General features: G+C 72.8%; 50 protein-coding genes, 1 other RNA gene and 1 pseudogene. 18 read left to right on the top strand and 34 right to left on the bottom strand.

Annotated features, from left to right (window positions below; all coding sequences use genetic code 11):
- Positions 1-240: 240 nt before the first annotated feature.
- The 6 genes from rdgB to clpS all read right to left on the bottom strand — a co-directional run bounded on the left by rdgB (position 241) and on the right by clpS (position 4431).
- The gene (gene rdgB, locus Y09_RS10320; RefSeq protein ID WP_053917676.1) at positions 241-837 is read right to left on the bottom strand and encodes an RdgB/HAM1 family non-canonical purine NTP pyrophosphatase; all 597 of its coding nucleotides are present in this window, start codon (positions 835-837) and stop codon (positions 241-243) included.
- 158 nt (positions 838-995) lie between these two features.
- The gene (gene rph, locus Y09_RS10325) at positions 996-1754 is read right to left on the bottom strand and encodes a ribonuclease PH (RefSeq protein ID WP_053917635.1); all 759 of its coding nucleotides are present in this window, start codon (positions 1752-1754) and stop codon (positions 996-998) included.
- A 24-nt stretch (positions 1755-1778) separates the two neighbouring features.
- Entirely contained in the window at positions 1779-2561 is a 783-nt protein-coding gene (locus Y09_RS10330; RefSeq protein ID WP_053917636.1) for an MBL fold metallo-hydrolase, read from the bottom strand.
- The gene (gene murI / locus Y09_RS10335; protein WP_053917637.1) at positions 2558-3370 is read right to left on the bottom strand and encodes a glutamate racemase; all 813 of its coding nucleotides are present in this window, start codon (positions 3368-3370) and stop codon (positions 2558-2560) included. The genes Y09_RS10330 and murI overlap by 4 nt, the downstream gene beginning before the upstream one ends.
- Positions 3371-3472: 102 nt before the next feature.
- A complete protein-coding gene (locus Y09_RS10340; RefSeq protein ID WP_053917638.1) occupies positions 3473-4108 on the bottom strand; it encodes a DUF2017 domain-containing protein in 636 nt (211 codons plus the stop codon).
- Positions 4108-4431 carry an ATP-dependent Clp protease adapter ClpS gene (clpS, locus tag Y09_RS10345; protein ID WP_010549741.1) on the bottom strand — a complete coding sequence of 108 codons (324 nt, stop codon included), beginning with the start codon at positions 4429-4431 and terminating at the stop codon, positions 4108-4110. The genes Y09_RS10340 and clpS overlap by 1 nt, the downstream gene beginning before the upstream one ends.
- Positions 4432-4542: 111 nt before the next feature.
- Between clpS and Y09_RS10350 the strand changes: the two genes are divergently transcribed.
- Positions 4543-5922, top strand: coding sequence for a nicotinate phosphoribosyltransferase (locus Y09_RS10350; RefSeq protein WP_053917639.1), 1380 nt, complete (start codon positions 4543-4545; stop codon positions 5920-5922).
- Positions 5923-5953: 31 nt separating this feature from the next.
- Here Y09_RS10350 and Y09_RS10355 read toward each other — a convergent pair whose 3' ends face one another.
- Together Y09_RS10355 and Y09_RS10360 are read right to left on the bottom strand one after the other, a co-directional pair.
- Positions 5954-7762: a DEAD/DEAH box helicase gene (locus tag Y09_RS10355; protein ID WP_234695698.1), complete on the bottom strand. Its 1809-nt coding sequence runs from the start codon at positions 7760-7762 to the stop codon at positions 5954-5956.
- A 136-nt stretch (positions 7763-7898) separates the two neighbouring features.
- Positions 7899-8273, bottom strand: a complete 375-nt coding sequence (locus Y09_RS10360; RefSeq protein WP_053917677.1) for a DUF3039 domain-containing protein — start codon at positions 8271-8273, stop codon at positions 7899-7901.
- 110 nt (positions 8274-8383) lie between these two features.
- On the opposite strand from Y09_RS10360, the gene Y09_RS10365 reads away from it, so the two are divergent.
- A complete protein-coding gene (locus Y09_RS10365; RefSeq protein WP_053917641.1) occupies positions 8384-8848 on the top strand; it encodes a VanZ family protein in 465 nt (154 codons plus the stop codon).
- Between the two features lie 134 nt (positions 8849-8982).
- Here the strand turns inward: Y09_RS10365 and Y09_RS10370 are convergent, their stop codons facing one another.
- A complete protein-coding gene (locus tag Y09_RS10370; protein ID WP_053917642.1) occupies positions 8983-10440 on the bottom strand; it encodes an NAD-dependent malic enzyme in 1458 nt (485 codons plus the stop codon).
- Positions 10441-10632: 192 nt separating this feature from the next.
- On the opposite strand from Y09_RS10370, the gene Y09_RS17540 reads away from it, so the two are divergent.
- Together Y09_RS17540 and Y09_RS10375 are read left to right on the top strand one after the other, a co-directional pair.
- Entirely contained in the window at positions 10633-10773 is a 141-nt protein-coding gene (locus Y09_RS17540) for a hypothetical protein (RefSeq protein WP_159419651.1), read from the top strand.
- Positions 10770-11078: a hypothetical protein gene (locus Y09_RS10375; RefSeq protein ID WP_053917643.1), complete on the top strand. Its 309-nt coding sequence runs from the start codon at positions 10770-10772 to the stop codon at positions 11076-11078. Before Y09_RS17540 ends, Y09_RS10375 begins: the two co-directional genes overlap by 4 nt.
- Positions 11079-11251: 173 nt before the next feature.
- Here the strand turns inward: Y09_RS10375 and Y09_RS10380 are convergent, their stop codons facing one another.
- From Y09_RS10380 to hrpA, 3 genes are all read right to left on the bottom strand, one after another.
- Positions 11252-11731: a hypothetical protein gene (locus tag Y09_RS10380; protein ID WP_053917644.1), complete on the bottom strand. Its 480-nt coding sequence runs from the start codon at positions 11729-11731 to the stop codon at positions 11252-11254.
- A 119-nt stretch (positions 11732-11850) separates the two neighbouring features.
- On the bottom strand, positions 11851-12525 hold the full coding sequence (locus tag Y09_RS10385) for a hypothetical protein (RefSeq protein WP_234695699.1): 675 nt from the start codon (positions 12523-12525) through the stop codon (positions 11851-11853).
- Positions 12526-12818: 293 nt separating this feature from the next.
- The gene (hrpA, locus tag Y09_RS10390; protein WP_053917646.1) at positions 12819-16733 is read right to left on the bottom strand and encodes an ATP-dependent RNA helicase HrpA; all 3915 of its coding nucleotides are present in this window, start codon (positions 16731-16733) and stop codon (positions 12819-12821) included.
- Between the two features lie 368 nt (positions 16734-17101).
- Between hrpA and Y09_RS10395 the strand changes: the two genes are divergently transcribed.
- Positions 17102-17629: a hypothetical protein gene (locus Y09_RS10395; protein ID WP_053917647.1), complete on the top strand. Its 528-nt coding sequence runs from the start codon at positions 17102-17104 to the stop codon at positions 17627-17629.
- Positions 17630-17687: 58 nt separating this feature from the next.
- Here the strand turns inward: Y09_RS10395 and Y09_RS10400 are convergent, their stop codons facing one another.
- The gene (locus Y09_RS10400; protein WP_053917648.1) at positions 17688-18641 is read right to left on the bottom strand and encodes a phosphotransferase; all 954 of its coding nucleotides are present in this window, start codon (positions 18639-18641) and stop codon (positions 17688-17690) included.
- A gap of 55 nt (positions 18642-18696) precedes the next feature.
- Between Y09_RS10400 and Y09_RS10405 the strand changes: the two genes are divergently transcribed.
- The gene (locus tag Y09_RS10405; RefSeq protein ID WP_053917649.1) at positions 18697-19008 is read left to right on the top strand and encodes a hypothetical protein; all 312 of its coding nucleotides are present in this window, start codon (positions 18697-18699) and stop codon (positions 19006-19008) included.
- A 192-nt stretch (positions 19009-19200) separates the two neighbouring features.
- Here the strand turns inward: Y09_RS10405 and ssrA are convergent.
- Positions 19201-19571: a transfer-messenger RNA gene (gene ssrA, locus Y09_RS16865) on the bottom strand.
- Positions 19572-19825: 254 nt separating this feature from the next.
- On the opposite strand from ssrA, the gene Y09_RS10410 reads away from it, so the two are divergent.
- A complete protein-coding gene (locus Y09_RS10410; protein WP_053917650.1) occupies positions 19826-20398 on the top strand; it encodes a hypothetical protein in 573 nt (190 codons plus the stop codon).
- An 80-nt stretch (positions 20399-20478) separates the two neighbouring features.
- Here the strand turns inward: Y09_RS10410 and smpB are convergent, their stop codons facing one another.
- From smpB to Y09_RS10475, 13 genes are all read right to left on the bottom strand, one after another.
- Positions 20479-20985 (bottom strand): SsrA-binding protein SmpB, encoded by a 507-nt coding sequence (gene smpB / locus Y09_RS10415; protein WP_053917651.1) that lies wholly within the window; start codon positions 20983-20985, stop codon positions 20479-20481.
- 131 nt (positions 20986-21116) lie between these two features.
- On the bottom strand, positions 21117-22439 hold the full coding sequence (locus tag Y09_RS10420; protein WP_053917652.1) for a M23 family metallopeptidase: 1323 nt from the start codon (positions 22437-22439) through the stop codon (positions 21117-21119).
- A 2-nt stretch (positions 22440-22441) separates the two neighbouring features.
- Positions 22442-23359 carry a permease-like cell division protein FtsX gene (gene ftsX, locus Y09_RS10425; protein WP_053917653.1) on the bottom strand — a complete coding sequence of 306 codons (918 nt, stop codon included), beginning with the start codon at positions 23357-23359 and terminating at the stop codon, positions 22442-22444.
- On the bottom strand, positions 23356-24387 hold the full coding sequence (ftsE, locus tag Y09_RS10430) for a cell division ATP-binding protein FtsE (RefSeq protein ID WP_053917654.1): 1032 nt from the start codon (positions 24385-24387) through the stop codon (positions 23356-23358). Before ftsE ends, ftsX begins: the two co-directional genes overlap by 4 nt.
- Positions 24388-24570: 183 nt before the next feature.
- A complete protein-coding gene (gene prfB / locus Y09_RS10435; RefSeq protein WP_053917655.1) occupies positions 24571-25686 on the bottom strand; it encodes a peptide chain release factor 2 in 1116 nt (371 codons plus the stop codon).
- A gap of 11 nt (positions 25687-25697) precedes the next feature.
- Entirely contained in the window at positions 25698-26849 is a 1152-nt protein-coding gene (locus Y09_RS10440; protein ID WP_053917656.1) for a glycerate kinase, read from the bottom strand.
- 219 nt (positions 26850-27068) lie between these two features.
- Entirely contained in the window at positions 27069-27608 is a 540-nt protein-coding gene (locus tag Y09_RS10445) for a pilus assembly protein TadG-related protein (protein ID WP_053917657.1), read from the bottom strand.
- The gene (locus Y09_RS10450; RefSeq protein WP_053917658.1) at positions 27605-28084 is read right to left on the bottom strand and encodes a TadE/TadG family type IV pilus assembly protein; all 480 of its coding nucleotides are present in this window, start codon (positions 28082-28084) and stop codon (positions 27605-27607) included. Before Y09_RS10450 ends, Y09_RS10445 begins: the two co-directional genes overlap by 4 nt.
- Entirely contained in the window at positions 28078-28422 is a 345-nt protein-coding gene (locus tag Y09_RS10455) for a TadE/TadG family type IV pilus assembly protein (protein WP_082358761.1), read from the bottom strand. Before Y09_RS10455 ends, Y09_RS10450 begins: the two co-directional genes overlap by 7 nt.
- A 178-nt stretch (positions 28423-28600) precedes the next feature.
- Positions 28601-28870 (bottom strand): hypothetical protein, encoded by a 270-nt coding sequence (locus Y09_RS10460; protein ID WP_010549768.1) that lies wholly within the window; start codon positions 28868-28870, stop codon positions 28601-28603.
- A 167-nt stretch (positions 28871-29037) separates the two neighbouring features.
- A complete protein-coding gene (locus Y09_RS10465) occupies positions 29038-29976 on the bottom strand; it encodes a type II secretion system F family protein (RefSeq protein WP_053917659.1) in 939 nt (312 codons plus the stop codon).
- A complete protein-coding gene (locus Y09_RS10470) occupies positions 29973-30845 on the bottom strand; it encodes a type II secretion system F family protein (RefSeq protein ID WP_053917660.1) in 873 nt (290 codons plus the stop codon). The genes Y09_RS10465 and Y09_RS10470 overlap by 4 nt, the downstream gene beginning before the upstream one ends.
- Entirely contained in the window at positions 30842-32068 is a 1227-nt protein-coding gene (locus tag Y09_RS10475) for a CpaF family protein (protein WP_053917661.1), read from the bottom strand. Before Y09_RS10475 ends, Y09_RS10470 begins: the two co-directional genes overlap by 4 nt.
- Positions 32069-32265: 197 nt before the next feature.
- On the opposite strand from Y09_RS10475, the gene Y09_RS10480 reads away from it, so the two are divergent.
- The 6 genes from Y09_RS10480 (at position 32266) to Y09_RS10505 (ending at position 39895) form a co-directional block, all read left to right on the top strand.
- Entirely contained in the window at positions 32266-33429 is a 1164-nt protein-coding gene (locus Y09_RS10480) for a YihY/virulence factor BrkB family protein (protein ID WP_053917662.1), read from the top strand.
- Between the two features lies 1 nt (position 33430).
- On the top strand, positions 33431-34174 hold the full coding sequence (locus Y09_RS10485) for an SOS response-associated peptidase (protein WP_053917663.1): 744 nt from the start codon (positions 33431-33433) through the stop codon (positions 34172-34174).
- A gap of 130 nt (positions 34175-34304) precedes the next feature.
- Positions 34305-35690, top strand: coding sequence for a sensor histidine kinase (locus Y09_RS10490; RefSeq protein WP_053917664.1), 1386 nt, complete (start codon positions 34305-34307; stop codon positions 35688-35690).
- Positions 35687-36376 (top strand): response regulator transcription factor, encoded by a 690-nt coding sequence (locus tag Y09_RS10495; protein WP_053917665.1) that lies wholly within the window; start codon positions 35687-35689, stop codon positions 36374-36376. The genes Y09_RS10490 and Y09_RS10495 overlap by 4 nt, the downstream gene beginning before the upstream one ends.
- 211 nt (positions 36377-36587) lie before the next feature.
- On the top strand, positions 36588-37367 hold the full coding sequence (locus Y09_RS10500; RefSeq protein WP_053917666.1) for an ABC transporter ATP-binding protein: 780 nt from the start codon (positions 36588-36590) through the stop codon (positions 37365-37367).
- Entirely contained in the window at positions 37367-39895 is a 2529-nt protein-coding gene (locus Y09_RS10505) for an ABC transporter permease (RefSeq protein ID WP_053917667.1), read from the top strand. Before Y09_RS10500 ends, Y09_RS10505 begins: the two co-directional genes overlap by 1 nt.
- Before the next feature lie 206 nt (positions 39896-40101).
- On the opposite strand, the gene Y09_RS10510 is transcribed toward Y09_RS10505, so the two are convergent.
- On the bottom strand, positions 40102-40521 hold the full coding sequence (locus Y09_RS10510) for a hypothetical protein (protein WP_053917668.1): 420 nt from the start codon (positions 40519-40521) through the stop codon (positions 40102-40104).
- A gap of 340 nt (positions 40522-40861) precedes the next feature.
- On the opposite strand from Y09_RS10510, the gene Y09_RS10515 reads away from it, so the two are divergent.
- Entirely contained in the window at positions 40862-41110 is a 249-nt protein-coding gene (locus tag Y09_RS10515) for a WhiB family transcriptional regulator (protein ID WP_010549779.1), read from the top strand.
- Between the two features lie 156 nt (positions 41111-41266).
- Here Y09_RS10515 and Y09_RS10520 read toward each other — a convergent pair whose 3' ends face one another.
- Positions 41267-42778: a sensor histidine kinase gene (locus Y09_RS10520; RefSeq protein ID WP_053917669.1), complete on the bottom strand. Its 1512-nt coding sequence runs from the start codon at positions 42776-42778 to the stop codon at positions 41267-41269.
- 94 nt (positions 42779-42872) lie between these two features.
- On the opposite strand from Y09_RS10520, the gene Y09_RS10525 reads away from it, so the two are divergent.
- Positions 42873-43379: a DUF2505 domain-containing protein gene (locus Y09_RS10525; RefSeq protein WP_053917670.1), complete on the top strand. Its 507-nt coding sequence runs from the start codon at positions 42873-42875 to the stop codon at positions 43377-43379.
- Positions 43380-43389: 10 nt separating this feature from the next.
- Here the strand turns inward: Y09_RS10525 and Y09_RS10530 are convergent, their stop codons facing one another.
- The 3 genes from Y09_RS10530 to Y09_RS10540 are packed head-to-tail and all read right to left on the bottom strand — an operon-like array spanning position 43390 to position 45740.
- Positions 43390-43836, bottom strand: a complete 447-nt coding sequence (locus Y09_RS10530; protein ID WP_053917671.1) for a hypothetical protein — start codon at positions 43834-43836, stop codon at positions 43390-43392.
- Positions 43837-43848: 12 nt separating this feature from the next.
- Positions 43849-45123, bottom strand: coding sequence for a P-loop NTPase (locus Y09_RS10535; RefSeq protein ID WP_053917672.1), 1275 nt, complete (start codon positions 45121-45123; stop codon positions 43849-43851).
- Complete coding sequence (locus tag Y09_RS10540; RefSeq protein WP_224765239.1) at positions 45120-45740, bottom strand: SAF domain-containing protein; 621 nt, start codon at positions 45738-45740, stop codon at positions 45120-45122. The genes Y09_RS10535 and Y09_RS10540 overlap by 4 nt, the downstream gene beginning before the upstream one ends.
- Before the next feature lie 233 nt (positions 45741-45973).
- On the opposite strand from Y09_RS10540, the gene Y09_RS10545 reads away from it, so the two are divergent.
- The gene (locus Y09_RS10545) at positions 45974-46213 is read left to right on the top strand and encodes a helix-turn-helix domain-containing protein (protein ID WP_053917673.1); all 240 of its coding nucleotides are present in this window, start codon (positions 45974-45976) and stop codon (positions 46211-46213) included.
- Between the two features lie 113 nt (positions 46214-46326).
- On the opposite strand, the gene Y09_RS10550 is transcribed toward Y09_RS10545, so the two are convergent.
- Positions 46327-46872, bottom strand: a complete 546-nt coding sequence (locus Y09_RS10550) for a hypothetical protein (RefSeq protein WP_053917674.1) — start codon at positions 46870-46872, stop codon at positions 46327-46329.
- A gap of 323 nt (positions 46873-47195) precedes the next feature.
- Here Y09_RS10550 and Y09_RS10555 point away from each other — a divergent pair, with 323 nt between their 5' ends.
- Complete coding sequence (locus Y09_RS10555) at positions 47196-48359, top strand: hypothetical protein (protein ID WP_053917675.1); 1164 nt, start codon at positions 47196-47198, stop codon at positions 48357-48359.
- Positions 48356-48757 carry an Rv3235 family protein gene (locus tag Y09_RS10560; protein WP_010549788.1) on the top strand — a complete coding sequence of 134 codons (402 nt, stop codon included), beginning with the start codon at positions 48356-48358 and terminating at the stop codon, positions 48755-48757. Before Y09_RS10555 ends, Y09_RS10560 begins: the two co-directional genes overlap by 4 nt.
- 69 nt (positions 48758-48826) lie before the next feature.
- Here Y09_RS10560 and Y09_RS10565 read toward each other — a convergent pair.
- Positions 48827-49177, bottom strand: a pseudogene (locus Y09_RS10565) (preprotein translocase subunit SecA); the annotation flags it as partial.

A 49177-nucleotide genomic window follows, 5' to 3' on the forward strand; every position in this document is an offset into this window, starting at 1 on the left:
CCTCCTCAGGAGTCGCACTCACCCGTTGAGGCGGCCTCAGTGATACCGGTCGAAACCTGCCACTCGATTCCGTCGGGGACCCGCCAGGCCGCCCCGGGCCGTCGACCCGCCGCCGAGTGCCGCATCGGGACCGGCACCCGGCGGGCCGGTGCAACGGTCGGGATGCAGCATCGGGTCCTGGGGGGGGGATGGGGTGGCCGGTGCAGGGACGGGGCGGCCGAGGCAGCGCCTGCCGGCGGCTCAGCCGAGGAGGCGGGCGACGTGCGGGGCGATCGCGCGGAACGCCTTCCCGCGGTGGGAGATCGCGTCTTTCGCCTCGGCGGTGAGCTCGGCGGAGGTGAGCTCCTCCCCGTCGGGCAGGAACAGCGGGTCGTAGCCGAAGCCGCCCTCGCCCCGTCGCTCCCGCAGCAGCACACCGGTCATCTCGCCGCGCTCGACGTGCTCGACGCGGTCCGGGCCGACGAGCGCCGCCGCGCACACGAAGCGGGCGCCGCGATGCGCGTCGGGCACGTCGGAGAGCTGGGCGAGCAGCAGGTCGTTGTTCGCCTCGTCGTCGCCGTGACGGCCCGACCAGCGGGCGGAGAAGATGCCCGGGGCGCCGCCGAGCACGTCCACGGCCAGGCCCGAGTCATCGGCGACGGCGAGCAGACCGGTCGCCGATGCGGCGGAGCGGGCCTTCAGCAGGGCGTTCCCCTCGAAGCTCACCTCGTCCTCGACCACATCGGGCAGTGCGATCCCGGCGGAGGAGATCACCTGCTCGGGAGCGAGCCCGGGCACGGCCGCGGCGAGGATCCGCTGCAGCTCGCGCAGCTTCTTCGCGTTGTGGGAGGCGAGGATGACCCGCGCCCCGGCGGTGACGGAGCCTGCGGCGGCGCCGTCGGCCGACGGGCCGGCGCCACCGGGCGCGGCCTCGCCTGCCGACGGGGCGTCACCGCCGAGCACGGCACTGTCGGCCGGGCCGGATCCCCCGTCGGCCGCGGGATCGGACGCGGCGCTCATGCCTGCGCGGCCAGGACGTCGCGCTGGATCTCGGCCAGCTGGGCGCAGCCGGTGGTCGCGAGGTCCAGCAGGGTGCCGAGCTCGGCACGGTCGAAGGGGGTGCCCTCGGCGGTGCCCTGCACCTCGACGAAGCCTCCGGTGCCGGTGACCACGACGTTCATGTCGGTGTCGGCGCTGACGTCCTCGCGGTACTCGAGGTCGAGCAGCGGCCGGCCGTCGACGATGCCGACGCTGATGGCGCTGACAGTGTCGGTGAGCACCTCGGACGCGGCCGGCAGGTCGGTGTGGCGCTTCGCCCAGGAGACCGCGTCGGCCAGCGCCACGTAGGCGCCGGTGATCGCGGCCGTACGGGTGCCGCCGTCGGCCTGGAGCACGTCGCAGTCGAGCTGGATGGTGTTCTCGCCGAGCGCATCAAGGTCGATGACTGCACGCAGCGAGCGGCCGATGAGGCGGGAGATCTCGTGGGTGCGCCCGCCGATCTTCCCCTTCACGCTCTCGCGCGGGGAGCGGGTGTTCGTGGCCCGCGGCAGCATCGCGTACTCGGCGGTGACCCAGCCGGAGCCGGATCCCTTCTTCCACCGCGGCACGCCCTCGGTGAAGGACGCGGTGCACAGCACACGGGTGCGGCCGAACTCGATCAGCGCGCTGCCCTCGGCCTGGTCCTGCCAGCCCCGGGTGATGCGCACCTCCCGCAGCTGGTCGGGGGTGCGGCCGTCGACGCGGTCGCCGACGAAGGTCTCGGTCTGGGGGCTCACGGGAGCTGCCTCCTCAGGGGTGGGTCAGACGGTCACCTCGAGGATATCGGCCGGGCGGACCATCGTGATCGGGCCCGAGTGGACCTCCTGCGCCTCCGCGAGCGGGATCGCCGGATCGGTCCAGGCCGGGATGTGGGTGAGCGCGAGATGGCCCACCCCGGCTCGGGCGGCGGCCTCGCCGGCGCGGCGTCCGGTCAGGTGCACGCCGGTGAAGCGGTCGTCGCGACCCTCGATGTAGCCGGCCTCGCACAGGAACAGGTCCGCGCCGCGTGCCAGGTCGTCCAGCGCCTCGCAGGCGTCGGTGTCGCCGGAGTAGGCGAGGACGGCGTCACCCGCGGTGATGCGGAAGCCGTAGGCCTCCACCGGGTGCAGCACGGCGCGGGTCTCGATGGAGAAGGACCCGATCGTGAAGCGGTGTCCGTCGGAGAGCGGGTGGTGCTCGAACGGGGAGCAGGTCACGCCGTCGGGCACGTTCCCCTCGCGGCTGAGCACCGCGGAGAGCCGGTCCGGCAGCGGGGCCGGGGCGTGGATCGACAGCTGGCCCAGGTCCGTGCGGGAGTGGTAGGCCCAGAACACCTCGAGACCGGTGAGGTCGAGGTAGTGGTCGGGGTGGAGGTGGGAGATGATCACCGCGTCGAGATCGGCGGGGTCGATCACGCTCTGCAGCGGCCCGAAGGCCCCGGAGCCGAGGTCCATCAGCACCCGCCAGGTGCGCCCCGCCTCGTCCTCGTGCTCGAGGAGGTAGCTGGAGGCGGCGCCCTCGGGGCCGGCGAAGCTGCCGGAGCAGCCGATGACGTGGACCCTCATGCGCTCACCACCGGCAGCGAGCCGGTCATGTCCAGGGTGGGGCCGAGGAAGCGGCGCGAGAGCAGCGCGAACTGCTCGCTGCCGCGGCCCTCGGCGGTCTGGGAGAAGACGTGCCGCGGGGAGCGGTCGGTCTCGCGCAGGGCGTCCGCGGCGTGCAGCCGGCGGAACACGTCCAGCGCCGTCTCCTCCGCGGAGGAGACGAGGGTGACGTCCGGGCCCATCAGGTAGCTGATGGGACCGGCGAGCATCGGGTAGTGGGTGCAGCCGAGCACGAGCGTGTCCACGCCCGCCTCGCGCACCGGGGCGAGGTATTCCTCGGCCACCTCGAGCACCTCGCGCCCGCTGACCACGCCGTTCTCGACGAACTCGACGAAGCGGGGGCAGGCCTGGGTGATCAGGTCGAGCTGCGGGGCCGCGGCGAAGGCGTCCTCGTAGGCGCGGGAGGTGACGGTGCCCTGGGTGGCGATCACTCCGACCCTCCCGTTGCGGGTCGCGGCGACGGCGCGGCGCACGGCCGGCTGGATCACCTCGATGACCGGCACGTCGTAGCGTTCGCGCGCATCGCGCAGCACGGCGGCCGACGCGGTGTTGCAGGCGATCACGAGCATCTTCACGCCGTGCTCGACGAGATGGTCCATGATCTTCAGCGCGAGGGAGCGCACCTCGGCGATCGGGCGGGGGCCGTAGGGTCCGTGCTCGGTGTCGCCGATGTAGAGCAGCTCCTCCTGCGGCAGCTGATCCAGCACGGCGCGGGCGACCGTCAGGCCGCCCACCCCGGAGTCGAAGATCCCGATCGGCGCGTTGTTCATCCCGGCAAGGCTAGTGCGGACAGGTGTCCAGGGCAGTGACGGCGCGCTCACTGCGTGCCGTTTCACAGTTCGTCCACACCCGCCACGCGACCGGACGACCCGTCAGTCCAAGGCTCGCAGCAGGCTCTCCTGGAGCCAGCTCAGCAGCTCGTACACGGCGATGACGATGTCGGAGCCGACGTGCTCCTCGTCGCCGGTGGAGTCCGCGCCCTCGACCCGCTCGCCGATCTGCTGGAGCATCCGGACGGTGTCGAAGTCGCCGTCGCGCTGCAGGCCGAGCCGGTCGGCGAGCACGATCCGCACGTCGTTCAGGGCGCGCAGCATCGACATCGCCTCGTCCTCGTCCAGGACCACCTCGCTGTGCCCTCCCCCGGCCGCGTCGAGGATCCTCATCACGCGGCGGAGGTCGGCGAGCTTCACGTCGGCCAGATCGCGCTGGCCCAGGCGTCGGTACTCCTCGGCGAGCGCCGGGTCCTCCGACGCGGCGGGGAACAGTCGCCGCACGGCGGAGTCCGAGGGGGTGCGGGCCTCGCGACCGGCGAACTCGGCCTCGAGCCGGCGCAGCGGGTCCTCGCTCTCGGCGGCGCGCCGCAGCGCGTCCCCGCCCTGGTCGATGCCGAGGTCCCCGCGGATCAGGTCCGCGGTCTCCTGGGCGACCTGGGCGATGATCGCCTTCTCCTCGCCGTCGAGGCGGCAGGCGAGGGAGCCGTCGGGTCGACGTCGGAACGCATGCGCCATCAGCCCTCCCCCGCCTTCTCGATCGTGGACTGCAGACCGAAGGAGTGCATGGCCTGCACGTCGGTCTCCGCCTTCTCGCGCGAGCCGCGGGAGACGATCGCGCGGCCCTCCTCATGGACCTGCATCATCAGCTGCTCGGCGACCACGCGGGAGTACCCGAAGTAGCGGCGGAAGACGAACACGACGTAGCTCATGAGGTTCACCGGGTCGTTCCAGACCACGGTGCACCAGGGGCCCTCGGTCTCGAGCGTCGTGCGCTCCTCCGTCGCGGCATCGGTGCGGGTCCGCGTCCGCGGTTCCGCCCGCGGCAGATCGACCGGCATGCACATCCCTCCTGAGTCTCGCCGCTGCCCGGGGCGCCGGGTGAGCGGCGCACCGAGTCTACGGGGCGCGCCGCCTCCCCTGCCCGCCCGCCACGCACTACGGTGGACATCGTGACTTCCGCCCTGCTCACCGACCTCTACGAGCTGACGATGCTGGAGGCGGCCCGGGATGCGGGGACCGCTTCCCGCCGCTGCGTCTTCGAGGTGTTCACCCGCTCCCTGCCCGCCGGGCGCCGCTACGGCGTGCTCGCCGGCACCGGCCGCGTGCTCGACGCGATCGCGGACTTCCGCTTCGACGACGCGGACCTGCGCTACCTCGCCTCCACCGGCGCGCTGCGGGAGGACACCCTCGACCATCTCGCGCAGTACGAGTTCACCGGCGACGTCTTCGGGTACCAGGAGGGCGAGCTGTTCTTCCCGAACTCCCCCGTTCTGCGGATCGAGGGGACCTTCGAGAGCGCGGTGATGCTGGAGACGGTCGTGCTCTCGATCCTGAACCACGACAGCGGCGTCGCCTCCGTCGGCTCGCGCATGGTCACCGCCGCGCGGGGCCGTCCCCTGATCGAGATGGGCGGGCGGCGCGTGCACGAGGATGCCGCGATCGCCGCGGCCCGCGCCGCGTACCTGGTCGGCTTCGCCTCCACCTCGAACCTCGCCGCGGGCGCGCACTACCGCATCCCCGCCGCGGGCACCTCCGCGCACGCCTTCACGCTGCTGTTCGACAGCGAGGAGGACGCCTTCCGCGCCCAGCTCACCGCCCAGGGCGCCGGCACCACCGTGCTGGTGGACACCTACGACGTGGAGTCCGCGGTGCGCACCGCGGTGGAGATCGCCGGCCCCGGGCTCGGGGCGGTGCGGCTGGACTCCGGCGACCTGGCCGAGCAGGCCGGGCGCGTGCGGAAGCTGCTGGACTCGCTCGGCGCCACCTCCACGCGCATCACCGCCACCGGCGACCTCGACGAGCACCGGGTCGAGGAGCTGAAGGACGAGCCGCTGGACGGCTACGGGATCGGCACCCGCCTGGTGACCGGCGGCGGGCACCCCGCCCCCGGCTTCGTGTACAAGCTCGTCGAGCGCGAGGGCGCCGACGGGCAGATGCATCCGGTCGGCAAGCGGTCGACGGACAAGGCGACGCTGGGGGCGGGCAAGGCCGCGTACCGGATGGTCGTCGGCGGACAGGCCCGGGCGGAGCTGGTGCTCCCGGGCGAGGCGGAGGTCGCGGAGTTCGAGCGGGAGCTGACGGCGGAGCTGATCTCCGGCACGTCCAACCCTGACTGGGCCCGCACCTCGCTGCGTCCGCTGCAGGTGCCGCTGATCGAGGCCGGCGAGGACGTCGCCCCGAAGCGCGCCCCCGCACGGCTCGAGGCCGCCCGCGAGCGCCACGCCGCCTCCCTCGCGGAGCTGGGCCTCTCGGCCGACGACGGACCCGACGGCGAGATCGCGATCCCGACCCTCACCGACGGCGCGGAGGCCGCCCGCGTCCTGCGCTGAGCGCGCGGGCAGGGTTGGGAGTCGGCAGGGATCAGCGGCGGCCGACGAACCAGCCGCGGACGATCGAGATCCGCTCCTCGATCTGCTCGGCGCTGGCCTGCGCGACGGCGGGCCCGCCGCTGCGCGAGCGCAGTGTGTTGTGGACCGAGCCGTGCGGGGTGCCGGACTTCTTCGCCCACGCCGAGACCAGGGAGCTGAGCTCCTTGCGCAGGTCCATGAGGCGGCGGTGGTCGACCACGCCGGGGGTCGTCGGCTGCTGGTCCGCACCGCTCTTCTGGCGTCGGGCCTGCTGCTGGGCCTGCTGCTGCTGGAGCACGACCCGCATCTGGTCGGCGTCCAGCAGCCCGGGGATGCCGAGGAACTCCTGCTCGTCCTCCGAGCCGATCATGCCGCCGGCGCCGTACTCGCCGCCGTCGAACAGGACCCGGTCGAAGGAGGCCTCCGACTCGAGCGCCTCGAAGCTCATCTCGAGCTGGTCGCTGGCCTGCTCGGGCCGGTTGGCCTGCTCGATCAGCAACTCGTCGAGCCCGGTCTCCTCATCGCCCGTCTTCGGCCGACGGTCCAGGACGTGGTCGCGCTCCTCCTCCATCGCGGCGGCGTGCGCCATCAGGATCGGGACGGTGGGCAGGAAGACGCTCGCGGTCTCTCCGCGGGTCCGCGAGCGCACGAAGCGGCCCACGGCTTGGGCGAAGAACATCGGGGTGGAGGTCGAGGTGGCGTAGACGCCGACGGACAGGCGCGGCACGTCCACGCCCTCGGACACCATGCGCACCGCGACCATCCAGCGGTCGTCGGAGGCGGAGAAGTCCTCGATCCGCTTACCGGCGCCCTCGTCGTCCGAGAGCACCACGGTGGGCGCCTGCCCGGTGAGGTCGTGGAGGGTCGCGGCGTAGGAGCGGGCGGCCTTCTGATCGGTGGCGATGACGAGCCCGCCCGCGTCGGGCACGTGGCGGCGCACCTCGGTCAGGCGCCGATCCGCGGCCGAGAGCACGGACTGGATCCACTCCCCCTTGGGGTCCAGGGCGGTGCGCCAGGCCTGCTGGGTGATGTCCTTGGTCTCCAGCGCGCCGAGCTGGGCGGAGACCTCGTCGCCCGTCTTCGTGCGCCAGTGCATGCGCCCGGAGTAGGTCATGAACAGCACCGGGCGCACGACGTGGTCGCGCAGCGCCTCGCCGTAGCCGTAGGTGTAGTCCGCCTTCGAGCGGGCGAAGCCCTCCGCGTCCTCCTCGTAGGTGACGAAGGGGATCTCGGAGTCGTCCGAGCGGAACGGCGTGCCGGTCAGGGCCAGGCGCCGCGTGGCGGGGTCGAAGGCCTCGCGCACCCCGTCGCCCCAGGTGCGGGAGTCGCCGGCGTGGTGGATCTCGTCGAGGATCACCAGGGTGCGGTCCGCCTCGGTGCGGGCGCGGTGCAGCGCCGGGTGCATGCCGATCTGGGCGTAGGTCACCGCGACGCCCTGGTAGTGGCTGCCGTGCGCGCCCTGGGAGTTGGAGAAGTTCGGGTCCAGGGAGATGCCCACGCGCGCGGCGGCGTCGGCCCACTGGGTCTTCAGGTGCTCCGTCGGGGCGACGACGGTGACCCGTCGGACGGTCCCCTCGGAGAGCAGCCCCGCCGCGATCTGCAGCGCGAAGGTCGTCTTGCCGGCGCCGGGGGTCGCGACGGCCAGGAAGTCCTTCGGCGCCCGGGTGCGGTACATCTCGAGGGCCTCGGCCTGCCAGGCGCGGAGCTTGGGGACGGTGCCCCAGGCGGCGCGCTCGGGGTAGGCGACGGGGAGCGTCCTCGCCGCGGCCTCGGAGGGCTGGCGGGGGTCGCTCTGGGAGAAGAGGGAGGGAGTGGTGTTCACGGCGTGGACCACCGTACCGCCGGGGACCGACGACCCGCCCACCTGCCCGATGTGAGGAAGTCCGCGGGGGCGACGCGAGGGCGGCGCCGCCTCTCGGCGGCACCGCCCTCGCGGCGGGTTCCTGCAGGGCAGGGGCTCAGCGGCGACCGCCGAAGAAGCCGCGGAAGCCACCTCCGCCGCGGCCGGAGCCCCCCTTGCCTCCTGTGCCGTCGCCGCCGTCGTTCGGCTCGCGGATCCCCTCGTAGATCTCCTTGCACTCCGGGCACACCGGGTACTTGTCGGGGTCGCGGCCGGGCACCCACACCTTGCCGCACAGCGCTATCACGGGCGTGCCGCCGAGCGCGGCCTGGGTGATCTTGTCCTTGCGCACGTAGTGCGCGAACCGGTCGTGGTCGCCGTCGTCGGTGGTCTGCTCCTGCTCCTGCACCTGACGGTCCAGGACGGCGGTGGGCGCGGCCCCCGGGTCATCGGAGTAGGGGTCCATGCGGGACGGATCGGACGTGGAGGACATGGAGGTCATGACAGCCTCCCTCGCTTTCTGCCTCGGTCGCGGGCGTGCTCGTCGAAGCCTAGCGGCCCCGCCTCCGCGAGGACAGGACACGGGCCTGGGAGACTGGGCCCATGGATGGCGTGGCCGAGTTCTTCCGGAGGATCCCCGTCGAGATCGTGCGGGTCGGCGGCTCCGTGCCGTGGCGGACCGGCCTGCTCGGCCTCGCGCTGGTGCTCAACATCGGTTTCTTCCTGCCGCTGTCCCCGGGCGGGATCGGCCTGCCGGGGCTGGACAAGGCCGTGCACCTGCTCCTCTTCGCGGCCACCGTGTTCACCGCCGGACGGGTCCTCGCCCCCGCGCGGCGCTTCCCGATCGGCTGGGTCGTGGTGGTCGCGCTGGTCCACGCCCTGGTGGTCGAGCTCGTCCAGCACATCGCGATCCCGGGCCGCTCCGGCGACCTGGTGGACGTCCTCTTCGACGTGGTCGGCATCGCGCTCGGCCTCGGGCTGTGGGCCGGCGAGCGGATGCTGCGCCGCGCCGCCGCCGAGCGCGAGGTGGAGCCGTCGGCCCCGCCGATCGAGCAGCCGCAGCGCTGAGCGGCCCTGGATCCGAGCTGCCATGGATCCGAGCGGCCGCAGCGCCGAGCGGCCGCCCGACGGGCCGCTCCCGGCCCGCGAGCGCACCGGTCCGACGCCGCCGGGGCCGCCACGGCCCCAGCGGCGCGGCGGGGTCAGCCGTTCAGCGTGATCTCGTCGGCGTAGACCGCCGTCATCGTCCCGGTGATCGTGTCGATGGTGCCGGCCTCCTCGCGGGCGACCTGCTCGACCGCGCTCGCGACCGCCTTGGTCACCCCGTCGTGGAAGACGCTGGGGACGATGTAGGTGGGGTTGAGCTCCTCGGCGCTGACGACGTCGGCCAGGGCGTTCGCCGCGGCCAGCAGCATCCGGTCGCTGACCCGGGTGGCGTGGGCGTCCAGCAGCCCGCGGAACACGCCGGGGAAGGCGAGGACGTTGTTGATCTGGTTGGCGAAGTCGCTGCGCCCGGTGGCGACGACCTCGGCGTGCTTGACCGCCTCGGCCGGGTCGATCTCCGGGGTCGGGTTCGCCATCGCGAAGACGACGGCGCGGTCCGCCATCGTCGCGACGTCCTCGGCGGAGAGGATGTTCCCGGCGCTGACGCCGATGAACACGTCGGCCCCCGCGACCGCGTCCTGCAGGGTGCCGGTGAGCTGGCGCGGGTTGGTGACCTCGGCGATCCACGGAAGGCGCCCCTCGAGCTTCTCGCGGTCCTCGTGGACGATGCCGTCGAGGTCGGTGACGATGATGTCGCGCGCACCGGCCGCGCGCAGCAGGCGCAGGATCGCGGTGCCCGCGGCGCCGGCGCCGGAGAGCACGATCCGGGCGGTGGAGATGTCCTTCTCCACCACGCGCAGGGCGTTGCGCAGCGCGGCGACGACCACGATCGCGGTGCCGTGCTGGTCGTCGTGGAAGACGGGGATGTCGAGCTCGGCGCGCAGACGGTCCTCGATCTCGAAGCATCGCGGGGCGGAGATGTCCTCGAGGTTGATGCCGGCGAAGACGGGCGCGATCGCCTTGACGTGGGCGACGATGTCGTCGACCGAGTGGGCGTCCAGGCAGATCGGGAACGCGTCGATGTTCGCGAAGCGCTTGAACAGGGCGGCCTTGCCCTCCATCACCGGCATCGCGGCGAGCGGCCCGAGGTCGCCCAGGCCCAGGATCGCGGAGCCGTCGGAGACGACGGCGACGGTGTTGCGCTTGATGGTCAGGCGGCGCGCGTCCTCGGGGTTCTCGGCGATCGCCTTGACCACGCGGGCCACGCCCGGGGTGTAGATCATCGAGAGGTCGTCGCGGTGGCGGATCGGGAGCTTCGACTCGACCGTCAGCTTGCCGCCCAGGTGGGCGAGGAAAGTGCGGTCCGAGACCTTGCCGAGCTCGACGCCCTCGAGCTCCTTGAGCGACTCGACGACCTCCATCGCGTGATCGTGGCCGCTGGTGAGCACCGTGATGTCCGCCCGCATGCGCTCGGGCCCGGAGGCGGAGACGTCGAGCGCGGTGACCGTCGCCCCGTGCTGCTCGATGCGGCCGGTGATGTCGCTGACCGCGGCGGAGCGTGCCGCGAACTCCAGACGGACGGTGATGGAATAGCTGACGGATGGCATCGGTGACATAGGGCACAGCCTAACGCGCTCGACCTGCTCGGATCGACCGCGCGACCCGCAGGTCAGGACGGCTGCCCGGAGGCTGCGGCGGCGGCCGTTCCGAGGATGGGGAGTTCTGCCGATGGCGCGATGTCGGGAACCCTGCTTGAGTGTGCGTGGACGGGCGGGGGACCCGTGGGGCGACGAGAAGAGCGTGAGCACATGGAGTTCCTGGGAGCGGACACCGAGCAGGTGATGGGGCATGCGCGCGCCCTGCGCGACGGCGACGAGAGGATCACGGCGCTGTACGAATCGCTGGGACCGCCGTCTCGGCCGACACCCCTGCGGCAGGCATCGAGATGATCACCGGAGGATCCACCGAGACGAGCACGCTGGGCGGACAGCCCTCCTTCGAGGAGTACCGGGAGGCGATCGATGCGGGACGACCGATCACGGTGATGACCGATCCGATCGCCCCGATGGGCTCATCGGCCGACGACCTCGTCGCCGCGCACGTCTACCAGGTCAGCGGGTACGACGAGTCCACCGGTGAGATCATCCTGACCAACCCGCACGGTGCGAACGCGGGGAGCCCGCCCGAGGTGCGGGTAGACCCCAGCGATCCGACCTTCGCCAATGACATCGTGATGACCGGGATCGGAGAATGATGGACGAGAGCACGGACAGCACGGTCCTCGTGGAGCAGGCCGGGTGCTGGTGGTCGAGGTGAGGGCCTCCACGACGGAGCGTCGAGGCGCGGTCCTCCTGCAACCGGCGTGATCCGGCGCTAGCCGAACGCATTGGGCACCGACGCGAGTGCTCCGCGGCCGCGCCGACGGGCTCACTGCCCCTCGCACGCCTCCGCGCTCACACGTGCTCCATGGATGCGCACCATGCCGTTCTCGCCGAGGCTCAGCTCCGCACCGTAGGTGTCCTCGACCGCGATCATTAGGATGGCTCCCTCCCTGCGGGGGGCGTCCACCGTCTCGAAGCCGTGCTCCTCGAGCACGGGGTCGAGCGACTCCAGGACCGGGTCCCAGTTCTCCTCGGCCCCCAGCTCCGCCCCGAGTCCGTCCGCCTCGTAGCCTCCCGGGGTGAAGAGGCACTCGCCGCCCTCGCTTTCGAAGGAGCGGGTCGCGGGGGCGTGGACGAGTTCGTGGCCGAGCGCCGCCTGGACATCAGCGATCACCGCGTCGTAGTGGGACTCCGCCTCCTGGGGATCAAGCTCCTGCACGGAGCCGCACCCGGCCAGGAGCACGGTCAGGGCGAGCGCCGCAGCCCCGCCGGCGCGTGAGCGAGGGCGTGCTGGGTTCCGCGCCATCGTCGATCTCCGCTCGTCCGGGACGGCACCGGTTCACCGCCGAGGTCGAGTGTGTCAGATCGATCGCGGACTCGGCACGCGCACCAGTGCTCGGGCGCCTGCATGCCGGCGAGTGAGGATCAGTCGGTGTACGCGGCGACGTCCCCGGCGTAGCGGGCCCAGAGGGTCTGTGCGGCGGGGATCTGCTCGGCGTAGCGCTCGGGGTGGGCGGAGATCTGCACGGCCTGCGCGGCCTCGCCGGGCGCCCACTCGCGGTAGTCGGGGGCGAGGTCCAGCAGTCCGGGGGCCTCGGAGTGGTCGCCCAGGCCCAGGAAGGCGTCGATCGCGCGCTTCTTGTGGCGCACCTCGTCGTAGGTGCCCCAGCCCATCGAGGGGCGCTGCTGGAACAGGCCGCCGGAGTCGAGGTCGACGGCGGGCTCGTAGTTGCGCAGCCAGGACTCCACGATCGCGGTCGCGAGGGTGATCGTCGCGGCCTGCTCGTCGAGGCCGTGCCCCTTGATCACCGCGATGATGAACTTCGCGTTCTCGACCTGCCACTCATCCATGGCGTCCAGGAGGAAGCCCTCGCGGGTCTCGGGACGGGTCATGAACTCCTCGGTCCAGACGTCCTCGGCGCGGGCGGGGGCGATGGAGCCGAGCGCGGCGAGGGAGGAGAGGCCGACGGCGCCGGCGAGGAGCAGGTGACGGCGGGAGAGCGCGGCAGACGGCGAGACGGGCATCGGGGTTCCTTCGGTGCGGAGGGCTCCGGGCTCGTCGAGCTCTCGGGGCGGGGTGCTGACAACGTAACGAGGCATCCCGGATCCTGTGAAGGGCACCAGGAACTCCCGGACAGCGCTGCGGCCTGCGGTTTGATCTGCGCATGACCTCGCCATGGAAGTCCGTGGCACGGAGCTCGTCGCGGCGTCACCCCCGGTCGTGCCCTCTCCTGGACGCCTGTCGCGGGGCCTCGGCGCGGCGTGAGGAGCCGGCTCGTCGGCCTGTCGGACGACTTCGGTAAAGCTTTCGTAGGACGTCCTGGGGACCGGCTGGGAGGGGCATGGGTCACGCGCAGGTCACGGCGCGGAGGCGCCCGTCGCCTCGGTGCCGCTCAGGCGCAGAGCTCGGCGATCGCCTTGCGGATCCGCTTGTCCGAGACGGTCTGCGCCGTGCCGAGGGTCTGCGCGAACAGGCTCACCCGCAGCTCCTCGAGCAGCCAGTCGATCTCCTGCACGTCGGGCTCGGCGCGGCGACGGGCGGAGAGCTTCTGCTTCTGCGCGGCCCAGTACTGCTCGAGGTCCCCGATCTGCCAGGCGAGCTGCTCGTCCCTGCGCGGGTTCTCCGGCAGCTTCTCCAGCCGGTGCAGATCGGCCTGCAGGTAGCGGGAGAGGTCCCCGAGGTGTGCGATCCCGGTGCGGGAGATGAACCCGTCGCCGAGCAGGGAGGCGGCGTGCTCGCGGATCTGCGTGAGATGCGAGAGGACCGCGAGGGAGGTGGCCCGGCCCAGCTCGCGCTGCAGCTTCGCGTTCACGGCGAGCGCGGCGGCGGCGTCCTTCACCGCGCCGGCGGCGAGCTCGTCGTGCCGCTGCCGCACGGTCTCCACCAGCTGCTCGTACTCCGCGCGGGTGCGCACCTGGGCCTGCCCCGCCAGGTGCACGGTCGCGGCGCGGGAGGCGTCGGCCAGGAGCGCGGCGGTGGAGGCGTAGTCGGAGCCGGAGACGGCGAGCTTCGTGGGATTGGGCAGGGCGTTCAGCACGCGGGAGAGGTCGGTGCCGATCTCCCGGTCGATCAGCGCGATGACGCCCTCACGGTGGGCGAGGGCCTGCTCGTCGGCCGTGGCGAGGACGGCGAGGTCGACCCGCTCGAGCCGGCCGTCCTTGCCGCGCCGGGCGACGAGGGACGGGTAGCCGGTGACCTTGAGACCGCCGACGGTGGACTCGTGGACGGCCGGCACGCCGCCGGCGGGGAAGCTGGGCAGGTCGGTGCGCGCGATCTCGGTGGACTGGCTGGAGACGGTCGAGTCCACGCGCTTCTTCAGCCGCTGCTTCAGCGCCTCGAGGTCATCGCCGGCGCCGACCTCACGGCCCTTGCCGTCCACGACCCGGAAGTGCATCCGCAGGTGGGCGGGCAGCTTCGTCAGGTCGAACTCGGCGCCGTACAGCGGCAGGTCCTCGGGCACGCCGGGCAGGGCCACGAGCTCGTCGGCGACCGCCTCGACGAACGCCTCGCCGCCGTCGGGGTCGTCGTCGTGCAGGGTCCCTGCGACGGCCTTGGCCCGTTCGGGGGCGGGGACCAGGTGGCGGCGGATCGGCTTCGGGAGGGAGCGGATCAGCTCGGTGACCAGCTCCTCGCGCATGCCGGGCACGAGCCAGTCGAAGCCGCGCGGTGCGAGGCGGTTCAGCACCGCGAGGGGGATCGTGGCGGTCACGCCGTCGGCGCCCTTCGCCCCGACCTCGCCGAAGGAGTAGCTCAGCGGCAGGGTGATGTCGCCCTGCACCCAGGTGTCGGGGAAGTCGGAGCGGATCGCCTCGGTGACCTCCTCGTCGGCGGCCAGCAGGTCCTGCTCGGTGAGGGTGAGCAGAGCCGGGGTCTCGTGGCGGGCCTTCTTCCACCAGGTGTCGAAGTGTCGGCCGGAGACGACGTCCTTCGGGATCCGCGCGTCGTAGAAGGAGAAGAGCTGCTCGTCGGAGATCAGCAGGTCGCGGCGCCGGGTCTTCGCCTCGAGCTCCTCGAGCCGGGCGATCAGGGCGCGGTTGTCGCGGAAGAAGTGGTGGCGGGTGCGCCAGTCCCCCTCGATCAGGGCGTTCTGCAGGAAGATGTCGCGCGCGGCCTCGGGGTCGATGCGGCCGTAGCCGACGACGCGGTCGGCGACCAGCGGCACGCCGTACAGCGTCACCTTCTCGTGCGCCATGGCGGAGGCGCGCTTGGAGGACCAGTGCGGGGCGGAGTGGGAGCGCTTGACGACGTGCGCACCGGTCTCCTCCGCCCAGGCGGGGTCGATGCGGGCGGCGGTGCGGCCCCACAGCCGGCTGGTCTCCACGAGCTCGGCGACCATGACGTAGTCGGGTCGCTTCTTCGCCAGCGTCGAGCCGGGCCACAGCGCGAAGCGTGCGCCGCGGGCACCGGAGTACTCACGGGTGCGGTCGTCCAGCAGGCCGACATGGCTGAGCAGCCCCGCCAGCAGCGCCTGGTGGATCGCCTGCGGGCTCGCATCGTTGTCGTTGCGGGAGAGCCCGGCGTCCTTGGCCATGTCCCGCAGCTGGGCGTGCAGGTCCCACCACTCGCGGATGCGGAGGTAGTGGAGGTGCTCGGCGCGCACCTCCCGGCGGAAGGCGCTGGAGGAGAGCGCGTCGCGCCGCTCCTGCAGGTGGTTCCACAGGTTCAGGAAGGAGAGGAAGTCGCTGGTCTCGTCCTCGAAGCGCTTGTGCTTCTCCCTGGCCTGCTGCTCCTGACCCAGCGGCCGCTCGCGCGGGTCCTGGATCGACAGGGCCGCGACGATGATCAGCACCTCGCGCAGCGCGCCGAGCCGGCCGGCCTCGATGAGCATCCGCGCCATGCGCGGGTCCAGCGGGAAGCGGGCCAGGGTGCGGCCGACCCGGGTGAGCCGGCGACCGCCCGGTGCGCGCTCGTCGGGCTCGATCGCGCCGAGCTCCTCGAGCAGGCGCACGCCGTCGGTGATCGCGCGGGAGGCCGGCGGCTCGACGAAGGGGAAGGACTCCACGTCGCCGAGGCCGAGACTCGTCATGAGCAGCACGACGGAGGCGAGGGAGGTGCGCAGGATCTCCGGCTCGGTGAACTCGGGCCGGCCCTCGAAGTCCTCCTCGGAGAAGAGGCGGATCGCGATGCCGGGGGCGGTGCGGCCCGAGCGGCCGGAGCGCTGGTTCGCGCTGGCCTGGGAGATCGGCTCGATCGGGAGGCGCTGCACCTTGGTGCGCTGGGAGTAGCGGGAGATGCGCGCGAGCCCGGAGTCGATGACGTAGGTGATGCCGGGGACGGTCAGGGAGGTCTCGGCGACGTTGGTCGACAGGATGATGCGGCGGTAGGTGCCGGCCTTCGGCGGGGAGAAGATCTTCTGCTGGTCCTGGGCGGAGAGCCGTCCGAACAGGGGCAGCACCTCGACGGGCAGGGCGGAGCGGCCGCGGGTGCCGCGGGAGAGGTGCTTCTCGAGGGAGTCGGAGATCTCGCGGATCTCCCGCTCCCCCGGGAGGAAGACGAGCATGTCGCCGGGGCCCTCGGCGGCGAGCTCGTCGACCGCGTCGGTGATGGCCTCGGTGAGGTCCCGTTCGATGGAGTGGATGTCCTCGAGCTCGTCGTCCTCGTCGACATCGGCCTCGAGCACGAGGGGGCGGTAGCGGACCTCGACGGGATAGGTGCGCCCGGAGACCTCGATGATCGGGGCGGGCTCCTTCTCCCCCGAGGGCAGCGTCGCGGCGAAGTGCTCGGCGAAGCGCTCGGGGTCGATCGTGGCAGAGGTGATGATGACCTTGAGGTCGGGGCGCTGCGGGAGGATCTGGCGGAGGTAGCCGAGGATCACGTCGATGTTCAGCGAGCGCTCGTGGGCCTCGTCGATGATGATCGCGTCGTAGCGCGTCAGGAGGCGGTCCCGGCCGATCTCGGCCAGCAGGATGCCGTCGGTCATCAGCTTCAGCCGGGTGCCGCGGGAGGTCTCCTTGGTGAAGCGGACCTGGTAGCCGACGGTCCCCTCGCCGAGCTTCTCCCCCAGCTCGCTCGCGATGCGCTGGGCGACGGAGCGGGCGGCGATACGGCGCGGCTGGGTGTGGCCGATGATCCGGCCGTCCTGCCCGTAGCCGAGCTCGAGGAGCATCTTCGGGATCTGGGTGGTCTTGCCGGAGCCGGTGGCGCCGGCGATGACCACGACCTGGTTCTCGGAGATCGCCTTCTGGATGTCCTCGCGGCGCTGCGAGACGGGCAGGTCTCCCGGGTAGGTGATCCGCGGCCCGGGGGCAGGGGCCTGCTCGGCAGGGTGCGGGGCGGACGGATCGGGGTTCGAGGAGGTCGCGGTCATGGCGGGGCCACTCTACGTGGGCGGCCCCGCCGCCGTCGTGCCGATTCCGGGCCGCGGCGACGGGGCCCACAGCGGGACGACGGGCAGCCCCGGGATCATCGCCGACGAACGTACCTCCGGCAGCGCCGCACAGCGGTACCAGCCGCGGCCGTCGCCACCCGCCCTGCGCGCGGACCGAGAGCCTGTCGACCGTGAACTCCTGCATGTCCGACCGGGTGGCACCAGTGGTGTCCCTGTGCTCGAAGGCGGCGATCGCGATGCCGTCGGCCACGGCGCCCGCCTGAGGAGGGGGCGTCGCGCGGAGTGCTGACCTGGGCGTTGTGCACAACCCAGGGGCGCGTCGTCGCCCACCGGGCAGGATCCGGGGCATGAGATATCGGATCGGCTTCTGGATCGGGGCCGCCCCCGTCGACGACGAGTCGGCGTGCGCGGACCTGCACATGCACCTGCACACCGCCGGGCAGTTCGTCGGCTCGCCCACGCCTCCGCTGCCGCCCACCCCGCGGATCGCGCGCTTCACCGCGGCCGTCCTCGAGGAGTTCCCGGCAGACCTCGCGGACCCCCGGTCCCCGTGGAGGGACGAGGACACCGCGGAGGCCGCGCACGGTCAGACCTTCGCCCCGGTCCTGTTCGGGCCGGACAGGAAGGTGATCGGGCGGCTGACCCAGCTCGCGCACGAGCACGGACTGCAGGCCTTCGACCTCGCCGCGCATCGCCTGCTGCGCCTCGAGGACGTCATGGAATGGGAGGACGGGCCCTGGATCACGGGCCCTCTCGGCGGCAGCTGGGACGAGCCCGAGGCCTTCGCCTGTCGCGGGCCGGAGATCGCCCGGGAGAGGCTGGGCCTCGCTCCTTCAGCCCATGTGCTGGCCGGCACGGGAGAGGACAGCCCCTGAACGGCATCGAACGGCGCTCGAAGGCTCCGATCGGTCCAGCAGGTGCGCGCGGCCCCGGTCAGCTCGCGAGCAGCCGCCGCCCGATGCGTCCGAGCGGGTGCCCCTCGGGGTAGACGAGCACGAGTGCGAGCGCCATGCGCACGGCCCAGGCCCGAGCACGTGCCTGCAGCGCCTCCCAGATCGCGTCGTCCTCGATGCCGGTCCAGGCCGCGGAGGTCCGATATGCACCGAGCAGCTCGGTCGCTGACCGGGAGGGGTGGAGCAACAGGCCGCCCAGATCGCTCGCCGGGTCGCCGCGGGTGGTGTCGCCCCAGTCGATGAGGGTCACCGCGCCCGGGGAGGTCGGCGACGGGACCACGACGTTGCCCGGATGCGGGTCACCGTGCAGCAGCAGCTCGCGGCCCTGCCATCCCTCGGCGTCGATGCCCGTCTGCCATGTCCGAGCGGCGCGGCTCGCGGCGTCCTCGTCGAGACCTGCCCGCTCGAGATCGGCCGCGAAGTTCTCGGCCCGGGTCGCGAGCGGCACGCCGCGCACCGGGTTCCTTCCCACCTCGGGGGCGGGTCCGGAATGGATCGTCGCCAGCATCCGGGCCAGGTCCTCGGCGACCTCCTCCTGCCTCGCGACGTCGGACTCCGCGGCCGTCACCCCGTCGATCCACTCGACCGCGACGGCGTCCTCGGCCGTCGCGATCACGCGCGGCAGGTCCATCGGGAGGGTGGTGCCGAGCCCCCGCAGGCGGCGCAGCACCGCCACCTCCCGACCGAGCAGCTCCCGGGAGATGCGGCGTCGCGCGATCCGCAGCACGAGAGGCGCGCCGTCGAAGGTCCCGATCGGCCACAGCACGTTGTCCCAGCCCTCACCGCGGGGACGCTTCCCGATCGCCCAGCTGATCCGCTCGAGCTCGACGCCCTCCTCGGGCCGCAGCCACGCGCAGAGCAGCTCCACGCGGCGCAGGTCCACGGGCAGGTCGGCAGGAGGGAGGACGGGGGCGATATCCGGCGTGCCGGTCATCCGCCCACCGTACCGGGCAAGGCCTCGCCGGGACGGGCGTTCTCCGACGTCGCCCGTGGCGGCGGATGCGAAGTGCCCCTGGCTGCTGGACGACGTGGAGCCGCTGGCCGACGCGCTCCTGGTCGGCGTCGACACCGACCGCGGCGCGCTGGTCGACGCGGCGCTCGGCGAGTTCGCGCCGACGGGAAAGCTGCCGATCACCTTCCCGGACGACGCGGGCGCGACCGCCGTGGACGAGGACTGGCGCTGCGCCTCCCGGAACGACGTGCACGGCTACGCGAAGGAGCAGCACATGGACGGCCGGGCGTACATGCACGTCGACACCGACGGGAACCGCTGCCAGCTGGGGCACGGCCTGAGCTGGTGAGCCGAGCGGGGCGGCGCGGGAGAGCCGCGCCGCCGCCCCGTCGGTGCGCTGATGCCTCGCCCGGCGCCTCGCCTGCGGTCCGTTGCGGGTCCGCGGTGGGCGGGGCGCCGCCGAGCGAGGTCCCCGGGCATGACGAAGGCCCCCTCCCCCGCGCGTCTGCGCAGGTGAGGGGGCCTTCGTCGGCGAGTGCGATGGTGGAGCCGGCGGGAATCGAACCCGCGTCCGATAGTGCGGAGCCAGGGCTTCTCCGGGCGCAGTCCGTGTTGGCGTTTTCTCAGTCCCGACGATCCCACGGACACGTCGTCGACGGACTCAGTCACTCTGAGATGTTCATCCTTCCCCGGTGACCAGGGTCGGCAGCAGTGGCTCCTTAGATGATGGAACGATCCGGGTCAGGAGCACCCCCGGGGTTCCAGACTGCTAACGCTGATCAGGCAGCGAGAGCGAAGTCAGTGCGCTTGGGTTCGGCACTTATTGGTTTCCAGAGGACGTTAACGAGATGACTCTGGATTCTCGGCCCGCTTCCCCTTGCTGGACAACTACCGTCGAAACCGATCGGCCCCTGGCGTGGGAAGGCGTGACTATCGTGACGGCGCTCTGGCCGTCGTCGCACTCACTCTTCGGTTGTCAAACACCCACGAGCGCCCCCCGGGAGGAACGCTGTGGATCGAGTCTACCGCGAGCGCGCGACGATCTGAAGCGGATATTCCTCAGCTCACGGCGAAGCCCGCTCCTCACCAGGACCGCTCCACCCGCTACCTGGCGCGTGCGCCACGGAGCCTGGACCATGAGCCGCACCGGCGGGGAGGATGGGACGATGAGCAGCTTCGAGGCCGCCGGCACGCGCATCAGCATCGATCCCAAGACCCTGCGCGAGATCGTGCTGGACCCTGCGGCCCTGGCCGAGTGGTGCGCGGCGCACCCCACCGATCCCCGAGCCGTGGCGTTCCTGCGGATGCTGGGAAGGCTGGACGAGGCGGCGATCGCGGGCAGGCAGGCGCTCGAGGCGCCGGGGCTCTCCCCCGTGATGCGGGCCGTCCGTCGCACCCGGTACGCGCACGTGCTGCAGTGGCAGGGCGCCTTCGTCGCGGCGGAGGAGCAGCTGGACCTCGCCGCCGAGGAGACGGGCCTGGAGGACCCCACCTCCCCGTCGTCACTCTCGGCGCTGGCCTCCGTGTTCCAGCACCGGGCGAAGTGCCGTTTCGAGCACGCCCTCGCCGAGCAGCGCGATCAGCGGCCCCGGGCGGCGGGGAGGCTGTGGGAGGCGTCGCTCGAGGACGCGCAGCGTGCGCTGTACATGCGGGAGCGGCTCGGCGTCGCCGCCGAGGACGTCATCGAGTCCAGCCGGCAGACGGTGCGTCGCCTTGAGCGGCGCGACCTGGACGGCTGACCGGTTCCCGTCGTGCGGGCCGACCGATCGACCCGCCCGCGCCGAGGGGACGTCGACCGATCAGGCGGTGAGCGGGGGGCTCAGGCGAGCTCGCGGTGGCGCATGGCGCGCTGCGCCTCGCGCAGGTCCTGCTTCTCGCGCAGGGTCTGGCGCTTGTCCCATTCCTTCTTGCCGCGAGCCAGGCCGATCTTGACCTTGGCGTGCGAGCCGAGGAAGTACATCTCCAGCGGCACGATCGTGAAGCCCTTCTCACGGGACTTGCTGGCGAGCTTCTCGATCTCCTGCTTGTGCATGAGCAGCTTGCGCTTGCGGCGGGCGGCGTGATTGGTCCAGGTGCCCTTGACGTACGGGGCGATGTGGGCGTTGTCCATCCACACCTCGCCGGCGTCGACGTAGCAGTAGCCGTCGATCAGGGACGCGCCCCGGTCGCGCAGCGACTTCACCTCGGTGCCGGTCAGGACGATGCCTGCCTCCCAGGTCTGGTCGATGAAGTAGTCGTGCAACGCCCGCTTGTTCGAGGCGATGAGCTTCTTCTGGGGTCCCTCGTTCGCGGCGGCCTTCTTCTTGTCGGCCTTCTTCGCGGACATGGGTCCTCCTTCTCTCCGTCTCCGGATGCTGCACTGGTGATCGCGGCCGCGATCGGACGTCCCAGCGTACGCCGTGGCCGCGCAGGATCGCGACCGGTTTCTCCGCGGGCGCACACCCGGACGGGCCGGGGTCAGAGGTACTTCGCGGGGTTGACCGCGTTGCCGTCCTCATGGGTCTCGAAGTGGAGGTGGCAGCCGGTCGAGGACCCGGTGGTGCCCACATAGCCGACGGTCTCCCCCGCCGAGACCTGCGCGCCGACCGGCTTCGCGAAGCCCTGCAGGTGGTGGTAGGAGGTCGTGACCAGGCGGCCGTTCATGATGCCGTGGCTGACGATGAGCTTGTTGCCCGCGCCGTTGTTGTAGGTGCGGGCGATGACGCGGCCGGAGTGCGCCGCGCCGACGGGCACGCCGCAGGCGACGGGGAAGTCCACCCCGGCGTGCAGCTTCTTCGTGCCGTAGATGGGGTGCACGCGCCAGCCGAAGTTCGAGTTCAGCCGCGCGTTGACGGGGTAGACCCAGCCGCCGCCGGTGTTCGCGGAGCCTGCCACCGGGGCGCTGCCACCGCTGCTCTTCTGCTGCTGCTGGGCCTTCAGCCTCTCCTCGCGCTCGCGCTCCTGCTCGGCGAGCTCCTCGATCTCGTCGTCGAGGGTGGAGCTGCGGGTCTCGAGGGACTTCTGGTCGCCCTCGTACTTCGTCTTCTTCGCCTCGAGGTCGTCGCGCTGGGTCTTCTGCGTCTCGTACAGCGCGTCGAGCTCGTTCTTCGCCTCGGTCGCCTCCTCCTCGGCGACACGGGTGCGCTCGAGCGCGTCCTCCGCGTCGATCTTGAGCTGCTTGATCTCCTCGCGCACGGCCGACAGGCGCTCGGCGGAGTTCTCGGTGACGGACTGGTCCGTGCGCAGCGCGCCCAGACGGGTCCCTTGGGAGGCCATCGTCAGGCGGTAGTTCATCGAGCGGTCCACCGCGTCCTGCGGGGAGCTGTTGCCGACGTACACCGACGAGGGGCTGGGCATCCCGCCGCCCTTGTAGGCGGACAGCGCGACCGTGGCGAGCTCGTCGTCGCTGCGGTCGACCTCCTCCTGGCCGGTCTCGACCTCGCCCGAGAGGCGCCGTTCCTCCTCCTCGGCCTCGGTGAGGCGCTCGCCGACCTTCCGGTCCTCCTCCTGCGCCTCGCCGAGCGCGACCCGCGCGTCCTCGAGGTCCTGCTGCGCCTGCGGGATCAGCAGCTCGGTCTCCGCGAGCGCGAGATAGGTGCCAGCGAGATCGTCGTTGACGTCGCTCAGCTCGATGCGGAGGTCCTCGAGCTGCTGGTCGACCTCCGCGCGCTCGGCGATCTTGTCGTCCTTGCTGCCCTCGGCGGTGGCCGGCGAGACGACGGGGCCGGTGAGCATGCCTGCGGCCAGGATCGCGGCGGCGGCGAGGAGGCTCAGGGGGCGGCGCAGACTTCTGGAGGACATGCTCACACCTTCAGGTAGCGGTTGAGGGAGACCACCGACGAGGCGATCGACAGCACGGCGCCGAGGACGACCAGCAGGGGTGCGGCCCAGACGAGGTCTGCGGTGGAGACCATGATCAGCTGCTCGCCGAGGGTCGGTGCGAGCCAGCCCTGGACGAGATGGTGCAGGCCCAGCCAGAGCATCCCCGAGGCGATCAGGCCGCCGATGATCGCGGCGACCGCTCCTTCGAGCAGGAAGGGCAGACGGATGAAGAGGTTCGAGGCGCCCACCAGGCGCATGATCGCGATCTCGCGGCGCCGGCCGGCGACCGACATCCGGATCGTGGTGGCGACCAGCAGCACCGCGGCCACCAGCATCAGCACCGCGAGCCCGAGCGCGAAGAGCGTGGACTGGTTCAGCACGTCGATGAAGGGGGCGAAGGTGCTCAGCAGGTCGGTGACCTCGTCCACGCCGTCGCGGCCCTGGAAGAACTCGACCACGGCGGCGGAGTCGTCGGGGTCGCTGAGGGTGATGTGGAAGGAGACCGGCATGTCCTCGGCGGTGAAGTTCGAGACGAAGGACTCGCCGGCGAACTGCTCCTGGTAGATCGCGAGCGCCTCCTCCTGGTCGCGCTCCTCGACGGAGGCGATGTACGGGGAGAGGACCTCGCCCTCGAGCGCTTCGCGGACCGAGTCGATCTGGGCGTCGGTCGCGGCGCCGCCGGCGCAGGAGGAGGCCGTCGAGTGCGGGGAGCACAGGAAGATCGTCACCTGGGACTGCTCGACCAGGGTCGACTTCATGTCCATGATCTGCTTCTGCATCAGCACGCCGGTGCCCACGAAGGTCAGCGACACGGCGGTGACGATCACGACGGAGATGACCATGGCGATGTTCCGCCACAGGCCGGTGAGGATCTCGCCGAGGATGTAGCGGGCCCTCATCGCAGCTCCTCCTGGTCCTGGTCGAAGTCGCCGGTGAAGTCCTCGGACTCGCGCACCCGGCGGGCCTCGCGCTCGTCGATCAGGTCCTCCTCCAGCACGTCCCGTGCGACCGGGCGGTCCTCGGCCGACGGGTCGGTGCCGGCGTCGGCCGCGTCGGGCCCGTCGACCTCGACGGGGCGGTCGGGTCCGGCGGGGCCGGCGTGCTCCTCGGCGCTCTCGCGCTCGGCGGCGGGCGACTCGGGCGCCCCGTCCCAGTCGGCGACGAGCTCCTCGTCGTCCAGTGGGTGCTCCTCGCGGTGGGTGGAGTCGTCGGGCAGGTGCCCGGAGATCACGCTGACCGGGGCGGGGGTCTCGTAGCCGCCCTGCTCCTCGTCGCGCACCACCTTGCCGCCGACCATCTCCACGACGCGGCGGCGCATGCGGTCCACGGCGGCGCGGTCATGGGTGGCCATCACGACGGTGGTGCCGCGCTCGTTGATCTCGGCGAGCAGGTCCAGGATGCCCTCTGCGGTGGCGGGGTCGAGGTTGCCGGTGGGCTCGTCGGCCAGCAGGATCGAGGGGCGGTTGACGTAGGCGCGCGCGATCGCGACGCGCTGCTGCTCACCGCCGGAGAGCTCGTGCGGGAGCCGCTTGCCCTTGTCCTCCAGGCCCACCATCTCGAGCATCTCGGGGACCAGGCGGCGCACCACCTTGCGGGGCGTGCCGATCACCGCGAGCGCGAACTCGATGTTCTGGTAGGCGGTCTTCGAGGGCAGCAGGCGGAAGTCCTGGAACACCATGCCGATGTCGCGGCGCAGCGCCGGCACCTTCCAGGACGGGATCCGGGAGAGGTCCTTGCCGGCGACGTAGACGGTGCCGCGGGTGGGGGCGACCTCCTTGAGCACCATCCTCATCAGGGTCGACTTGCCCGAGCCGGAGGCACCGACCAGGAACACGAACTCCCCGCGGGTGAACTCGATGTCGAGGTTCTCCACCGCGGGGTGCTGGCCACGCATGTACGTCTTGGTGACGTCGTCGAAACGGATCACTGCTGCCTGTCACATCAGGGGGAAAGTCTGGCGCTCCCAGCGTAGGGGCGCACGGTCGTGTTTCCACGGCGCTGTGGACAGGGGTCGGGTCAAAACCTGGTCAAACCCGGGGTGGATCAGGTCACTCAGTCCTGCGCCGTCCTGACTGATCTCCTACCGGCTCGTCCCTCGCCAGTACGTCGATCAGTCCTGGTTCTTGCCCTGCTCGGCACGCCAGCGGATGCCCGCGTCGATGAAGCCGCTGATCTCGCCGTCGAAGACGGAGGAGGGGTTGCCCTCCTGGTACTCGGTGCGCAGGTCCTTCACCATCTGGTACGGGTTCAGCACGTAGGAGCGCATCTGGTCGCCCCAGGACGCCTTGACGTCGCCGGCGAGCTCCTTGCGCTCGGCGGCCTCCTCGGCCTTCTTCAGCAGCAGCAGGCGCGACTGCATGACGCGCAGCGCCGCGGCGCGGTTCTGGATCTGGGACTTCTCGTCCTGCATCGACACGACGGTGCCGGTGGGCAGGTGGGTCATGCGCACTGCGGAGTCGGTGGTGTTCACCGACTGGCCGCCCGGACCGGAGGAGCGGAAGACGTCGATCTTCAGGTCGTTCTCGGGGATCTCGATGTGGTCGGTCGACTCGATCAGCGGGATCACCTCGACCGCGGCGAAGGAGGTCTGGCGGCGGCCCTGGTTGTCGAAGGGGCTGATGCGCACCAGGCGGTGGGTGCCGCCCTCGACGGAGAGAGTGCCGTAGGCGAAGGGGCCGGCGACCTCGAAGGTCACCGACTTCAGCCCCGCCTCCTCGGCGTAGGAGGTGTCCATGACCTTGGTGGAGTAGCCGTTGTTCTCGGCCCAGCGCAGGTACATCCGCATCAGCATCTCGGCGAAGTCCGCGGCGTCCACGCCGCCGGCGCCGGCACGGATGGTGATCACGGCGTCGCGCTCGTCGTACTCGCCCGACAGCAGCGTGCGCACCTCGAGCTCGTCGAGGGTCTTGTGGATGCTGACCACCTCGGCCTCGGCCTCGGCGAGGGTGTCGGGGTCGTCCTCTTCGGCGGCGAGCTCGACCATCACCTCGAGGTCCTCGATGCGGGAGGCGAGCTCGGAGATGCGGCGCCGCTCGGACTGGGCGTGGGAGAGCGCGGAAGAGACCTTCTGGGCGTTCTCGACGTCGTCCCAGAGGTCCTGGGCGGAGGCCTGCTTCTCCAGGTCCGCGATCTTCTTATCGAGGGCGTCGACGTCCGTCACCTGCTCGATCGAGGACAGGGTCGAGCGGAGCCGGGGGATCTCTTCGGAGAAGTCGATGGAAGCCACGATCGGGGAGTCTACGGCAGTGGGCTCGATGCGGCCCGGGAGTCGCGGAGGAGGGCGGGCAGGGCGCGTCCCATCTCACGGCCCACCTCCTCCAGCAGCGCCTCGCCGCGCGCGATCGCGTCGGGCACGTCCGCGGCGCGGGAGACGAGGTCGAAGGCCTCCTCGATCCCGGCGGAGGCGAGCTCCTGCTGATCGAGGGTCACGGCTCCGGCGACGGCGAGGACGGGCAGACCGGCCGCGGCCGCGCGGCGGGCGACCTCCGCCGGGCCCTTGCCCTGGAGGGTCTGGACATCGAGCTTCCCCTCCCCCGTCACGACGAGGTCCGTGTGCTCCAGGCGCGCGTCGAAGTCGGCGAGCTCGAGCACGACATCGGCGCCGGAGCGCTGTGTTGCCCCGAGCAGCAGCAGGGCGAAGCCGACGCCGCCGGCGGCCCCGGCTCCCTCGGCGCGGGCCGCCTCGCCGCTCGGGTCCAGCAGCGCCGCGGCCACGGCGAGGGTCCGGTCGGCGGCGGTCACGGCCTCCGGTCCGAGTCCCTTCTGCGGTCCGTAGACGGCGGCCGCCCCGTCGGTGCCGAGCAGGGGGTTCGCGACGTCGTTCGCGGCGATCAGGGAGGCGCCTTCGAGGGCGGCGAGAGCCGGTGCGAGGTCGGCGCTCGTCAGAGTCTCGAGGCCAGCGAGGCCGGGGGCGATGTCGTCGCCGTCGGCGGTGAGCAGGCGCGCGCCGAGGGCCTGCAGGAGTCCGGCGCCGGCGTCGGTGGAGGCGCTGCCGCCGAGGCCGACGACGATCTCGCGGGCTCCGGCGCGGACGGCGGCGAGGATCAGCTCGCCGAGCCCGCGGGAGGAGGCATCGCGCGGGGCGAGCTCCTCGCCGGGCAGCGCCTTCAGGCCGACGGCATCGGCGAGCTCGAGCACGGCGGTGGTGTCCTCGAGCGCCCAGACCGTCTCGCGCGGTGTTCCGGTGGGGCCGGTGATGGTCGCGCGCTGCGCGGTCGCGCCGGCGGCGAGGGCCGCGTCGACCGTGCCGTCGCCGCCGTCGGCGATGGGGCAGGAGGTGATCTCGGCATCCGGGGCGGTGGCGACGATTCCGCGGGTGAGGGCGGTGACGACCTCGGCGGCGGTGAGGGAGCCCTTGAACTTGTCGGGGGCGAGGAGGAGGCGGGTCATGCGGTGCTCGCGATCTGCTCGACGGTGAGCGACGGGTGGGACATGGCGAAGGCTCGTGCAGCGGTGGCGGACGTCATGGCGCTGGCTCGGATCCTACGGACGTGAAGTGGTTGCTGCTCCCCTGCCCGCGACTCGGACTCCCGATGACCTGGGCGAGCCGACGGCACGGTCGAACCGGCGGCACGGTCGAGAGGTCGGCACGGACCGGGCGGAGGCGGCTCACCGCGCCCGCGCCTCGCCGAGCACCGTCAGCGGGATCGAGGTGCCGGTGCCGCGGGTGAACCAGCCGACCAGCGGCGGATTCGTGCGGGCGGCGAGGACCACGTGGGCGGTGCCGTCGGCGTCGACCGTGACCTCCTCGATGTGGATGTCCTCGGTGCTGGTGGTGTCGTACGGATAGGTGCGCAGGTGCTCCTCGGCGGCGTCGCGGGCGGAGCCGGTGTGGATCGCGGGGCCGTCCCCGTCGGAGTAGATCCGGGCGGGATCCACGGCCTGGGAGGCGGCGAGGGCGGCGCTGTCGGCGGCGTGCTGGAGGCCGTTGCGCTCCAGCTGCACCCCGGTGATCGAGGTGCCGACGGCGATCACCATGAGGATCACGACGAGCACCCCGGTGGTCAGGATCGTCATCGAGCCGCGCGCGTCCGCCCACTGCTCCCGCAGGGTCGCGACCGGCCGACCGACACCCGCGGCGAGCGGGGTGGCGACCGCGCGGAGCAGGAGGGGGCGGCGGCGTCGCTCCTGCGCGGGCCCGGACCTCACAGGTCCGCCCGAAACTGGTCGACGGGCACCGCATGGGCGGCGCCGACCGCGACGGGGCCGGTCTCCCCGAGGATGGGTCCCAGGCCCGGCACGGGGACGGGGATCCGCACCTGTGCGGTGACGACTCCTCCCGCGGTCGCGCAGGGGTCCTCGCTGCAGCTGAGCTCGACGACGTCGCCCGGCGGGAGGCCGTGGTCCTCGAGGACCAGCTCCATGTGGCGCGAGGCCCGGGAGGCGGCGCGGTCGGGGTCGGACTCGGTCGCATGGATGCGCGCGGCGTCGCGGGCGATCGTGTCGGCGGCGAAGGCCGCGGCCTGCACGTTGCCGAGGGTGAGCACGAGGTAGAGGGTCGGGATCAGCAGCGCCGCTGCCAGCACCACGAACTCGACCAGGGCGTTGCCCTGCTCGTCCTCGAGCCGGTGTCGGAGCCCGCCTGGAGCGGCGGGGAGCAGGAGGCGACGGAGCCCTCTCACCATGCCTCCTCGTCCACGGCCCTGCCCTCGACGCTCAGCGCGCCGGCGGGACCGATCAGCCCCACGAGCGGGAGCGTCGCGTCGACCTGCACGCGGATGGTCCCGTCGTCCTCCTGCACGGCGGTGGCCTCGGCCTCGAGTCCTCGCCCGAAGCGCTCGTCGACGAGCTGCTTCGCCCGCTGGGCGCCGTCCTGCGGGGTCGATCCGGCGAGCGCGGCATGGTGCGCTCCCTGCACGGCGGCGTCGACGAGGGTGTTGCGGGTGTGGACGATGAGCGCCGCCTGGATGACCAGCAGCGCGATCATCACGATCAGCACCGCGACCATCGGGAACTCGGCCACGGCCGCTCCCTGGTCCTCCCGCAGCCGCGCGGCGAGTCGCCGTGCCGCTCCTCGTCGCGGCTCTGCGGGGCCCCGGGCGGGCAGCCCGCGGGTCTGCACCGCCGCGGTCGCGGGGGTGCAGGGGCAGGGCGGGGCCGGGCGGCGCATCAGCAGGGCGGTTCGCAGGGGACGGGAGCGGTCAGAGGCTGCCGCCGAGGAAGGGCGCCATCGCGTTCTCGAAGATCTGCACGATCTGATCGGAGGCGACGGCCCAGAGGGCGACGACGATCCCCGCGGTCATGAGGGTGATCAGCACCCAGCCGGGGACGTCGCCCTGCTCCGAGGCCAGACGGGCAAGGAGGCGGCTGCGCAGCCCGGCGCGCTGCCGGATGCGGTCTGACGTGCCGGGCTGGGCGAGGCGGTGGCGCGGTCGCATGCGGGTGTGGAGTCGGGTGCGGTGGACGGTCATGTCGGCCTCCTCGGCGGACGGGTCCGGGTCAGGGCCCGGGCGGGTGCGGATCGGAGCGGTCGGGGACGGAGGGACGGAAGACAGGGCGATGACGGACGAGGTCGGGGACCGAGACGACGTCGCCGTCGCGGGCGATGTCGGCATCGGGTGCGGTACCGGTCGGGCGCTCACAGCGAGATCTCCAGCACCGCGAGGCCGGGGAAGATCGCGAAGAGGATCACCAGCGGCAGCACGAAGAACACCACCGGCACGAGCATGGCGATCTCGCGCTGTCCGGCCATCTCCATGAGGTCGCGCTTGGCGTTCTCGCGGGCGTCCTGCGCCTGGGCGCGGAGCACCTCCGCGAGCGGTGTGCCCCGCTCGATCGCGATCGAGACGCCCTCGCCGAACCGGCTGAGGGACTCCAGCGGGGTGCGCGCCCCGAGCGAGGCGAGTGCCTGGGAGACGCTCGATCCGGATCGGATGTCGGCGATCGTCGCGGCGAACTCGTCGGGCAGCGCGCCCGTGGAGGTCCGTGCCACCCGCTCCATCGCCGCGATCGGGCTCTCTCCCGCGGCGACGGCGAGCGCGAGCAGGTCCGCGACGGTCGGGAACTCGCGCGCCATGCGGGAGGCGCGGCGCTTGATCTCGACTCCCAGCAGGTAGTCGCGCAGCAGCACGCCCAGCAGCGCGCCGAGCGCCACGATGAGCAGCCCCAGCACCGCGCTCGCGTCCCGCAGCACGATCGCGGCGACGGCGAGGACGATCCCGAGCACGAGGCCGACGGCCCCGAAGACGACCTGCTCGATGCGGAAGGAGTCGGCGGAGGTGCGTCGGCCGGCCAGGCGCAGGCGCCTCTCGAGCTGGTCGGCGCCTCCGGTGAGCCGTTCGAGCAGGCCCAGTCCGCGCGCCGCGACCGGGCCGAAGAGGTTCTCCACGACGATGCGGGCCCGGCTCCTGCTGGTCGGCGCCGCGAACAGCGAGGAGTTCCTGGAGCGGCGGAGGTACGGGTCGACGCGCCGGCCGAGGTCCCGCGTGCGCAGCCAGGGCAGCTGGGCGGCGAGGAGGTAGAGGCCGGTGCCGAGCATGAGACCCAGCAGGATCCCGGCGAGCAGGGACATGCTCATCGCAGCACCCTCTCGTCCTGCGGAAGCTGCGCGATCATCAGCATCACCCGGTAGGCGATCAGAGAGACCACGCCCCCGACCACCACAAGGACCATCCCGGCCGCGGAGTCGTACGCCTGCGCGGCCTCGGGCCGCGTCGACATCAGCGCCAGCACGATCCACGGTGCGACGAGCGCGAGGCGGGCGGCGTTCACGGTCCACGACTGGCGGGCCTCGAGCTCGGCGCGGGTGCGGGAGTCCTCCCGCAGGAACGCCGAGAGGGTACGCAGGAGCGAGCCGAGGTCCGTGCCGCCGACGTCCCGGGTGATCCGCAGCGCCTCCACGATCCGGTCGCCGACGGGATCGGCGAGGCGCACCTTGAGCCGGTCGAGGCAGGCGGCGAAGTCACCGCTGGCCTGGTAGTCCAGGGCGAACTCGTAGAACGCGGGCCGCAGCTCCTCGGGGCCCTTCCGGCTCAGCTGCACGAGCGCCTCGGGCAGGGACAGGCCGGCGCGGATGGCGGAGTTGATGTGGTCGACCGCCTCGGGCCACACCTCCCGCATCGCGGTGGTGCGCCGCCGCGCCGCCGAGCGCAGCACGAGCACCGGCAGGACCGAGCACAGAAGCCCGATCGTCAGCGCCGGGACGAGCGCACTGGAGATCGCCCACAGCGCGACGGCGACCACGAGCCCCAGCCCGGCGCTGAGAGCCGGCACGGCGGCGGGAGGCACCGAGTCCAGCCCCACCTTGATGAGGTCGTCGCGCAGGCGGTCCATCCCTCGAGAGAGACGGCCGGGACGCGGGACGGCCCCCTCCTGCTCCCACAGCGACCACCAGATCGACAGCAGCCCGAGCCCGGCGACGAGGCCGAGGAACGCTCCGTCGGTCATGCCGCGCTCCTCCCCCCGAGCAGCTCGGCGAGGTCGTGTCCTGCACGGGCGAAGCGCTCGGCGTGCGGCGGGTGTCCGTCGCCGCGGACCAGCCGGTCCCCGCGCAGGGAGAAGACGTCGGTCACCTCGATGACCTCCTCCTCGACCCGACCGCTGAGGCCGACGATCTCGCGCACCCGTCGGCGCCCGTCCGCGAGGATGTCGAGGTGGACGACGAGGTCGATGGCGCTGGCGACCGTGGGGACGACGAAGCGGCTGGAGACGTTCTCCCCCGCCAGCAGCGGCAGCGTGCACAGCTTCGTCACCGCGTCCCGAGCGGAGTTCGCATGGATCGAGGCGAGCCCCGGCAGTCCGCTGTTGAGCGCGATCAGCATGTCGAGGCTCTCCGCCTCGCGCACCTCGCCGACGATGATGCGGCTGGGTCTCATTCTCAGAGCTTCTTTGACGAGCCGTCTCATCGAGATCTCCCCGGTCCCCTCGAGGTTCGCCTGGCGGGTCTGCATCGCGACCACGTCCCGGAGGGCCAGGTTCAGCTCGAAGACCTCCTCGATCGTCACCACGCGCTCCCGGGCTCCCATCGACTGGGCCAGGCAGCGCAGGAAGGTCGTCTTCCCCGCCCCGGTCGCCCCTGACGTGATCACGTTCAGGCCGGAGGCGATCGCGGCGTCGAGGAAGTCCGCGGCCTGCTGCGTGAGGGAGCCGAGGGCGACCATGCCCTGCAGGTCGTGCGCGCGGGCGACGAACTTGCGGATGTTGATCGCCCAGTGGGTGCGGGTCACCGAGGGGATGACGACGTGCAGGCGCGAACCGTCCGGCAGCAGCGCGTCGACGAAGGGGCTGGACATGTCCAGGCGGCGGCCGCTGGAGACGAGCATCCGCTCGACGATCCCGCGGACCTCGTCGTCGGTCAGCACGATGGTGGTCAGCTCGCTGCGCCCGTTCCTCGCGACGAACACCTGCGAGGGCGAGTTCAGCCAGATCTCCTCCACGCCCGGGTCATCCAGCATCTCCTGGAGCGGGCCGAAGCCGCCGATCCTGGCCGCGACCTGCGCGACCATGGTGTCGTCGTCGTGCAGCACGGGCACCTCGCCCGAGGACGAACGACGGTCGTAGTCGGCGACGACCTCCCGGATCAGCGGCTCCAGCTGATCGGCGTGCACGTCCAGGCCGCGGCGCCTGATCAGCTCCCGCGACTCGGCCTCGATGATGGTGGCGGCGTCCATCGTCTTCCCTCCCCCAGCCCTACCGCCCGGTCCCTCCACCGCGCGGCGATGTGACGCAGGTCGCGACACGGGTGTCACTCTAAGGGGAAATCACCCGGCTCGCCGCGCCAACCCAGGGAATGTGGACAACTCTCCCCGCCCGCTCCCATGGCAGGATGACAGTAGTCCCCGAGCCGACTCTCACCCAGGAGCTTCCCATGGCCGAGACCCCCAGCACGGGCGAGGATGCCCCGAAGCTGTCCCTCCCCACCCTGAAGTACATGGCCAAGCGCGTGATCGCCGAGTTCACGCGCGACGGCGGCACCGATCAGGCCGCGAAGCTCACCTACTTCATGGTCCTCTCCATCGCGCCGACGCTGCTGGCGCTGTTCTCGCTGGCGACCCTGCTGCTGGCGGGGATCAAGGACCAGATCGCGGGACTGCTGGTGGACCTCGTCAATCAGGCGGCAGGCGGCAGCGAGCTCGGGGCGGAGGATGCGATCGAATCGACCGTGAACTCCCTTCTCGGCTCCGCGACCGGCGGCACGATCGCCCTGATCATCGGTATCGGCACGGCCCTGTGGTCGGCCTCGGCCTATGTGAAGGCCTACGGCCGCGTCGCCAACCAGATCTACGAGGTCCCCGAGGGCCGCGGCCCCATCCGCATGAACGGCACGATGCTGCTGCTGACCCTCGCGATGATCCTCGGGATCCTGCTGGTGATGATCTCGCTGCTGCTCAGCGCCTCCCTGGTCGAAGGTCTCCTCGGCCCGATCGCCTCGCGCATCGGGGCCGAAGGCGTGCTCACCTTCCTGCTGGACTCCTTCCTGCCGATCTGGGCGTTCGTGAAGTGGCCCGTGATCCTCGTGATCGCCTTCGCGCTGATCTCGCTGCTGTACTGGGGCGCGCCGAACATCGACAAGCCCTTCCGCTTCATCTCCCCCGGCGGCGTCTTCGCGATCCTCGGCATCGCCGTCGCGGCAGTGGCGCTGTCGATCTACATGGGCACCGTCGCCGGCTACTCCAGCTACGGCGCGATCGGCGGCATCATGGCCGTGCTCTTCGCGCTGTGGATCATCAACATCGTGATCATCCTCGGCGCCGAGGTCGACGCCGAGTACGAGCGGGCCCGCGAGCTCGAGGCCGGCAAGCCCGCCGAGGACTCCCTCGCCCTGCCGATGCGGGAGAGCGCCGGCGCGGAGAAGGCCGAGGAGAAGCGGGAGGCGATCATCGACGAGGGCCGCGACATCCGCCTGCGGAACCTCCACCACGACTCCGGCGCCTACACCGGCGAGGACGCCCGCCTCACCCCGCGCCACGGCGTGCCGGTCGTCGATGGCGAGTCGGAGGCCGACGGGAAGTCCTCCGAGAAGGACTCCTGAGATGTGCGGGCGCTTCGCCTTCTTCCAGGAGATCGATCCGCTGCTGGACGACCTGGGAGCCGTAGACCTCGAGGACCCGCGCCTGCGCTCGCGCTGGAACATCCCGCCCACCGCCCCGATCCACGTGGTCACCGAGTCGATCGACAAGGAGACCGGCGAGGTGCTCCGCGCGCTGCGGGTCGCCCGCTGGGGGCTGCTGCCGCCCTTCGCGAAGGACGAGTCCTTCTCCTCGCGCACCTTCAACGCCCGCCGCGAGACCCTCGGCGAGAAGCCCAGCTTCCGCGGCAGCCTCTCCCGCTACCGGGCGATCGTCCCGATGGACGGCTACTACGAATGGGTGCGCGACGACAAAGGCAAGCGCAAGCAGCCCTACTTCATCGCCCCGGCCGACGGCTCTCCGCTCTACATGGCGGCGCTGGTCTCCTGGTGGAAGGGTCCGGGTGGCCACGAGGGTCCCGCGGCCAGTGACGACGGCGCGTTCCTGCTGAGCGCCACGATCATCACGCGCGAGGCCACCGGTGACCTCGCCCGGATCCACGACCGCACCCCGGTGATGCTCCCGCGCGACCAGGTCGATGCCTGGCTGGACACCTCGATGGATCACAAGGAAGCTGCCGCCTGGATCAACGACGACTCCCATCTGCTGGAGGACTCGCTGCTGGCCGTGCGCGAGGTCGATCCGGCCGTGGGCAAGGTCGGCAACGACGGCCCCGAGCTGCTCGAAGGGCCGCAGCGCCTGCTGTGACCGCAGCGTCACAGGGCCGGGACCGCCGGGACGCGAGAGCCGCACGTGTGACCGGCCCCGCAGGCACAAGGCCCTTCCGTCCGACTGCGGTCTGACGCCGCGGCACCGCCCCGCCCGTACGCTCGTGGACATGACCGGCCCGTCTCCCTCCGCCCCGCCCCCGGAGCTCGCGCCCGCCCCCCGGGCGGCCGCCGCGCGCCCCCGTGGGCACTCCGGTGCGCGCGGAGGCCTGCGCGACCCGTTCCGCTGGATCATCGAGAACCCCGGCACCGTCGACCTGATCGGCTTCGGCACGGCCGCTGCCCTCATGCTGCTCTTCGGCGTCGGCGCCGGGGGTGCCGGCTGGTGGGTGCTGTTCTCGGTCCCGATGGTGCTCGCGGGGGCGGTCTGCCGCACCCGCCCCCTGCTGGGAGTGATCGTGATCGGCGTGCTCGCCGTCTCCCACGTGCTGGTCGGCATCCCCGTCGTCGCGGGCGACGTGATGACCTTCTACGCGATGTTCTGCGCCGTCGCCTACGGCACCACCGCCGTGCATCTCATCGGGGTGGCCGCCGGGATGCTCGGGGTGCTCGTCCAGGCGAGCTGGTTCGGGATCGCCGCGCTGTTCGGCGAGTACGGCGGCGTCGGCCAGGCGGCGATCACCTTCGTGGGCCTGGGCATCATCGGCACGATCACGATCATCGCGATCTGGGCCCTCGCGAATCTGCAGCGGGCTCGGGTGCGTCAGCTCGCCCTGACCCGCGACCGGGCCGAGCAGGCGGTGCGCGAGCGGGAGCAGCGCACCGCGCTCGCCGTCGCCGACGAGCGCGCCCGCATCGCCCGCGAGATGCACGACGTCGTCGCCCACTCCCTCTCCGTGATCATCGCGCAGGCCGACGGCGGTCGCTTCGTCGCCTCCCAGAAGCCGGAGAAGGCCGTCGAGGTGCTCGGCACGATCGGCGAGACCGGCCGCGCCGCGCTCGCGGACATGCGCTCCCTGCTGGGCGTGCTGCGCCAGGAGGACGAGACCAGCTTCGGTCCGCAGCCGGGCCCCGAGCAGCTGCCCGAGCTGCTCGAGCGCGTCCGCGCCGCGCGCCTCGAGGTCGACCTCGAGTCCGAGGGCTCCCTCGACCAGCTCCCCTCGTCGGTCGGCATGTCCGTGTTCCGCCTGGTGCAGGAGGCGCTGACCAACGTGCTCAAGCACGCCGGACCCGGCGCGAGCGCCTCCGTGCGCCTGGTCCGAGGCGCCGAGGGCCTCGTCATCGAGGTCGTCGACGACGGCCAGGGCACCGATCCGACCTCCGACGGACTCGGCCACGGCCTGACCGGGATGCGGGAGCGGATGAGCGTGCTCGGCGGGACGCTGCAGGCCGGACCGCTCCCCTCCCGCGGCTACCGTGTGCGGGCGACCGTGCCGCTGCCCGCCGACCACGGCAGCCCCGCCGAGGCCGACGGCCCCGCCTCCCCCTACACCACTACCGACCCCGGCACGTCCCCCGGCCCCGCAGCCGACGACCCTCGAGGAGAGACCCCATGACCGAGACCGCCGACCGTCCCCTGCGCGTCGCCCTGGTCGACGACCAGCCGCTGGTGCGCACCGGCTTCGCCATGGTGATCGACTCCCAGGACGACATGGAGGTCGTGCTGCAGGCCACGGACGGCGCCGAGGCCGTGCGCGAGCTGTCCGCCCGCAGCGTCGACGTGGTGCTGATGGACGTGCGGATGCCGCGGATGGACGGGATCGAGGCGACCTCGACCCTGCTGGAGCGTCTGCCCGTCGAGCGGGCCCCGAAGATCATCGTGCTGACCACCTTCGATCTCGACGAGTACGTGGTCGCCGCGATCCGCGCCGGGGCCAGCGGCTTCCTGCTCAAGGACGCCCAGCCCGAGGACCTCCTCGGCGCGATCCGCACCGTCCACCGCGGCGACGCGGTGATCGCCCCGTCGGCGACCCGCCGGCTCCTGGAGCGGGTGGTCTCCACCCCCGAGCCCGCCGAGCAGGACACCTCCGTGCTCGAGGACCTCACCGAGCGCGAGCGCGAGGTGCTCACCCTGATGGGACGGGGCCGCTCGAACCGCGAGATCGGCGCGCAGCTGTTCGTCGCCGAGGCGACGGTGAAGACCCATGTGGGGCGGGTCCTCGCCAAGCTCGGCGCCCGCGACCGGGTCCAGGCCGTGATCATCGCCTTCGAGACCGGGCTGGTCACCCCCGGCGAGCACTGAGCCGCAGGCACCGCCGGGCCCCGGCTCGCGGTGCCCTCCCTCGCGCGCTGCACGGCCGGCGGTCGCGGCCGCGTCATCCCTGGGTATGACGGCCTCCCCTCCCTCGGTCTTCCCCGGTCCGCGAGGCCGCGACCGGGGGCTGACGACCGCAGGGCCCGCGCTCGGGAAGCATCGGGATCGACATCATGACCCCGTCGCGAAGGACTTCCCGATGACCACCGCCGCCCAGGCCGCTCCCCCGCCCTCCGCCGACACCTCCGGTGACCCCGTCGCGCTGCGCGCCCGCGCCGTGACCCGCACCTACGGCAGCGGCGCCGGCACCGTCACGGCGCTGGACGCCGTGGACCTCGACATCGCCCGCGGCGCCTTCACCGCGATCATGGGCCCCTCCGGCTCGGGCAAGTCGACGCTGCTGCACGTGCTCGCGGGCCTCGACGAGGTCACCTCCGGCTCGATCGAGCTCGAGGGCACCGAGATCACCTCGCTGCGCGACGACGCCCTGACCCGACTGCGCCGCGAGCGGATCGGCTTCGTGTTCCAGTCGTTCAACCTCCTGCCGATGCTGACCGCGGAGCAGAACATCCTGCTCCCCCTCGAGCTGGCCGGCACCCGCGTGGACCGCGCCTGGCTGGACACCCTCACCTCCGCCTTCGGCATCGCGGACCGGCTCGACCACCTGCCCTCCCAGCTCTCCGGCGGACAGATCCAGCGCGTGGCGATCTCCCGCGCGCTGGTCACCTCCCCGGCCGTGGTCTTCGCCGACGAGCCGACCGGCAACCTCGACTCCCGCACCACCGAGGAGGTGCTGGACTTCCTGCGCCTCTCGGTGGACGAGTTCGGCCAGACCGTCGTGATGGTCACCCACGAGCGCGACGCCGCCGAGCGCGCCGACCGGATCCTCACCCTCGCCGACGGGCGGATCGCCTCCGACGAGGACCTGCGCGGGACCCGCACCGCGCGCTCCGCGCCTCACGGGCAGGAGCAGCGCTGATGGCCCGCTCCACCGTGAAGCTGACCCCGGTGCGCCGCCATCTCGCGGCGGTCGTCACCATCGCCCTGTCCTGCGCCTTCGTCGCGATCATGGTGCTGGCGGGGAACCTGATGCAGGCCTCCCTGCGCTCCCAGGCCTCCCAGATGTACGAGGGCGCGGACCTGGAGATCCAGCGCGAGCTGTCCGACGAGGACTGGGCCTCCGAGGAGCCGCTTCCGGCCCCCGAGGTCGAGGGCACCGAGGCCGTGTGGCCCGCGCCCCGCAGCTATCTCGAGGCGAGCTCGACCACCGGCAGCGGCTTCTTCGAGGCCACCATGCTCCCGCCCGGCCAGGAGGACGCCCTCGAGGAGGGCTCCGCCGCCGGCACCGAGTCGGAGATCGTGCTCTCCCGCTCCGCCGCCGACGCCCTCGAGGCGGGGGTCGGAGACCCGATCACCGTGCAGGGCTCCGGCCCGGCCACGGGCGAGGACCCCGCGCAGGAGGCGGAGCGGACGCTCACCGTCTCCGGGATCGCCGCAGATCCCGCCGGCGCCGTCTTCGGCGGCACCCCGCGCCTGATGCTCCAGGACGTCAACGCCGCCGCCCTGCTCGGGCCGACCGCCGGGACGACCACCGACACCTGGCTCGCCACGGTCCCCGACGGCGAAGACCCCGCCGCGGTGGCCGAGGCCGCCTCGGCCTCCGCCGCCGAGGGCATCACCGTGCGCGGTGTCGAGGAGGCCGAGGAGGAGGCCGCCGGCGACTTCATGCAGGGCTTCGGAGTGCTCGGGATGATCCTCGGCGTGTTCGTGGTGATCGCCCTGTTCACCAGCGCCCTCGTCATCGCGAACACCTTCGCGGTCACGCTCGCGCAGCGCACCCGCTCCCTCGCGCTGCTGCGCACCCTCGGCGCGACCCGCGCCCAGGTCCGCTCCGTGGTGCTGCGCGAGTCGCTGCTGGTCGGGCTGCTCGGCGCGGCGGTCGGCGTGGTCGCCGGGCACCTGCTGGTCCAGGCCGCGCTCGCGGGCGCCGCCGGGCTCGGCTGGCTGAACGGCGTCGCCCCGGTGCCGGTGAGCCTGTGGTCGGTGCTGCTTCCGCTGCTGGCGGGCGTCGCGATCACCGTGCTCGCGAGCCTCGCCCCGATGCGCTCCGCCACCCGTGTCGCGCCGCTGCAGGCGCTGCGCCCGCAGCCGCCCGCCGTCACCCGCGGGCTCGGGGTGCGCGGCGTGCTGGGCCTCGTGGCCGTGGTGCTCGGCGTGGCCGCGCTCGTCGGCGGGACCGCGCTGGCCCTGAACGGGGTCGCCGCCCTCGGCATCCTCGCGGCGATCGGCGGCGGCGTGCTGAGCTTCACCGGCGTGATGCTCGTGCTCGTCACGCTCACCCGGCCCCTCGCGGCCCTCGCCGCCCGTCTCGGGGCGCTGCTGGGCGGGCTGCCTGCCCGGATCGCCGGGGCGAACGTGGCCCGCAACCCGCGCCGCAGCGCGGCGACGATCGCGGCCCTCCTGATCGGCACCACGCTCATGACGATGATGACCGTCGGCGCCCGCACCGCGGAGGCGACCCTGACCTCGGAGCTCGACTCCCGTCGGCCGATCGACCTGGTGCTCTCCGCGGAGGCGATGCCCGAGGACGCCGCCGAGCAGGTCGCCGCGATCGAGGGCATGGATGCCGCCCACGCCGGGGAGCGCGGGGACGTCGAGGTCGGCGCCGGGGAGCCGATGACCCTGTACTCCGTGACCCCCGAGACGGTGCGGGAGGTCTCCCACCGTCCCGAGATGGCGGACGAGCTCGCCGACGGCACCGTGCTGCTCGGGCAGGAGCGGGCCGAGCGCTTCGGGGTCCACGACGGTCAGGTCCTCTCCCTCGAGGGGGCCGACGGACAGAGCCACGACCTGCGCGTCCAGGTGGACGCGAACCTGCAGATATCGCTGGTGACCCCGGCGACGCTCGAGCAGCTCCTCGGGGAGGGGACCACACCGGTCGTGCTCGCGGACTTCGCCGATCCCGGCACCGCCGAGCGCGAGGGGATCGACGTGTTCGAGCTGATCTCCTCGGTCGACGAGCTCTCCGCCTCCGAGGGCTTCGAAGGGGCGAGCAGCGATCCCGGCGGCGCCGAGCGCGAGTCCTACGCACAGATCCTCGACATCCTGCTGGGCATCACCGTGGCGCTGCTCGCGGTCGCGGTGCTCGTCGCCCTGGTCGGGGTCGCCAACACGCTCAGCCTCGGCGTGGTCGAGCGCACCGGGGAGAACGCGCTGCTGCGCGCCCTGGGCACGACGCGCCGGCAGATGCGGGCGATGCTCGGCTGGGAGGGAGTGCTGCTCGCCGCGGTCGGCGCCGTGCTGGGGCTGCTGATCGGGTCCCTCTACGGCGTGCTCGGGATCATCGCACTGCTGGGCTCGACCTATCCGGTCTCGATCACGATCCCCTGGGACCGCCTCGGGATCGTGCTGGTGCTGGCCCTCGCCGCCGGGGCGCTGGCCTCGGTCCTGCCGGGCCGCGCCGCCGCGCGCACCGCCCCGGCCGCCGCCCTCGCCTCCGCGGAATGAGGCGCTGAGGGCACACACGGCCGACGGCGCGGACACGCGCCCACCGCCGCGGGGCCCGTCGGATGACCGCCGTCCGACGGGCCCCGACCGCTGTCGGAGGCGGATCCGCCCGCACAGCGCGCTCGACGGGTACGAGTCGGCTGCTCCCCGGACGGGCCCGCGCGCCCCGGACGAGGAGCGGCTGAGCGGGAGCGGCCCGGCGGGGCTCAGTCCAGGCGCGAGGGCAGCGGCGTGGAGCGCACCAGCCGGGCGAGGACCACGAAGGTCGCGATCGCGAGGACCAGCGCGATCGCGCCCTGCCAGACCATGCCGGAGCTGATCATGCTGGCCCCCACCAGAGCCTGGAACATCTGCCAGGTGATCCCGAAGCCGATCCCGAACCGGCCCTTGGCCAGCACCGAGCGGGCGGCGAGGGCGGTGCCCGCGGCGAACAGCAGCAGGAAGATCCCCAGCCCCACCCCGAGCCGGGCGGTCATCCCGCCGCCGGAGGCCGCCACGAAGCAGAAGGTCGCCGCGGCCGCCAGCACGAGCGTCTCGACGCCGAGCAGCAGCGCGGCCCGCGGGCGGGTGCGCGGACCGGGGTCCTCGGCGTCGGCGGGACGGGTGCTGTCGGGCGCGGTGGGCATGGGGGCACTGTATCCGCCGCGGCCCCTGTGCGATCTCGAGCGTCTGTGACATCTCGAGCGCCTGGTGGCAACGGCTTCGTGCCCGGCATCACCTCCCGATCGCGACTTCTCGCGACGGTGTGGGAAGTGCCACCAGGCCCGGCGGTCCAGGCTCTTGTCGAGGTCGTCAGGAGCCGCAGAGAATGGAGAACGGCTCGTCCCGCCGAGGCCCTCCGGTGCACAGCGCACCAGGCCGAGCGTCGACAGCCGCAGAACCCGAGAACGCCCCACAGGGAGCGACCCTCGCCGCGCCTCGCCCCTGCGAGGGCAGGGCGCGACGTCCTGGAAAGAGAGAGTGACGATGGACTGGCGCCACCGTGCCGAGTGCCTCAACCATGATCCCGAGCTGTTCTTCCCGATCGGGAACACCGGACCGGCGATCACGCAGATCCAGGAGGCGAAGGCGGTGTGCCAGAAGTGCGACGTCATGACGGCGTGCCTCAAGTTCGCCCTCGAGTCCGGTCAGGACTCGGGCGTCTGGGGCGGCCTGTCCGAGGACGAGCGCCGCTCCCTCAAGCGCCGCAACGCGCGCGCCCGCCGCGCCAGCTGACCCCTCGCCTGCGGCGCGCCTCCTCAGCGTCGCAGGCCGCCCCCGGGGCCGTGCCGCGAGCCGCTCCCGGGGCTGCGCCGCGGGCTACCGCCGCGGCAGTGCCGTCGGCCTCCCCCGGGACCCTCGCCGAGCACCCCGGGGCTCCGTCCCTCCCCCTCAGATCGTGAGCGGGTCGAGGTAGACGTCCACGATCGCGCGGGTCCCGCCCTCGCCTCGGTCCTCCCAGGTGAGCGTGCCGCCGAGCTGCCCCTGCACCAGCGTGAGGGCGATGTTCGTGCCGAGACCGGTCGGCTTCGCCGCTCCCATGCCGTTGCCGTCGTCCTCGATGCAGATCACGAGATGGGAGCCCGTCCGCTCGCTGCGGATCGTGAGCGTCCCGCCGGTCTCGGAGAGCCCGTGCTCGACCGCGTTGGTCGCCAGCTCGGTCACCACCAGGGCTAGCGGCGTCGCCTCCTCGGCGCGGATCGTGCCGACCCGCCCGATCTTCTCGGTGCGCACCTCGACCTGCCCGTCGGTCAGACGCGGGCTGCCCGCCCGGTGCACGGTCGCGCTCGCCGCGTCGACGGCGAGGCGCAGGCACCGGTCGATCACCTCGTCGAAGTGGACCGCCTCCTCCGAGCCCTGCAGCAGCGATTCGTGCACGAGCGCGATCGTGGAGACGCGCCGCATGGCCTCGGCGAGCGCCTCCCTCGCCTCGTCGGTCTTCATCCGCCGCGACTGCATCCGCAGCAGCGCCGCGACGGTCTGGAGGTTGTTCTTCACCCGGTGGTGGACCTCGCGGATCGTCGCGTCCTTGGTGATCAGCTCCCGCTCCCGACGCCGCAGCTCGGTCACGTCGCGCACCAGGATCACGGCGCCGGTGCGCTTGCCGGCATCGGTCAGCGGCACGGCCCGCAGGGACAGGGTGCCGCCCCGGGCCTGCATGTCCGAGCGCCAGGCCGCCCGCCCCATCAGCACCAGCGGCAGCGACTCGTCCACGGGGCTGCGGGACTGCAGCACCTCGGTGGACAGCTCCGCGAGGGTGGTCCCGGTCATGTCGCCGGCGATCCCGAAGCGGTGGAAGGCGGAGCGGGCGTTCGGGGAGGTCCACTGCACCACTCCCGCCTCGTCGAGCTCGACGACCCCGTCGCCCACGCGGGGCGCGCCGCGGCGGGGCGGGATCGGGGCTCCCTCGATGGGGAACGCCCCGTGCTGGAGCATCGTCAGCAGGCGCGCGCCGAGCCGGCGCTGGTGGGTCTCGTTGTCGCTCGGGTCGTTGTCGGACTCGGGCGACTCGGCGGCGAGGACGGCCAGGGTGCGGCCGTTCTTGCGGACCGGGACCATCACGCCGGTGGCGCTGCGGCCCTCGCGCTCGATCCGGGTGGGCTCCTCGGAGGGCTCGCCCCCGGCCAGCAGCCGGGCGATCTCGGCGCCCTCGGCATCCTCCGCGCCGTCGACCCCGACGGTGCGCACGGTCCCGACGGGATCCTCGTAGTAGACGGTCGATCCGGTCGCCGGACGGCAGTGCGCGACGGCGAGCGGGCCGTCGTCCTCCGCCAGCCACAGCACGAGGTCGGAGCGCAGCAGATCGGACAGGAGGTTCCAGTCCCCGACGAGGTGCTGGAGCCAGTCCGCCTCCTTCTCGGTGAGGGCACGGTTGTCGGCGAGGAACTTGGACAGGCTCGGCATGGGGCCAGGATATGCGTCGGCCCGGGTGTGAGCGCGAATCGCCCGTCCGGCCTGCTCTAGGCTGACGCGGACATCTCCCGAGGGAAGGACCCCGATGAAGCTGCGCGAGACCCTGCACCTGCCCCTTCCAGCCCGTTCGGCCGCCGCGATGTACGCCGATCCCGAGTACGCGGCGATCCGTCGGGAGACGCTCGGCGCGAAGGAGGCGTCCTCGCACGTCGAGGGCGATCCCGCCGGGGCGTTCACGGTCACCACCGAGCTGGTGCTGCCCACGGACCGGGTCCCGGACATCGTCCGCCCCTTCGTGGGCGCCTCCGTGACGGTGAAGGAGGTCCAGTCCTGGTCCGGTCCCGAGCCCGACGGCTCGCGCACCGGCACGATGCGCCTGGACGTGGTGGGGACCCCTGCCGGCCTGACGGGGACGCTGCGCCTCGCGGCCCTGGACCAGGCGCGCAGCGACGTCGAGATCGACGGGGACCTGGTGGCGAAGGTTCCGCTGCTGGGGTCGAAGATCGAGAGGGCCGCCGTGCCGTACGTGTCCACCGTGCTGCGGGCCGAGGAGCGCTCCGCCGCGGCCTACCGGGACCGCTCGGGCGCCTGAGGCAGGGCGTTCAGCCGGCGGCCTCGGCCCCGTCGAGATAGGCGAGGGCCTCGCGCGCCTCGACGAGGTCGAACCACAGCAGGGCGGGGTCGGTGTCGTCGTCCTCGGCCGCGGCGGCGTCGAGCTCGGTGACGTGGAAGCTCGCGATCCGCGCCGAGGCGGGGGTGCCGAGGAGGACGCCGAAGGCTCCTCCGTCGGCGGCGTCGCCGATCGCCGCATCCGGCACGTCCAGGGCGATCACCATGGCGCGCTGCGTCGAGGATCCGGCGCCGTAGGCGACGTGGACGGCGTCCTGCAGCGCCTCGTACTCGAGGTCCTCGAGATCCTCGCCGGGAAAGTCCCGCTCGGCCGACGCGGTGACGGCCCAGGCCGCACGTCCCGCAGGGAGCTCGAGGCGGGTGCTCGCGAGCTCGAGGGAGGCGCGATCCGTTGCGGTCAGCGGCAGGTAGATCCTCATGCCGTCATCCTCTCACCGGCGGGCACGCTCGAGCACGCGCTCCCTCCACCCGCGCGCCGGTGCCGGGGATGCTCCCTCCTCCGGCTCTCCGGCGGCTCCGTCGTCCTCGGCGGCGGGGACGAGCATCGAGGCGGCGATGTCGCGCAGCCCGCGGCGCAGGGGCGAGCGGGGTGCGGCCTCGCTGAGCAGCGCGCCGTCCCACACGGCAGTGCGGCAGGCCACGGGGTCGTCGGGCAGCAGGTGCAAGGAGTCGACCTGCATGCGGGTGGCGATCAGGTCGCGCAGCCGGTCGCCGGGGACCGGCGCACCGACCCGGTTGACGATGACGTGCAGCTCCTGCACGCCGAGCTCCTCGAGGCGGCTGTGGTCCCGCAGCAGCCGAGTGATGCTCACGGGATCGGCACCGACCACGGCGATCACGGCATCGGCGGCCTCGAGCGTGCTGAGGGCGGCGGAGTTCCGCTGCGGCGCGGCGGTGTCGTAGCTGAGCTCCTCGTCCTCCTCCAGCACGGGGCCGATGTCGGCGATGACGATCTCGCCGCGGCGACGCAGCGCGTTCCACACCCCGTCCATCGCCCCGCGGCGCAGCTCCGCCCACCGGCCGGGCACGCCGATGCCGGACAGCAGGCGAAGGTGGGGCTGCACGACGGGCAGGAGCGCGTCGAGGGTCTCCTCGGTGAGGGTGTCGCGGTCGTGGGCACGGGCGGCGGCGACCAGTCCGGGCGCCTCGTCGAGCACGCCGAGGAGCTGGCTCAGGGACGGGCCGTAGGTGTCGGCGTCCACGAGCACCGTGCCGTGCCCGGCCAGGGCGGTCTCCGCGGCGAGGTTCGCCGCGATCGTCGAGCGCCCCGGGGCGCCGGTCGGCCCCCACACGGCCACCAGGCGTCCCGCCTCCTGCGCCGGCTCCGCGGCCGCCTCCTGCACCCAGTCGTCGTGCTCCTCCCCGCCGGAGACCGCGGCGGTGACCGCGGCGAGGATCTGGTCGATCGGGGCGTCGGAGCTCAGCACATGGCGCAGGCCCACGGTGGTGGCCTCGGACTCCTCGCGGGAGCGCAGCCCGATCACCGCGGCGCCCCGGAGCATCGTCGCGACGGCGTCGCGGCTGAGCCCTCGCACGGAGAGGTCCACGAGGACCACGTCCCCGATGCCCGCGGAGACGACCGCGAGGGTCTCGGTGAGATCCGCGCAGCGGCGCACGACGCGCGCGGGGCGGGAGCGGTCCATCGCGAGGTCGTGGACGATGCGGACCTCGTCGCTGCCCGAGGCGCACAGGACGATGTCGATCACGGCGTGACCCCGTGGGCGCCGGGCACCCCGATCACGTCGAGGCGCTCGTCCTGGGAGAGGACCTCGAGCACCGCGGCGAGGTCGTCGGCCGGCACGAGGACCTCCACCGACATCGAGCGCATGCCCAGCGAGCTCCCCTCGTCGATGCGGCGCACCACGGCGTCGGGCACGAGCAGCTCGGCCTCGCCGGTGCCGCCGTCGTCGACCGACGGCGAGGTGTGCCACAGCTCGACGGAGGAGCCCGGCACCACGGACTCGGCGACCGTCGCCTCCACAGGGATCACCACGGGTCGCAGCGGCACGTCCTGGCTCTGCCCCACCGCGGAGACGGGGACCAGCTCCCCCGCCTGGACGGTCTGCGTGGCGACCGCGCCCTCGGGGATCGCCTCGAGGGTCCCGACGTACTGCTCGCGGTGGTCGCCGAGCCGGAGCTCGACGGTGGCGAGGTCGGCGCTCTCCAGCGGATCGCCCGGCACGATCGGACCGCGCGCCACGAGCACGGACGTCGTGGCGGAGAGCCGGGAGACGAGCAGCGCCCCCATCAGCACGCTCGCCAGCACGAGCACGATCCCGACGATCAGCCGAGGATCCTTCCATCTCGGCGCGCGCAGCCTCATCACCGGTGCAGTGGCCCCCACAGCTGTCCCCCGTCCCCCTCGTCCGTCCCCTGGTTCACGGCACGCTCGCGGCGCGCCTTCCGCGAGATTACGGCAGTCGGGGCCTGGATGGGGGCGGTCCGCCCCGACTGTGGACAACCGGCACGGAGCGTTCGTCCACAGCTCCCGCCGCCTGTCAGCTCGGGGATGAGAGACTGGGGCGACCCGCTCGTCCCGGACCGGAAGGATCGTCGATGCCGCCACGCTTCGTCCCGCTCTCCGATGTCGCGGAGACGCTGTCGATCTCGGCCTCGCAGGCGTACGCCCTCGTGCGCTCCGGCGAGCTGCGCGCGATCAAGGTGGGCGGCCGAGGCCAGTGGCGGGTCGAGGTCACAGAGCTCGAGTCCTACATCGAGCGGAGCTACCGGCGCACGGAAGCGCTGCTCGAGGAGGAGCGCGCACTCGAGCGCGACGCGTCCGAGGGCCACCCCTGACCGTCCGGGCGACCGTCGACGACCGCTCCTGAGCCAGATCAGGACGTTCCCTGGCCGCCAGGGCTACCCCGTGCCGCCCCCGTCCGCCCGGGCCGGCGCCGCACCGGGTCCCCTCAGCGCGGCAGCACCGCGAGCAGGGACGACATGGTCACCGTGAGCCGGGCGGAGCCGGGCACGCTGCTGGACTCCCCCGTCGGCAGCGACAGCACGTCCAGCGCATCCGCGCCGACACCGGCGATCCTGCCGAGCACGGTGCCCGCGGTCGTCTCCAGGCGCACGACGCTGCGGTCCCGTGCGATCTCGCGCAGCACCGACCCCAGCCCCAGCGGCGAGCGCAGCGACTCCTGCGCCGGCCGGGCCCGCGAGGAGAGGCCCTCCACGATGCCTATCGCGCCGAGCGGCACGACGGCGCGCTGAGCGGTGCGGGTCTCGCGCAGCGAGACCCACTCGGCGCCGACCTCCTCCACGGCCCCCGCCAGGCGCAGCCCCGATCCGACGTGCAGGGTGAGCTCGCGCCGGCCCGCACCGCGGAGCCGGTCGGCCAGGGTCAGCTGGGCGCGCTCGGCACGCGCGAGGTCCTCGGAGACGGCCCGCAGCTCCTCCTGCTCGTGGTGCTCTAACCGTCCCTCGAGGTCCTCGAAGATCCTCTCGAAGCGCATGGGCCCACTGTAGGGCGCGCCGGGCGACGGCCGGGCCCGGACGGCACATCGGGGACGAGGACGCGTCCGGGCGGGACGCGGACCAGCCCGCCGGGACCGGGATCGTCCCACCGGGACCGGGGCGCGTCCTCCGGGAGGGGCGACCTCCCCTCCACAGCCGCCCCGGATCAACATCGCCACCTCGAGCAGTTGCGGCCTGCATCACACCGGGCTATCTTTCCTCATATGCGATCCAGTCGCACCAAACTGCATCAAACGACACCATCGGGATGAACGGCGGTCGGGAGGCCCGACGCCGCGGAGCATGAGGCGAGGGGAAGGCCATGGGGGACCGGGGACGGGAGCAGGAAGCACAGGGAGCGGGGGCCTCGACGCTGGCCGCCGTCGCCGCCGCCGGAGGTGCGGTCGCGATGACCCAGGCGGCGAGGATGCTCGGGCGCACTGCGGGCAGCGCGCGCGGCGAGGAGCAGCTGATCGGCTGGGTCCTCGTGGGGCTGGCCGGCGCGGGGGCGCTGCTGTGCCTGTACCTCGCGCTGATCTGGGGGCTCGCCGCCGCGATCCTCCTGGCCGGCCCCGCGGGGCGGACGGGTCGGATGCTGCTGCCGGCCCTGCGGGTGCTGGCCCCACGCCTCGCCCGTCGCGTGAGCATGGGCGCCGCGGTCGCCACCGCCGCCACCGGGCTGGTGCTCGGTCCGGCGCTGGCCAGCGAGCAGCTCCAGCTCGAGGAGAGCGCCCCGGCCTCGTCCCAGACCTCGCAGGAGCTCCCCGGTGACGAGCCGGCGACGCCGGAGCCCGAGGCGCCCCAGGAGGCCGGCGCCGGGGAGCCCCTCCCCTCCCTCGGCTGGGGTGAGGAACCTGCGCCCGCCGCCGAGGAGCCGGCGACGAGCCCCGCCCCCGACGGGGAGGGCGACGAGTCGCCGACGACCGCGCCCGGGCAGCCCTCCGACGAGGGCACGCCGCAGGAGACGGGAGCCGAGGGGACCGAAGCGCCGGAGCGGGCGCAGGAGTCACCGCGCTCCGAGAGCCCTGCCGACGAGGCGTCCCCGGACAGCTCCGAGGCCCCCGACGGGGCAGGTTCCCCGGACGGCTCGGAGGCATCGGACACCCCGGTGGACCCGGCGCAGGACTCCCCCGACGAGCCGCCCGCCGCGGGCTCGACCCCGTCGGAGACCGGGAGCGCCCAGCCGTCCGCCGGCGACGACGAGGCCGCGGGCACAGGCACGGGCACGGACGAGGCCGCGGGCGATGCAGGGGGCGACGCGGACGCACCGCCGCCGAGGACCGTGGTCGTCCAGAAGGGCGACACGCTGTGGTCGCTGACGGACGACGTGCTCGGCCCCGGACCGGAGGATCCCGCGCTGCTGGCGGAGGCCTGGCCCCTGCTGCACGAGCAGAACCGTGACGTGATCGGCGGGGATCCCGACCTGCTGGTCCCCGGCCAGGTGCTCACCGTGCCGGCCACCCTCGACGAGGAGGCCCGGTCATGAGCACCACCGATCAGCGCCCCGCCGACGCCGCCCTCCGCCCCGCCTCCCGGGCACCCGAGGATCCTCTGATCGTGGAGCAGATGGTCGCACCGGTGGCGCGCCGGGCCGTCGAGATCATCCGGGACATGCGGCCGACGAACGCGCTGTCGCGGCTGGTCACGCCCGAGATCGCTCAGGTCCTGTCGCGTCGGGCGGCGCTGACCCGCCGCCTGCGGGCCTCGACGGGATACGCCCCGCCCCGGCAGCTGCAGGTCACGGGCGTGCGCACCTGCGTGGTCAACGAGCGCACGGTCGAGGCCAGCTGCGTGCTGCGCGAGCCGGACCGTGCCCGCTTCCTCGCCATGCGCTGGGAGCTGCGGCACTCCGGATGGAGGGTGACCGTCCTCGAGATCGGCTGAGACCCGAGATCGGAGGAGAAGAGCCCCGGGCCGCGTGGCCCGGGGCTCTTCCGTACGACGTCGGCGCGATCAGCCCTTGCGGCGGCGGCCCGAGCGGCGCTGCGCCCGGTTCAGGCCGTCGCCCTGCGGAGCGCCCTCGGGCTTGTCCGAGACGGTGTTCGCAGCGGTCCCGTCCTCGCCGCGCGCACGGCGACGGCGCTGAGCGCGGGTGAGCGTGCCGGAATCCTGGACGTCGCTGCCCTCGGCGGAGCTGTAGCGCAGCTGGCGCTCGTTCGGCCCGTCGTCGAGCCCCTTGGCACGCAGCACCACGGAGCTCTCCGCCTTCAGCTGGTCCTCGGCCTCCGTGTCCTCCGCCTCGGCGGAGCCGGTGGCCTCGGAGCCGGTGGTCTCGGAGGCGGTGGTCTCGGAGGCGGTGGTCTC

The organism is Brachybacterium sp. SW0106-09 (assembly GCF_001293905.1).
Taxonomy (GTDB): Bacteria; Actinomycetota; Actinomycetes; order Actinomycetales; family Dermabacteraceae; genus Brachybacterium; species Brachybacterium conglomeratum.

What these genes read in the sequence shown, in the direction of transcription:
- Y09_RS10360 (WP_053917677.1), bottom strand. Translation starts at nt 8,273, where the DNA reads ATGTCCTCCACGTCCGATCCGTCCCGCATGGACCCCTACTCCGATGAC.
- murI (WP_053917637.1), bottom strand. Translation starts at nt 3,370, where the DNA reads ATGAACAACGCGCCGATCGGGATCTTCGACTCCGGGGTGGGCGGCCTG.
- Y09_RS10540 (WP_224765239.1), bottom strand. Translation starts at nt 45,740, where the DNA reads ATGAGGCTGCGCGCGCCGAGATGGAAGGATCCTCGGCTGATCGTCGGG.
- Y09_RS10380 (WP_053917644.1), bottom strand. Translation starts at nt 11,731, where the DNA reads ATGGCGCGGAACCCAGCACGCCCTCGCTCACGCGCCGGCGGGGCTGCG.
- Y09_RS10555 (WP_053917675.1), top strand. Translation starts at nt 47,196, where the DNA reads ATGGGGGACCGGGGACGGGAGCAGGAAGCACAGGGAGCGGGGGCCTCG.
- Y09_RS10500 (WP_053917666.1), top strand. Translation starts at nt 36,588, where the DNA reads ATGACCACCGCCGCCCAGGCCGCTCCCCCGCCCTCCGCCGACACCTCC.
- Y09_RS10485 (WP_053917663.1), top strand. Translation starts at nt 33,431, where the DNA reads ATGTGCGGGCGCTTCGCCTTCTTCCAGGAGATCGATCCGCTGCTGGAC.
- Y09_RS10450 (WP_053917658.1), bottom strand. Translation starts at nt 28,084, where the DNA reads ATGGTGAGAGGGCTCCGTCGCCTCCTGCTCCCCGCCGCTCCAGGCGGG.
- Y09_RS10510 (WP_053917668.1), bottom strand. Translation starts at nt 40,521, where the DNA reads ATGCCCACCGCGCCCGACAGCACCCGTCCCGCCGACGCCGAGGACCCC.
- Y09_RS10495 (WP_053917665.1), top strand. Translation starts at nt 35,687, where the DNA reads ATGACCGAGACCGCCGACCGTCCCCTGCGCGTCGCCCTGGTCGACGAC.
- Y09_RS10440 (WP_053917656.1), bottom strand. Translation starts at nt 26,849, where the DNA reads ATGACCCGCCTCCTCCTCGCCCCCGACAAGTTCAAGGGCTCCCTCACC.
- Y09_RS10365 (WP_053917641.1), top strand. Translation starts at nt 8,384, where the DNA reads ATGGATGGCGTGGCCGAGTTCTTCCGGAGGATCCCCGTCGAGATCGTG.
- Y09_RS10520 (WP_053917669.1), bottom strand. Translation starts at nt 42,778, where the DNA reads ATGCCGAGCCTGTCCAAGTTCCTCGCCGACAACCGTGCCCTCACCGAG.
- Y09_RS10340 (WP_053917638.1), bottom strand. Translation starts at nt 4,108, where the DNA reads ATGGCGCATGCGTTCCGACGTCGACCCGACGGCTCCCTCGCCTGCCGC.
- Y09_RS10530 (WP_053917671.1), bottom strand. Translation starts at nt 43,836, where the DNA reads ATGAGGATCTACCTGCCGCTGACCGCAACGGATCGCGCCTCCCTCGAG.
- Y09_RS10400 (WP_053917648.1), bottom strand. Translation starts at nt 18,641, where the DNA reads ATGACCGGCACGCCGGATATCGCCCCCGTCCTCCCTCCTGCCGACCTG.
- Y09_RS10330 (WP_053917636.1), bottom strand. Translation starts at nt 2,561, where the DNA reads ATGAGGGTCCACGTCATCGGCTGCTCCGGCAGCTTCGCCGGCCCCGAG.
- smpB (WP_053917651.1), bottom strand. Translation starts at nt 20,985, where the DNA reads ATGTCCGCGAAGAAGGCCGACAAGAAGAAGGCCGCCGCGAACGAGGGA.
- Y09_RS10515 (WP_010549779.1), top strand. Translation starts at nt 40,862, where the DNA reads ATGGACTGGCGCCACCGTGCCGAGTGCCTCAACCATGATCCCGAGCTG.
- Y09_RS10410 (WP_053917650.1), top strand. Translation starts at nt 19,826, where the DNA reads ATGAGCAGCTTCGAGGCCGCCGGCACGCGCATCAGCATCGATCCCAAG.
- Y09_RS10395 (WP_053917647.1), top strand. Translation starts at nt 17,102, where the DNA reads ATGAGATATCGGATCGGCTTCTGGATCGGGGCCGCCCCCGTCGACGAC.
- Y09_RS10375 (WP_053917643.1), top strand. Translation starts at nt 10,770, where the DNA reads ATGATCACCGGAGGATCCACCGAGACGAGCACGCTGGGCGGACAGCCC.
- Y09_RS17540 (WP_159419651.1), top strand. Translation starts at nt 10,633, where the DNA reads ATGGAGTTCCTGGGAGCGGACACCGAGCAGGTGATGGGGCATGCGCGC.
- Y09_RS10490 (WP_053917664.1), top strand. Translation starts at nt 34,305, where the DNA reads ATGACCGGCCCGTCTCCCTCCGCCCCGCCCCCGGAGCTCGCGCCCGCC.
- clpS (WP_010549741.1), bottom strand. Translation starts at nt 4,431, where the DNA reads ATGCCGGTCGATCTGCCGCGGGCGGAACCGCGGACGCGGACCCGCACC.
- Y09_RS10560 (WP_010549788.1), top strand. Translation starts at nt 48,356, where the DNA reads ATGAGCACCACCGATCAGCGCCCCGCCGACGCCGCCCTCCGCCCCGCC.
- Y09_RS10460 (WP_010549768.1), bottom strand. Translation starts at nt 28,870, where the DNA reads ATGACCGTCCACCGCACCCGACTCCACACCCGCATGCGACCGCGCCAC.
- Y09_RS10465 (WP_053917659.1), bottom strand. Translation starts at nt 29,976, where the DNA reads ATGAGCATGTCCCTGCTCGCCGGGATCCTGCTGGGTCTCATGCTCGGC.
- Y09_RS10550 (WP_053917674.1), bottom strand. Translation starts at nt 46,872, where the DNA reads ATGCGCTTCGAGAGGATCTTCGAGGACCTCGAGGGACGGTTAGAGCAC.
- Y09_RS10420 (WP_053917652.1), bottom strand. Translation starts at nt 22,439, where the DNA reads ATGTCCTCCAGAAGTCTGCGCCGCCCCCTGAGCCTCCTCGCCGCCGCC.
- Y09_RS10385 (WP_234695699.1), bottom strand. Translation starts at nt 12,525, where the DNA reads ATGCCTCGTTACGTTGTCAGCACCCCGCCCCGAGAGCTCGACGAGCCC.
- Y09_RS10470 (WP_053917660.1), bottom strand. Translation starts at nt 30,845, where the DNA reads ATGACCGACGGAGCGTTCCTCGGCCTCGTCGCCGGGCTCGGGCTGCTG.
- Y09_RS10480 (WP_053917662.1), top strand. Translation starts at nt 32,266, where the DNA reads ATGGCCGAGACCCCCAGCACGGGCGAGGATGCCCCGAAGCTGTCCCTC.
- ftsX (WP_053917653.1), bottom strand. Translation starts at nt 23,359, where the DNA reads ATGAGGGCCCGCTACATCCTCGGCGAGATCCTCACCGGCCTGTGGCGG.
- Y09_RS10545 (WP_053917673.1), top strand. Translation starts at nt 45,974, where the DNA reads ATGCCGCCACGCTTCGTCCCGCTCTCCGATGTCGCGGAGACGCTGTCG.
- Y09_RS10525 (WP_053917670.1), top strand. Translation starts at nt 42,873, where the DNA reads ATGAAGCTGCGCGAGACCCTGCACCTGCCCCTTCCAGCCCGTTCGGCC.
- Y09_RS10475 (WP_053917661.1), bottom strand. Translation starts at nt 32,068, where the DNA reads ATGGACGCCGCCACCATCATCGAGGCCGAGTCGCGGGAGCTGATCAGG.
- Y09_RS10505 (WP_053917667.1), top strand. Translation starts at nt 37,367, where the DNA reads ATGGCCCGCTCCACCGTGAAGCTGACCCCGGTGCGCCGCCATCTCGCG.
- hrpA (WP_053917646.1), bottom strand. Translation starts at nt 16,733, where the DNA reads ATGACCGCGACCTCCTCGAACCCCGATCCGTCCGCCCCGCACCCTGCC.
- Y09_RS10370 (WP_053917642.1), bottom strand. Translation starts at nt 10,440, where the DNA reads ATGTCACCGATGCCATCCGTCAGCTATTCCATCACCGTCCGTCTGGAG.